The following is a 42,995-nucleotide window of genomic DNA, read 5'->3' on the forward strand; positions in this document are numbered from 1 at the left end:
GAGGTCACTGCGATGCTGACCGACAAGGTGACTGCCCTCGTCGGCCATTCCGGCGTCGGCAAGTCCACGCTCGTCAACAGATTGGTGCCCGACGCCTATCGCGCGACCGGCGTGGTCTCGGGCGTCGGCAAAGGACGACACACCTCCACTCAGTCGGTGGCGCTGCCGCTACCCGGCGGCGGCTGGGTGGTGGACACTCCGGGTATCCGGTCGTTCGGCCTGGCCCACATTTCTCCGGAAAACGTCGTCGCCGCTTTCTCGGACCTCGCCGGAACGATCGAGGACTGCCCGCGGGGGTGCACTCACCTCGGCCCTCCAGCCGATCCCGAATGCGCGCTGGACACCCTCACCGGCGACCCGGCTCGGCGCGTGGCCGCGGTGCGCCTACTTCTCGAGGCCGTTCGAACCAACGAAGCCTGGTAGCGGCCGCCCCCTTTCGGGGACGGCCACCACCAGGCGTGCACGCAGTCTGTGACTTACGCGGCCGTCCGCACCGGCCTACGAGTCCTCTTGCGCTTCTTCGTTTCTGCGATTGCGGTACGCAGACCGCGACGCTTGCCGGTCGCGGGATCGACGGTGAACAATCCGGTCGGACCATCGGCGAACTTGCGCTCGGATGCGGTTTCCGGAGCATCGTCGCTGGTCGCCTTCAGGTACTTGTTGGGCAGCGAGAGTTTCGCGATGGTCCGCCACGACAGGAAGTACTGGTGGACGATCGACCCTGTCGTGTAGGGCAGGTCGTACTTCTCGGCGAGTTCGACCACTCGAACCTTGATTTCCCGCAGGCGGTTGCTGGGGAGATCGGGAAAGAGGTGGTGCTCGATCTGGTAGCAGAGGTTACCGCTCATGAATTCCATGACGGGGCCCGCGTTGAAGTTCGCGCTGCCGAGCATCTGACGCAGGTACCACTGCCCCTGTGTCTCGCCCTCCATGTCGGACTTGGTGAACTTCTCCGCACCGTCCGGGAAGTGTCCACAGAAGATCACGGTGTTGGTCCACACGTTCCGGATCATGTTGGCGGCGATATTGGCCGTCAACGTGCTCTTCCACGCAGGACCGGTCAGCAGCGGGTGCAGGATGTAATCCTTGCCGATCTGCTTGCCGACCTTCTCGAGCACTTCACGACGCTTCTGCTCGAACTCCTCGCGTGGCACGCGGCCCTTGGCAACCTTGCCCAGTTCGAGATGCTGCAAGGCCACGCCGTACTCGAAGAACAACTGCAGCAGCAGGTTCAGGACCGGGTTCGCAAGGTTGAACGGCTTCCACCGCTGGTCGCGGGTGACGCGGAGCAGGCCGTAGCCCACGTCGTCGTCCATGCCCAGAATGTTGGTGTACTTGTGATGAATGTAGTTGTGCGTCTGCTTCCAGTGCGCCGACGGTCCCGTGTTGTCCCACTCCCACGAGGTGGAGTGAATTTCGGGATCGTTCATCCAATCCCACTGGCCGTGCATGACGTTGTGGCCCAGTTCCATGTTCTCGATGATCTTCGCGGCCCCGAGCATGGCCGTACCCGCGAGCCACGCCGGTCGGCGTCGACTGGCGAACAACAGTGCTCGGCCGCCGATGTCGAGAGAACGCTGGAGACGGATGGTGTTCTTGACGTACCGGGCGTCGCGTTCACCGCGGGACGCCTCGATGTCACGCCGAATCGCATCGAGCTCGTGACCCAACGCCTCGATGTCGGCATCGGTGAGATGCGCGTATTCCTTGATGTCCGTTATCGCCATGGATACAACCTCCTGGCAGTCGTGAACACACAGCATGCAGGTGATGGGCCATGTGCAATTCCGCCTCCTACCGTACCGTAGGTTACGGTCGCGTAGGTTGCGTCGAGCAATCTGTGTGACGATTCACAATTCGTCGCGGCCACCCGATTGACGGAGAGCCTTCGCCTGACGCTTGGCTTCCTTCTTCGCATTGCGCAGGGCGATCCGGGCCTCTTGCATGGCCGATCGCAATCCACGACGCTGTCCGGTGAGCGGGTCGATCCGGAGCGCATGGACCGTCGGCGAATCGCCCACCCGCCAGCGCCGCTCGGACGAGGTCTCGGGAGCATCGTCGGACGTCGCCCGCAACCACCTGTCGGGCAGCGACAGCTTGTGAATGGTTCGCAGCGCCAACAGATACTGCTTACCGAGCGAACCCGTCGTGTACGGCAAATCGTACTTCTCACACAGTGCGTGCACCCGCTCGGCAATTTCGGAGTACCGATTGCTCGGCAGGTCCGGGAACATGTGGTGCTCGATCTGGTAGCACAGATTGCCGCTCATGAAGGCCATCACCGGCCCCGCCTCGAAGTTGGCGCTGCCGAGCATCTGGCGCAGGTACCACTCGGGACGCGTCTCCGTCTCGAACTGTCCGATCGTGAACTTCTCGGCACCGTCGGGAAAATGACCACAGAAGATCACCGCGTAAGCCCACAGGTTGCGGACGAGGTTGGCGGTGGCATTGGCCGTGAGCGTGGACTTCCACGCCGGTCCGGTCAGGGCGGGAAACAGGACGAAGTCCTTGCCCACCTGTCGGGCTATCTTGCGTGCGAAGGCCCGAGTCGCAGGCGACTTCAACAGGCCCTTCTCGTTCTCGCCGTCCAACTGCTTCTGAGCGTCGTAGTCGTGCAACGCGATACCCCACTCGAACGTCGCCGCCAACACGATGTTGGCGAGAGGTTGAACGAGGTTGATCGGCTTCCACGGCTCGTCCCTGGTCATGCGCAGGATGCCGAACCCGATGTCGTCGTCCATACCGACGATGTTGGTGTAGGTGTGATGCGAGTAGTTGTGCGCACGCTTCCACTGCTCGGACGGCCCGGTCTGATCCCACTCCCACGACACGGAATGGATCTCCGGATCGTTCATCCAGTCCCACTGGCCGTGCATCACGTTGTGGCCGAGTTCCATGTTCTCGATGATCTTGGAGACACTGAGCATCGCCGTCCCGACGAGCCAGGCCGGTCGATACTTGCTGCCGAGCAACACCGCGCGCCCACCGAGCTCCAACAGCCGCTGCAGCCTGATGGTTCGCCTGATGTACGCAGCATCGCGTTCGCCGCGACTGTCTTCGACGTCTCGACGAATCGCGTCCAGCTCACGCCCGAACGCTTCCATGTCCGCTTCGCTCAGGTGCGCGAACTCTTTGATGTCGGTGATGGCCACCGGGTCCTCCAACAGTTGAGAAGCAGTGCCCGAAATGCCAGCTTTCGGCGTGGGCAACCTACGTAAGCGTAACCGAACAGCCTGAGAAGGCCGTGTGCGAAAAACAGACCTACAGTTCCAATGTGCAATCGCCCGCAGCAGCGGAAATACAGGTCTGCACGCGTTCACCCTCGGCGTGTTCCTTGCCCGAACGTAGGTCGATGACATGCCCTGCCGTCAACGGGACCACACACGTCTGGCAGATACCCATCCGGCAGCCGAACGGCATCTGAACACCGACTCCCTCGCCCGCTTCCAGCAGACTCGTCGCCCCGTCGACAGCGACCTTCTTGTCCGATTTGGAGAACGTCACCGTGCCGCCCGCACCGGAGGTGTCGGCCCTGGAAATCTCGAATCGCTCGAGGTGAAGTTTGTCCTCGATCCCCTCCCGCTTCCAGGTCTTCTCGATCTCTTCGAGCAGAGCCGCAGGGCCACAGGCCCATGTGTCTCGCGTCCGCCAATCGGGGTACATCGCGTCGAGAGAGGCGAGCGCGAACTTGCCGCCGGATCGCGTCAGCTGCACATGAGAGGTGAAATTGGGGTGGGTTTTCTCCAGCGCGGCGAGTTCCGCGGCGAACATGACCTCGTCCTCGGTGGGGGCCGAGTGAATATGGACCGTGTCGGGCATGTCCCCGTGCCGATCGAGCGCCCTGAGCATCGAGATGACCGGGGTGATGCCACTGCCCGCGGTGACGAACAGGATCTTGTTCGGCGGCGGCACCGGCAATGCGAAGTTGCCCTTCGGAGCGGCAAGGCGAACGATGGTTCCCTGCGGCACACCGCCGACGAGGTGCGAGGACAGGAAGCCCTCCGGCATCGCCTTCACGGTGATGGAGATCAGCTTGTCTTCCCAGTCCGGCGGTGAGGTCAACGAATACGACCGCCAGTGCCACCGGCCGCCGAGGTGCAGACCGATACCGATGTACTGACCCGGCTGATAGTCGAAATTGAAGCCCCAGCCGGGCCGAATCACCAGGGTCACCGCAGTGGCGGTTTCCTTCTCCACACGTACGATCCGACCTCGCAGTTCGCGAGCCGACCACAGTGGATTCGCCAAATGCAGATAGTCGTCCGGCAACAAAGGCGTGGTGATGCGGGTGAAGGCACCGCGCACCATGTTCAGCCTGGGACGCTTGGGTGCCGAGACGCCTGCCGCGGGAGCTTCCAGCCACTTCTTCAGATCCATCGGGTGTTCCATCTCCTCGATCGAGACACTGAGCCGTATGCGGTCATCGAGGTTACGCTACCGTAGGTTCTCGGCCAGGGTTGTCTGCGCCACAACTCTGCGGGGACGATCACAGCGAAATCAGAGCAGCTCGAGCAGGAACGACAACTCCTGTGGGGCGTACCACGCCAACGTGTGATCCTCGGCGTCCCCCAACACGAACTCCGCGTCGATATCGCCCATGTCGGCCGCGTCGACGACTGCCACGGCCTTGGCAACCGCCGATTCGGCACCTTCGAGATCGACGTGCACCGACGCGACCTGATCCATCCGCACAGGATCCGCCAGCCGTACGACGGCATCGTCGAGATCGGGTCGCAGTGTGGGATCGTCCACATCGGCTGCGATCACGGCCCGCCGATACACCACGCCCTCGGCGACCGTCCCCGTATCGGCCTCGCCGTCGACGGCAGCAGCGATCAGCCGCAGCGAGGCACGGGCCGCCTCCCCCATCGCGACCTCGGCCAACTCCTCGTCGTCACCGGAGGAGTAGGCCTCACGCAGGGTCGGCGTCACCGCGAAGGCCGTGCGCGAGACCGGGCTGAATTCGCCTTCCGCCGACAACACTTTCAAGAACTCCAGCGTCGCCGGAACATAGACTCGCATTGCGAAGACCTCACACTCTCGATTCGTTACTCGCGTCGACCAACTCTTCCAGCGCCTCGTGCAACAGCGCTGTCACCACGTCCACATCCGGCATGGCACCACGGTCGGCGTTGAGCCCGAAGAACACGAAGCCGTCGTACGACGTCAGCCCGATGCTCAGCGCCTGATTCTCGAACAGCGGCGAGACCGGGTACATCTCGAGCATCCGCGCACCGCCGACATAGAGCGGAAATTGTGGCCCGGGCGCGTTGGTGACGATCAGATTGAACACCCGCTGCGACAGCCGGCTTCCCGCTCGCACCCCCATGGCATGCAGGCTCGCCGGGGCAAACCCGGAGATCCGCATCAGTGTCTGCGCAGTCACACCGCGACTCTGATGGGCGTGTGCCTCGGTGGCGTGCGCGATATGTGAGAGCCGAACCACCGCATTCGATTCACCCACCGGCAGGTCGACGAGGAACGAGGAGACCTCGCTTCGATCGTCCTCGCTGCGATCGTCCTCGGCCGACTCGATCGGTCGGTCGCCCACGTCCCCGAACCCCACGCGATCGGCGGAGACGTACACCGACATCGGCACCATCGCTCGTACCGTCGAGGACGCCGTCACCGGTTCCCCGCGCGAGAGCAGCCAGTTTCGCAGTGCCCCGGTCACCACCGCGAGCACCACGTCGTTGATCGAGCAACCGAACCTGTTGTGGATTCTCCGATAGTCCGACAGCTCCGTCTTGGCCACCGCGAATCGTCGATTTCGGGAGATCGGGGCATTGAGTGGACTCGAGGGAGCGCTCTGGGTCGCAGTACGCAGCACCGCGGCAACTTTGCCCGCGGCGCGCAGTGCATCGCCCGCGACTTCGGCGACGCCGTTGACCGCGCCGCGCAGCGCCTCGATGCCCTCCCCCGGCCGCACCACCAACTCCGTCAGCGCGTCGATGACCAAGGCGGAGTCCTTGGGTTCGCGCGCGGGCATCCACAACTCCTCGGCCATCGGGGCCGGATTCTTGCTCGCGTCGAGGATGACCTGACCGATGTCGAGGGCGTGCTCACCGTCGACCAGGGCCGAATGGGACTTGGTGAAGATGGCGAAGCGGTTTTTCGACAACCCCTCGACCAGGTACATCTCCCACAGCGGGCGGGTGCGATCGAGGGGGCGCGAGGTGAGCCGCGCGATCAGATCGTGCAACTGGTCGTCCGAACCCGGTTTCGGAAGCGCCGAACGCCGGATGTGATACGTGATGTCGAAGTCTGCATCGTCGACCCATACCGGCCGCGCCAGGCCGAACGCGACCTCGCGGACCTTCTGCCGGTAGCGGGGAACCAAAGCCAGACGCTGCTCCACCAACGACAGCAACCGCTCGTAGCTGAACCCGCTGCGAGGGGTCCGGAAGATGGCGAGCGATCCGAGATGCATGGGACTACTACTGGCCTCGAGAAAGTAGAACGACGCATCTTGCGTTGTCAGCCTCGTTGCCATCGCGTGTTACCAGTCCCCGTCCTCGCATGAAGTACGCGCCCGATCCTGTCCCCGTGCGCGCGATGTCCTCGAACCTAGAGTACGTGGCGGACGGGCATCGGTCGCGCGGTCTTTCGATGACTCGTGTCGCGCAATCTCGTGTGAATCGACAGGGAACCGAACGGGGCCGGAGACCGTCAATCTCGGTGTGAGCGTCATCGAATCGAACGAGCCACCCGGCCCCGGCGACACGTTCGGACCGGACCCACGGCTGCAGGCCGAACAGCACTGCTTCCTCTCCCGCGCAGCGCCGTTCGAGCCGCCACTCTCGCCGGGCACCGTGCACCGTCGTGGCCCGACGACTGCCGCCGAACCGATACCGGCCCGGCATCGACCGTCGGTGCGCAGCAATCCATCCCGCCGACGGATCGAGCCGCCCGCCGCACGGCCGGCCGTGCCTGCCGATGCGCGCTCGACTGCCGAGCGCGCGATGCGCGTGCTGATCGAAGTGATCGATCGCCGGCGAAGCGCCGATCAACTGTCGGGGTTGTTCACCGCCTCGATGATCGACCTGGTGCGGACGATCGTGCGCAACCCGCCGCCGGGGCGACGGCTCGGGTTGGCCACGATCAGCCGAGTGCACGTCGTGTACCGGTCGGAGGTGTCGGCAGAGATATTCGGCTCGTACACCCGCGGGCCCCGAATGTTCGCCTTCGCCGGCCGAATCGAGTTGGCAATCGATCCGCGCCGCCCCGGATGGACGGTCACGTCGTTGCGCGTGGGGTAGTGCTGCCACCCTGCAACGACGCGACCGCTGTCCGCTACTTCTTGCGCTTGGAGCGAGCTGCCTTCTTCGGTCCCTTGCTCTGCGCCCTCGCCGCTTCCCGACGCTCTCGGCGGGTACCGTCAGCCGCGGACTGGCCGGCAGTAGCCGATCCCGATCTGCGAACCGCGGTGCCGCCGTCCTCGGCCGGACCGGAGAACGTCAGTCTCTGCTCGTCCCGGTCCTCCAGACCCTTCGCACGCAGAGCCGAGGGCACGGCCGGTGCCGGGGGTGCCGGAGCAGCGGGCGGCGCGGTGGGTGTCGGACGCGCGGTCGTTGCGGCGGGTGCTCCCGTGGGCGCGCCTGCAGCCACCGGAGACGCCAGTCCCGGAGCCACCGCGAGCCCAGCCGAGGCGGCGGGCCCAGCAGGAGCCGGTGTCGCCTCCACCTGCAGGTTGAACAGGAAGCCGACAGATTCCTCTTTCAGGCCCTCGAGCATGCCCTGGAACATGTCGTAGCCCTCGCGCTGGTATTCCACCAGCGGGTCACGCTGCGCCATGGCGCGCAGGCCGATGCCTTCCTTGAGGTAATCCATCTCGTAGAGATGCTCACGCCATTTGCGGTCGAGCACCGACAGCAACACTCGACGCTCCAGTTCACGCATGCCGTTCTCGCCTGCGATACCGTCGATCTCGGCTTCCCGCGTGACGTACGCAGCGCGCGCATCCTCGAGCAGCGCCTCACGCAGTTCGTCGCGACTGAGGTCGCCCTTCACGCCGTCCTCGTCCTCGGCTGCGAGGACCTTGTGATCGAGGCCGACCGGGTAGAGCGTCTTCAGCGCGGTCCACAGCTGCTCGAGGTCCCAGTCCTCGACGTAGCCTTCGGCCGTGGCACCGTCGACGTAGGCGCTGATCACGTCGGTGATCATGCCCTCGACCTGGCCCTCCATATCGGCCCCTTCGAGGATGCGACGACGCTCCTCGTAGATGACGGTGCGCTGCTGGTTCATCACCTCGTCGTATTTGAGGACATTCTTACGGATCTCGAAGTTCTGCTGCTCGACCTGCGTCTGAGCGCTCTTGATGGCCTTGGACACCATCTTGGCCTCGATCGGAACATCGTCGGGCAGGTTGAGCCTGGTCATGATCGACTCGAGTGCTCCGCCGTTGAATCGGCGCATCAATTCGTCACCGAGGGACAGGTAGAAGCGCGATTCACCCGGATCACCCTGACGACCGGAGCGACCTCGCAGCTGATTGTCGATGCGCCGCGAGTCGTGGCGTTCGGTGCCCAGCACGTACAGCCCACCCGCTTCACGCACGGTGTCCGCATCGGCCTTGACCTGCGCCTTGACTTTCTCGAGAGTCGGCTCCCACGCCGCCTCGTAGTCCTCGGGGGTCTCCACCGGGTCCAGGCCCTGCTTGCGGAGCTGCAGATCGGCGATGATGTCCGGGTTGCCGCCGAGAACGACGTCGGTTCCACGGCCTGCCATGTTCGTCGCGACGGTCACTGCGCCCTGGCGCCCGGCTTCGGCGATGATCGTCGCCTCCTGCTCGTGGAACTTCGCGTTGAGCACGTTGTGCGCGACGCCGCGCTTGGTGAACTGCTTCGACAGGTACTCCGAGCGCTCGACGCTGGTGGTACCGATCAGCACCGGCTGGCCCTTCTGGTGCCGCTCGACGACGTCGTCGACGACGGCGTCGAACTTCGCCTCTTCGGTCTTGTAGATCAGGTCACCGTTGTCCACTCGGACCATGGGACGGTTCGTCGGAATCGGGATGACACCGAGTCCGTAGATCTGATGAAGCTCGGCTGCCTCGGTCTCGGCGGTACCGGTCATTCCGGACAGCTTGTCGTAGAGCCGGAAGTAGTTCTGCAGCGTGATGGTGGCCAAAGTCTGGTTCTCGGCCTTGATCTCCACCTTCTCCTTGGCCTCGATCGCCTGGTGCATGCCCTCGTTGTAACGACGCCCCACCAGGATGCGGCCGGTGAACTCGTCGACGATGATGACCTCACCGTCGCGGACGATGTAGTCCTTGTCCTTGGTGTAGAGCTCTTTGGCCTTGATCGCGTTGTTGAGGTAGTTCACCAACGGAGAGTTGGCGGCCTCGTACAAATTGTCGATACCGAGCTGATCCTCGACCAGTTCGACGCCTGCCTCGTGCACACCGATGGTGCGCTTGCGGATGTCGACCTCGTAGTGAGTGTCGACCTTCAGCATCGGTGCAATGCGTGCGAATTCGCCGTACCACTTGCTCGAGGCGTCCGCAGGCCCGGAGATGATGAGCGGCGTTCGGGCCTCGTCGATGAGAATCGAGTCGACTTCGTCGACCACGGCGAAGTTGTGGCCCCGCTGCACCAGATCGTCGAGCGAGTGCGTCATGTTGTCGCGCAGGTAGTCGAACCCGAACTCGTTGTTGGTGCCGTAGGTGATGTCGGCGGCGTATGCGGTGCGGCGTTCGGCCGGGGTCATGCCGGCGAGGATCACATCGACGGTCAAGCCGAGGAACCGGTGCACACGACCCATCCACTCCGAGTCACGCTTGGCGAGGTAGTCGTTGACCGTCACCACGTGGACGCCTTCGCCGGAAATCGCATTGAGGTACGCGGCGAGAACACACGTCAGGGTTTTGCCCTCACCGGTCTTCATCTCGGCGATATTGCCGAAGTGCAGCGCGGCTCCGCCCATGACCTGGACGTCGAAGGGTCGCTGCGAGAGCACTCGCCACGACGCTTCCCGCGCCACCGAGAATGCCTCCGGCAGGAGCTGGTCCAAGCTCTCACCTGCGGCGTACCTCTCCCGGAACTCCGCGGTCTTGGCGCGGAGTTCGTCGTCGGAGAGACTCTCGACGTCAGCAGACAGGGTCGAGACGTGGTCAGCGATGTTCTTGAGCCGCTTGACCATGCGACCTTCACCAACACGGAGCAGCTTGGAAAACGACAGCGACGGCACGGGCTTTCTCGTCCTCGATCCTCGGTTCACGGGTACTGACACGAACAACACTGCACTACGAACAACACTGCATTACGAGCAACGCTTCGTAATTTCAGCGAGCTCACGGGTTCGTCACCACGGCTTGTGCGCGGCGGCTGACCCGAACGCGTCCATGGTAGGCGGTGCCGCTGTGAGCGTGGGAGCCCCACCGGCGGTCTTCGGAGTTCCCCGGTTCGAAGTCCGCGTCCACACCGACACAGCACTGCAGGCTCGACGTGCGGATCATCTCTTGCGGCGTCGAGCCTGCAGCGGTGAAAGATTTCACGGACGGCGAACGAATGGGCCCTCCGTGACGGGGCGGGTCAGGTGAGTCTGATCAAGCCGTAATCGAAGGCGTGCCGTCGATAGACGACCGATGGTCGGTCGGTGGCACTGTCGTGGAACAGGAAGAAGTCGTGACCGACGAGCTCCATTTCGTAGAGCGCGTCGTCGACGCTCATCGGTGCCGCCGAGTGGGTCTTCGTCCGCACGATGTGCCCGGGGCCGCTCTGATCGTCCTCGAACGAGTCGAGCTTGGTCTCGGGGTCGAGCGCGAGGGTATCGTCCTCGGCCAGTTCGGCGGTGGCCTCGGCGACGGAGACGGGCCGCTTCTCGCCGTAATGGACCTTACGACGGTCCTTGGTACGCCTGAGCCTGCTCTCGAGCTTCGATGTCACCGCTTCGAGCGCGGCATAGAAACTGTCGGCGCATGCCTCTGCACGAACGACCGGCCCCCTGCCCTTCGCGGTGATCTCCACGCGTTGGCATGCCTTGGCCTGACGGCGATTTCGTTCGTGTTGCAGTTCGACGTCGAACAGGTAGATGGAAGGATCGAAGCGCTCGAGTCGAGCGAGCTTCTCGGAGACGTATATCCGGAAGTGATCCGGTATCTCGACGTTGCGGCCCTTGACCACAACATCCGCATTGCTCTTGGCGGGTTCTTCCGAAGGCTTCTCGTCGAAGAAAACCGAGGCTTGTGAAGGGGTCGTCACGCGTACCTCCCGATATCGGCCACGCCCACTGTTGGACGTGGCAAGTGTGCATGCCGAATGGGGAACCTTCCGGCATCTCGAGTCCGGGGCATCACCTCGCATCTCGTGCAACTAGGGGCGTGTGCGCGACGTTAGTCGGTCATCGACTCGTGTGCCACCGTTCACCCCGAATTGGTTGTCGGCGTGTCCGAACGCTGCGCTCTCACGCGTGCGCCACCACGAGCGCTCCGGCCAGTGGGACACCGAAATCCTTTAGCACTCTTGCGGATTCGGCCAGAGTGGCCCCGGTGGTCACGACATCGTCGACTAGGAGCACCGTGCAGGAGCCCGTCCGCGCTCCGCCGTTGTCCGATCGCGAACGACGCACTCCGACAACCTCGACCCGACCGGCTACGTTGCTCTGGCGCTGTCCGGCCGACAGGCCGACCGAGTCTCGAACTCCGGTGGACATTCGCAGCAGCTCGGGCACGAGCACGGTCTCCGGTGCCAACTGCTCGGCCGCGATCCGAGCACAACGAAGAACCGGATCTCCGCCGCGGGCCCTCGCCGCCCTGGCCCGAGTGGGAGCGCAGACCAGCACCAGCGAACCGAGTTCCGGCGGATCGATCTCACCGGCGACACGCAGATGCCCGACAGCCTCGGCCAGAGCCCGACCGAACGGCCGCGCGACCGAACGGCGACCCCGCTCCTTGAGCGCGATGATGCCACTGCGCCGCGGCCCGCTGTAGGTCCCGAGCGCCCAACAGGGCACTCCCGGATCGACACGAGGACGAACGACGACGGGGGGCACGTACAGGGCCCGGGAACACCCTGTGCACCACTGCTCCCCCGGCACGCCACAACCGGCACACTCGAGCGGAAGAACGAGATCGAGGAGCGTTCGCATGAGCGCCACTGTGCCCGCACCCACCGACACGCCCCGCGCACGACGTCAGCCGGGCAGGATCGGTACCCCCTTGACCCCGGCCAGGCCGGTGACCTCTCGCCAGTAACGATCACCGACGGGATCGGCGTTGTTGAGGGCGAACACCGCCCGCGAATCGGCCACGTACTCCGTTTCCGGGGACGCATCGACAGCCAACACCGGGGTGGTCAGATTCCGTGACGGTAGCGGGTCCATCCTGGACCCGTCGACGGTCACCTGTACGACGGGCGAGTCCGTGGCCACTCGCACGATGACGATGGTCTCTCCGGTGCTCCAGTCCAAACTGGTGGCGTCACTACCGAGTCCGATGGCGACCGCTCGGGGCGAGGTCAACGAGTACACGCCCGAGGGATCGCGCACCACGGCAGCGACGTACACCACACCGTCCACGATGAGCGCAGCCCGCACTCCGTCGCGCGCCAAACGCAGTTCGGTGATCCGGGTACCGAGTGCGGTGACAGCACGGGCATCGACGGGGATGACCGAGACCTGGCCGTTGGACGGATCGCGAGCGGCTCGGATGACGTTGGTGCCGTCGATCACGGCCCAGGCCGCGTTGTCGTCGGACCCCCACGTCGGCCGTGTGATCGACTGCCCCTCGGCAACCGGGAACGCGCCGCCGTCGTAGCTGCCGACCATCAGCGTGCTCGACGGCGCGGGTGCCGGACGGCCGGTGTCGGCAACGCCGGCCACGAGGGTGCCGTCGTTCGACAACGCGACCGAGCGGAGATTGCGCGCCTGCCCGAAATACCCGGGAGCGGGGATGGTCTGGGCTCCGTCGACGCGCAAGAGGCCGCCTGCGGCCAACGCGTGCAGCCCCACGGTGTCGTCGTTGCTGCCCTGCGGATCGAACGAATCGACGCCGGCAGTGGTCCACCCGTCGGGCTTGGTCGTGTCGATCGGTTGACCGTCGGCCAGCAACACGTACGGACCTGCCACCTCGGCCGTGGCGAGCGTCCAGATCACCTGAGCAGCCAGTAGTTCCCGGTCGTGATCCCCCTTGTTCTGCAGGCCGCCGAAGTCGATCCTGATACCGCCGAGCCCGACCCCCACCTGTGAGGTCTGACCGTCGGCCTTGGTGATGGGCCCCCGAATATTCACGTCCTCCGACAATTCGTTGCTCACCGCGGCCGAGAGCGCAGATTTGGGTCCGTCGATGAGCAACTGCACCAGTTGGTTGGCCAGCTGATCCTGGGATCCACTGGTCCACCGGACGTCCGGTACCAACACACCGCCGAGCGGATCGACGAAATAGATCGACCGCTGCTGATACGTGTTCAGGAACGCCGATCGATCGATCACGACGCCGGGCGGCAGTTTCGAGATGCGCCACTGGCCGTCGACCCTCGTCATGTCGATCGAGATGTCGAAGGTGTCCGAGCCGGCCTGATACTCCCCGCCCGGGGCCAGAATGCCTGCGGTCTTGGAGCGAATAGTGAATTGTGCCGAGTCGGCAGTTCTCGGTCCGGACAGGGTGTCGATCCGGTCCGCGACGACCGTTCGTGCGCTGTCGTCCCAGGTTCCCGACGCGGCCTCGGTGAGATACTGCCGAGCGGCCTGGTGCCGGTTGGCAGAGAGCGCGCTGGCGTCGAAGAAGTCGTCGAGCAGGCGGTCCGGTTCGCGACCGGGCTCTGGGGCCGGGGCGCTCGTGGGCGCGGCACCGTCGGCCAGGGTTCCGATGGCCTGGGGGCTGGAGGACTCGGGCAGGCTGGCACAGCCGCCGACCAACGCGACGACGAGTGCGCAGATCGCCAGGATCCGAGAGCCGTGCGCAGCGGATCGCCTCACGTGACCGACTCCGACGCGGACGGCTTCGCGGCCGACGAGTTCGGGGCCGGCAACTTCGGCGGGTCGACCGCGGGAATCGGTTGTCCCTGAGCGTATTTCCTGGTGCCGGGTTTGAGTGGTAGCGGCGATCCGATCACCTTGTGCCCGCGTACCAGAGGCAGCGTGAGCCGGAAGCACGCGCCTTCTCCTACTGCACCCCACGCTTCGAGCTTACCGTCGTGCAGACGGGCATCCTCGACGCTGATCGCCAGTCCGAGTCCGGTGCCTCCGGATCGACGAACTCGCGAGGGATCCGAGCGCCAGAACCTGTTGAACACCAGCTTCTCTTCCCCGGGCCGCAGCCCGATCCCTTGATCGCGCACCACGAACGCTGCCGCATCGGCATCGGCCCGCAGTCGCAACAGAACCGGCTTGCCCTCGCCGTGGTCGAGCGCGTTGGCGAGCAGGTTGCGCAGGATTCGTTCGACTCGGCGGGGATCGACCTCCGCGATCACCGCCGTCTCGGGCATGTCGACGATGACCTCGGTACCGGTTTCGCGGGCGAGGTGCCGCACCGTGGACACCGCGGCTCGGGCGCACATGCGCAGATCGAGTTGCTCGGCAGCGAGTTCTGCGACACCTGCGTCGTGTCGGCTGATCTCGAGCAGGTCGCCGAGCAGGGTCTCGAAGCGGTCCAGTTCGTTCACCAGAAGTTCGGAGGACCTCTTGAGCGCCGGCTCCAGATCGTCGCTGGCGTCGTGAATGAGATCGGCGGCCATGCGCACGGTGGTCAGCGGAGTGCGCAGTTCGTGGCTGACGTCGGAGGTGAAGCGTCGCTGCAGGTTGCCGAATTCCTCGAGCTGGGTGATCTGCTTGGACAGGCTCTCGGCCATTTCGTTGAACGACATCGCGAGCCTTGCCATGTCGTCCTCACCGCGGACCGGCATCCGCTCCTTGAGTCTGCCGTCGGCGAAACGCACCGCGATCCTCGATGCGGAACGAATGGGCAGAACGACCTGGCGGGCAACGAGCATCGCGATGGCGGCCAGCAGGACCAGGAGCACCACTGCGCCGATGAACAAGGTGCCACGAACCAGCGAGAGGGTGCGGTCCTCGCTGGCCAACGGGAAGATCAGGTAGAGCTGCAAGGCCGAGATATCGGATCCGGTGGGCGATCCCATGATCAGTGCCGATCCGGAATAGCCGCCGTCGCTTTCGGTCACAGTGGCGTACTGCGAACTGATCAGGCCCTTCTTGACGAAGTCGCGCAGACTGTTCGGGATCTGATCGACCGGACCGACCGAGGCCTCGGCACGGGTGGCGTCACCCTCCACGATCAGGACCGGATCGAACGATCCCGCCGAACCGCTGGTCGACGCGGCATCGAGGTCCTGGTTGGTCAGGGCCGCTCGCGCGCGTTCCAGTCTCGTGGCGAGGCCACTGGAATCGTCGGCTCCGGCGAGGTTGCCCTCGACGGTGGTGCGTGAGCGGTCGAGTTCCTCGGTCGCTGCCGACAGTTTGGCCTCGAGTAGTCGATCGGTGATCTGACTGGTCAACACCACACCGAGTATGAGGATGACGACCAGCGACAGGGTCAGCGTCGATACCACGACCCGGAGTTGCAGCGAACGTCGCCAAGCATGGCCGAGCGAGGTACTCAGCGAACGAAACAACCGCAGAACGGGAGAGAACGTGCCGTTGATGCGCCGCCGAGAACGGGACAGACCGATCACGGTGGTCCGGCCTTGTACCCGACCCCCCTGACGGTCAACACCACCTCGGGATTCTCTGGATCCTTCTCCACTTTCGCGCGCAGACGCTGCACGTGCACATTGACCAATCGGGTGTCGGCCGCGTGCCGGTAGCCCCACACCTGTTCGAGCAGCACCTCGCGGGTGAACACCTGACGTGGTTTGCGCGCGAGTGCCACCAGCAGATCGAACTCGAGCGGAGTGAGCGAGACGAGTTCGTCGCCGCGGCTGACCTTGTGCGCCGGCACGTCGATGACAATGTCTGCGATGGACAGCAATTCGGCCGGTTCGTCCTCGGTCCTGCGCAGGCGTGCGCGCACGCGCGCAACCAACTCCTTCGGTTTGAACGGCTTCATGATGTAGTCGTCCGCGCCGGACTCCAGGCCGAGGACGACGTCGACGGTGTCGGTCTTGGCCGTCAGCATGACGATCGGAACACCCGAATCGGCTCGCAACACCCGGCACACGTCGATGCCGTTCATCCCGGGAAGCATCAGATCGAGCAGCACCAGATCCGGCCGGTTCTCGCGGACAGCAGAGAGTGCTTGAGTGCCGTCGCCGACCACGAAAGGTTCGAATCCCTCACCGCGCAACACGATGGTGAGCATCTCCGCCAGAGCCGAATCGTCGTCCACAACCAGAATCCGAGGCTTCATTGTCCTATGGTGTCACTTTCCGCACGTCTGATGGCTGATTGACCAACTCGGCGGCGAGTCGATCGGGATCGACGTCGGCGGTGACCACTCGCCACGGCGACACCCAGTCGGCGCCGGCCAGACCGCCGTACACCGCGGAGGTCCGACTCTGCAGCGAGCCGTCCCGTTCGTACGCGTCCCTGGTTCGGGTCACATCTGCATTCTCACGCGCTTCGGCGCGCTCTGCGGCCAGTGCAACCGGAACGTCGAGGAGGATCTGAGCGTCCGGGATCGGTACTTCGAAGCGATCGAATTCCAGCGCCCTGATCCATTCCACTGCCTCGCCGTCGCAGGACTGTTCGAGGCGCGCAGCCGTGTACGCCGCATTGGAGGCCACGTATCGATCGAGGAGAACGATATCGTTGTGCGAGAGCAACTCTCGCACGTCGTCGGCGGCAGCTCTTCGGTCGAGCGCGAACAGCAGCGCCATCGCGTGGACGCTGCCTGCAACATCGCCGTGCTGCCCACGCAATGCCTCTGCCGCAAGATCGGCATGCACCGAGTGGTCGTATCTCGGAAATCCGATCCGTCGGACCTCGAGGCCATCGCGTTCCCACGCCGAAACGAGCCGACGGGCGAGCGTGTTCTTGCCCGCGCCGTCGACTCCTTCGATGACGAACAGTTTTCCCACTGGCCGAGATCTTTCGGTCAGTAGCGGTAGTGCTCGGGCTTGTACGGGCCCTCGACGTCGACGCCGATGTACTCGGCCTGTTCCTTGGTGAGCTTGGTGATCGAGCCGCCGAGCGCCTCGACGTGAATGCGCGCGACCTTCTCGTCGAGGTGCTTGGGCAGGCGGTAGACCTCGTTGTCGTACTCGTCCGGCTTGGTCCACAGCTCGATCTGGGCGATGACCTGATTGGAGAAGCTGTTGCTCATGACGAACGACGGGTGACCTGTGGCGTTGCCGAGATTGAGCAGACGGCCCTCGGACAGCACGATGATCGAGTGTCCGTCCCCGAACTGGAACTCGTCGACCTGCGGCTTGATGTTGATCCGCGTGACATCGGCCGACTTCTCCAGGCCCGCCATGTCGATCTCGTTGTCGAAGTGACCGATGTTGCCCAGAATCGCCTGGTGCTTCATCTTGCGCATGTGCTCGAAGGTGATGATCTTGAGGTTGCCCGTGGATGTGATCACGATGTCGGCCTGCTCGATGAACTCGTCGACCGTACGAACGTCGAAGCCGTCCATGAGCGCCTGCAGCGCGTTGATCGGGTCGGCCTCGGTGACCGTGACGCGGGCACCCTGCCCCTTGAGCGCCTCGGCGCAGCCCTTGCCCACATCGCCGTAACCACAGACCAGCGCGGCCTTGCCGCCGATGAGGACGTCGGTGCCGCGGTTGATGCCGTCGATCAGCGAGTGGCGGGTGCCGTATTTGTTGTCGAACTTGCTCTTGGTGACCGAGTCGTTGACGTTGATGGCCGGGAACGACAGTTCACCGGCGGCCGCGAACTGGTACAGCCGCAGGACACCGGTGGTGGTCTCCTCGGTGACACCCTGCACGGACTCGGCGACCTCGGTCCACTTGGTCTTCGATGCCTCCAGCGACCGGCGCAGCAGGCCGAGGAAGACCTTGTACTCGTCCGAGTCGTGATCGTCGTCGGTCGGCGGGACGACGCCTGCCTTCTCGAACTGCGCACCGCGTAGCACCAACATCGTGGCGTCACCGCCGTCGTCGAGAATCATGTTGGCAGGCTGTTCGGGCCAGGTGAGCATCTGCTCGGCCGCCCACCAGTACTCCTCGAGGCTTTCGCCCTTCCACGCGAAGACCGGGACGCCCTTGGGCTCCTCGACGGTGCCGTACGGGCCCACCACGACGGCTGCGGCGGCGTGGTCCTGGGTGGAGAAGATGTTGCACGACGCCCAGCGGACCTCGGCTCCGAGGGCCACCAGGGTCTCGATCAGCACGGCGGTCTGCACGGTCATGTGCAGTGATCCCGAGACTCGTGCGCCCTTGAGCGGCTGAACATCTGCGTATTCGCGACGCAACGCGATCAAGCCGGGCATCTCGTGCTCGGCCAGCCTGATCTCCTTGCGGCCGAATTCCGCGAGCGACAGGTCTGCGACCTTGAAGTCGATTCCACCGCGGCGATCTGCGGTGAGTTCCGATCCTGACGTAACTGAGGTCGTCATCTTGCCTCTCCTGTTGACTGAGTGTCTGCTCCCCAGGCTATCGGGTCCGCGCACGTCGGTTCCGGCTGCCCGCAGGCATCGGGCTGCGCTATCCGTTTCGCCCGATCCGGGCCAGAATGCGATCGCGTTTGCGGGGCAGGATATTTGCACGAGTGAGATCGCCTTGATAGTGGGCGCGTACCCGCGGATCCATCACTCGACGCCACAGCGGCGGAATTGCCGCGAGCATCACCATCGACGCGTAACCGGCAGGCAGCTGCGGTGCGTCGTCACAGGTCAGTAGCGCCTGATACCGCTTTCCGGGATGTGTGTGGTGGTCGCTGTGCCGCTGCAGGTGATACAGAAAGATGTTGGTGCAGATTCTGTCGCTGTTCCAGCTGTGGCGCGGTGCACACCGCACGTACTTTCCGCGTTCGTTCGTTTCGCGCAGCAATGCGTAGTGCTCCACATAGTTCACCATCTCGAGCAACACGAACCCGACGACGGCCTGCAGCAACAGGTACGGAGCGATCGTCCACCCGAACACGACCAGCAACGAGCCGAACAACACTGCGCTGAGCAGCCAGGTATGGAGCAGGGCATTGGTCGGGCTCGCGACCGAGCGACCCTTGCGCCGAAGCCGTTGCGCCTCGAGCTTCCACGCGGAGATCAGGCCGAGGACAGTGCTGCGCGGCACGAATGTCCACACGCCCTCGCCCAGCCGCGCACTCGCGGGGTCCTCGGGAGTCGCGACCCGAACGTGATGCCCACGATTGTGTTCGACGAAGAAGTGCCCGTAGAGCGTCTGGGAGAGAGCTATCTTGGCCAACCATCGCTCGTGCTGCTCGATGCGATGGCCCAATTCGTGAGCGGCGTTGATACCGGTGCCCGCGACGAGACCCACCGTCACGGCCAGCCCGATCTTGTCCACCACGCCGAGTTCCCCGTACGCCCACATCCAGCAGGAAACGATCAGCCCGATGAATTGAATCGGAAGGAACAGGTAGGTGCACCAGCGGTAGTAGCGATCGTTCTGCAACTTCTCGCTCGCCGACTCGTCCGGGTTGTGCCCGTCTTCCCCCGCGATCAGATCGATGATCGGAATGATCACGAAGAACACCAGTACACCGCTCCACCAGAACAGGGGAATTCCCGTCCAGTACACCAACTGCGACGGCAACAGTGCCGATGCCGGGACTGCCAACCCCAACATCCACAGATAGCGTTTGTTGTCCTGCCAGCGAACCGAGCGTCCGCCTGTCTTCGAATCCCGCTCCCCGAAAGCGACACCCGAATCCCTCGAAGAAGCGATTCGGCCGTCCACACTCACTGTTGCAACACCCTCTCATCGACTTATCAAGTCCGCGAAGTCTGTTTTCGAGGGTATAACAGTCCAGCGGTCGGGTCTCACACACGACCGAATTCGCCGCGGCACCGGTCGGCCGCGGACGATGTCCGATCGCTCACGTGCCTGGCTGCCCGGTGCGGGTCCTCTCGGCCTCACGTAATCCCATCACCGAGTGACGCCTGCCGTACAAGGCGTAGACGAGGACGCCTACCACCATCCACACCGCGAAACGCAACCACGTCTCGACCGACAGATTCAGCATCAACCACAGGCACGCCAGGACCGCCAGGATCGGTACCAGCGGGACCCACGGCACCCGGAACCCACGCTGGAGATCGGGCCTGGTCTTACGCAGTACGAGGACACCCGCCGACACCAGCACGAACGCGAACAGCGTTCCGATATTGACCATCTCTTCGAGTGTGCCCAGTGGCACGAAGGCCGCGAGGAGGCCGACGACGACGCCCACCACGATCGTCGTCCGAACCGGCGTACCTTTCGTTCCGGTATGAGCCAGCGCCCGCGGCATCAGCCCGTCGCGAGACATCGCGAAAAGGACCCGCGTCTGCCCCAACATCAACACCATCACCACGGTCGTCAGACCCGCGAGCGCGCCGAACGAGATGATGTTCTTGGCCCACGTGAGCCCGTTCAACTCGAACGCCGTCGCCAGCGTGGAACTGTCGCCTGACAGATCGGTGTAGTTGACCATTCCCGTCAACACCAACGTGACAGCAACGTAGAGCACCGTCACGATCGCGAGCGAACCGAGAATTCCACGCGGAAGCGCCTTCTGCGGCTCCCGAGTTTCCTCGGCGGTCGTGGCGACGACATCGAAGCCGATGAACGCGAAGAACACCAGCGACGCCGCAGCCAACAGGCCGTACCAGCCGAACGTACTGCTGCCTGCACCGGTGACGAAAGACAGCAAGGACTGATGCAGACCTTCTCCCGTGGAACCGGGCTGCGACGGCGGAATGTACGGGTCGTAGTTGGCGACCTTGATGTAGAAGGCACCGACCACGACGACGAAGAGAACCACGATCACCTTCACCGCGGTGATGACCAACGACACCCGCGACGACAGTTTGGTCCCCGATGCGATGAGCACCGTCAGTACCACCACGATCAGCAGTGCACCCCAGTCGAAGTTCACCGAGCCGATCTCGAGCACGGGGGCGGCCGTACCGAGCAGGTCCCCGAGGTAGAGCGACCACGCCTTCGCGACGACGGCAGCCGCGAGGCCGAACTCGAGGATCAGATCCCACCCGATGATCCAGGCGACGAATTCACCGAACGCCGCGTACGAGAACGTGTACGCGCTTCCGGCGACCGGAACCGTCGACGCGAACTCTGCATAACACAGCGCAGCGAGGCCGCAGGCGATCGCTGCCAGTACGAACGCCAACGACACCGCCGGGCCCGCAACGTTGCCCGCCGTTCGAGCCGTCAGAGTGAAGATGCCGGCACCGACGGCCACCGCGACGCCGAACACGGTCAGGTCCCATGAGCCGAGTTCTCGGCGAAGTTTGGTCTCTGGTTCGTCGGTGTCCTCGATCGACTGCTCGATCGATTTGGTCCGGAACCACCCCGTCGTGCGCGGGGCTTTCGCCGACCGGTCTGCTCTGCTCATCGGATCTCCGTATCCCACTCGCCTCCGTCGACGGAGCACCGATCACCCGTCGCAGAATTCACTGTGCCATCAGACTATTGCCATCGGGCCTACCGTCGGATCACTTCCAGCACGGCCACGCTGCGCCGCTCTACCGACGACGATTCAACTGCCGCCCACCGAGGCCACGAACACCTCTGCGCCACCCGAATCGGCGGTGACCGTGACACATTCGTCTGCAGCCGGTATCCACGCCGAACTGCCCTGCGGCACCGTCAGCCCCAACTGAGCGCCTCCGGTACTCGCGACCACGGTTCCGCTGGTGCACAGCAGGATCCTGGGACCGGATCCGGAGATGGCGACGCTCTCCCCCGCTGCTAGCTCGGTCCGGCTCAGCGCGAATTCGGGGGCAGGGGTGGGATAGCGGTACGTCGGCCGATCGTCATCGCCCGCGGTGATGGCCGAGATGTCGGCGGGCTCGAAATCCAGGACACGCAACAGTTCCGGGACATCAACGTGTTTGGGCGTCAGTCCCCCGCGCAGCACGTTGTCGGAGTTCGCCATGATCTCCACGCCCGTACCGCGCAGATACGCGTGCAGGTTTCCCGCATCGAGGTACAGGCCCTGACCCGGAGCAAGGGTGACCCGGTTGAGCAACAGGGCCGCGAGCACCCCGGCGTCACCGGGGTAGGACTCGCCGAGCTCGAGCAGGGTCCTCGCCTCGGCGGCGAATCGTCCACCGTCTTTCCGCGCCGGACCCGAAAGGTAATCGATACACCCCTGGGCCACGGCCGGAAGAATCTCGTCCAGCGACTGCCCGGGCAGCGTGATCCACGAGGTGAACACCGTGCGCAACCCGGACGCGTCCGGCTGTGCGGCCAACAGGGAGCGATACCCGGCGAGTGCGGGAACAGCCAACGCATCGAGCAACTCGACCGTCTCCGTGGGTCTGCGAAAACCGGCCAGAGCCTCGAACTCGCTCAATGCCACGATGAGTTCGGGCTTGTGATTGGGATCGCGGTAATTGCGTACCGGGGAATCGATGGGAACACCCGCGGCGTTCTCGCGCGCGAAACCTTCACGGGCCTGTGTGCTGCTCGGGTGGGCCTGCAAGGACAGCGGCTCTTCTGCGGCAAGCAATTTCAGCAAGTACGGCAACCGTGACTCATAGTGCTGCGCGGAATGCCCGAGCTGCGCTCCGGGGTCTCCGTCGATCACTGTGAGCAGCGGCGTGCTGCCACTGTCGTGAAGCACGTGCGCAGAATCGGCCGGATGCGCCCCGAGCCAGATCTCCGCCTCGGGGTGATCGGAGGGTACCGGCCGACCCTGAATCCGGGCCAGCGCGGTTCGCGAGCCCCATGCGTAGGACCGAACAGCGCCTCGCAAGAGCTGCACTAGTTACCGCCCATCAACTGCAGATACGCGGCAGTGGAGTCCAACCGCGTCGCCAACACGGACATCGTGTCGAGCACCGAGAGTGTAGCCGGATCCGGTGTCGAGACGGCGATCTCGAAATCGGACCTCGCCGGGTCGCCATCGAACAATGCCTCGCCGGCGTCGGTGAGCATCAGTTCCGATTCCGGCACGCCGGCTATTCGACGTTCGGTCATCGCGCGGTCGACGTCCGTGGCGACGACGATGACACGCATCGGCAGCGGAGGGGGTGGGCCGTCGAGTTGCTCGTCGTGGAAGAACGAGTCGAATGTCGATGCCGAACTGGAAGATTCGGCAATCGACGCGCGAACCGATGCGGCGATGACGTCACCGAGTTCCCCGGCACCGACCACCGCTCCCGCGACGCGCAGCAACACCTCACTGCCATGGCGAGCGACCTCGACGGCGGCCGGACTGCTTCCGGTCAACACCACCCGGCGACCGTTGACACTGCTGGCGAGAGACTTGGCCGGGTTGTGGAACACCTCGTTGGAGGGGCTGTTGCGAACTGCCTCGGCGTCGAGGAGATCCGCCAGACGAGACAGGTTGGGCAGCAGCGTTTTCCATGATCCGCCCGCGACCGCACCGAGTACTGCCACGAACGCAGCCAGATAACGCAGCAGGGTGTTGTGGTCGCGAACTGCTATGCGCGGCGGCAACCACATCACTCGCGGCCCCCGGACGGCGCGCAGCGGTCCTTCCTCCGGGGCCACTACGACGACCTCCGCTCCGCGGCGCGCCGCGGCGTCCACCGACTGCGCCAACCGCGGATCGCCGGCGTCGTCGCCCGCGACCACCACCACGTCCAACGGCCCGATCCACGGCGGACTTCCAGTGCTCCGCACGAGCGGAACCCCGAGTCGATCGCCGAGCGCCGCGACGAGAAGCGACGCTGCGCGACTGCTGCGACCGTCCCCGGTCACGATGACCACGCTCCTGGGACGCAGATCGACCAACCGGCCGAGTACCCCTTCGTCGACCGCTGTGGCAACTGCCCGAACCTGGGCCCCCGCCAACGCGGCGCTACGTAACGCGCCCTCGCGGTCGGCCTCGATGAGTGCACCGGCATCGTCGAGATCGACCGGAGACGACACTGCCGTCATGGCTGCGACACCTCCTCTCGGTCCCGACGAGAAACCTCTTGATTGCCCACTCACCAACCCGTGGTGACCACTATTCCAGTCCGGCGCGAACGATGCTCAATATCTCGGTCGAAAGTGCGTCCACGTCCTTGCTCGTTCGCGCTTCCACGTTGAGCCGCAGCAACGGCTCGGTGTTGGAAGCCCGCAGGTTGAACCAGGCACCGTCGCCGAGATCGACGGTGACTCCGTCGAGACGGTCGATGCCGACAGTGCGATCGGCGAACTCCGTGAGCACGGCCTCGGTACGCGCGGCGGCGTCGTCGACGGTCGAGTTGATCTCTCCCGACGCGCTGTAGGTCTCGTATGCCGACATCATCTCCGAGAGCGGACGATCCTGCGCGCCGAACGCAGCGAGGACGTGAAGGGCGGCAAGCATGCCCGAGTCTGCACCCCAGAAATCACGGAAGTAGTAGTGAGCAGAGTGCTCGCCACCGAATACCGCACCGGTGTCTGCCATTTGCTGCTTGATGAACGAGTGCCCCACTCGGGTGCGGATCGGCGTACCACCGAGCTCGGTGACCAGCTCCGGCACTGCGCGCGAGGTGATCAGATTGTGGATGATCACCGCACCCGGCTCCTTGGCCAGTTCACGTTCGGCCACCAGGCAGGTCACTGCAGAGGGCGATATCGGGTCGCCCTTCTCGTCGACGACGAAGCATCGGTCCGCGTCGCCGTCGAAGGCGAGGCCGATCTCGGCACCGGTCTCGACGACGAAGCGTTGCAGATCCACCAGGTTCGCCGGATCGAGTGGGTTGGCCTCGTGATTGGGAAAGCTGCCGTCGAGCTCGAAGAACAACGGCTCGATCGTCACCGGCAGCGGCCCGAAGACCGCAGGAACGGTGTGTCCGCCCATCCCGTTGCCTGCATCGACCGCGATCTTCATGGAACGAATTCCCGACAGGTCGACCAGGTCTCGGAGGAACTGGGCGTATTCGCCCAGCACGTCCCGTGTGCGTGCCGTCCCTGCCGGACCGTCGAACTCCGGAACTCCATCGACCAACTCTGCCTTCACCGTGGCCAGTCCGGTGTCCTGTCCCACCGGCTTCGCCCCCGAACGGCAGAGCTTGATGCCGTTGTATTTCGCTGGATTGTGACTGGCGGTGAACATTGCCCCCGGGCATTCGAGCAGGCCCGAGGCGAAGTACAACTGGTCGGTCGATGCCAGACCGATGTGGATCACGTCCAGTCCCTGGGCGGTGACCCCGTCCGCGAATGCGCGGGCCAACGTGGGCGAAGAATCACGCATGTCGTGACCGATCACGACCGACTGCGCAGCCCCTGCCTCGTCTCGAACCAAGCGGGCGAACGATGCACCGACGTCTCGCACGAACTCCGCGTCGATCTGCTCGTCGACCACGCCACGGACGTCATAGGCCTTGATGACTGCGTTCACGGACTCTACGGTTCGGGCCACGAAAAAGTCTCCTGGTGATCGTTCTGACGACGCCGCACAGCAGCGTCGTCGAGTGGGGTGGGGAACGGTGCGAACCACACCGACATCGGCAACTGCCACGGTCCGTTCAGGTCCTGAGCGAAAACTTTGCCAGACAGCGGTCGTACCGGCCAGTCGGACCGGCGCACACGGCGTCGGTGCGCATCAGGACGTGGGGTCGGGGAGAACTCGAAGATGGCCGCGCCTGCCCGTCCGAACAGCAGGAGCCGATCGACGTTCGCTCTCGGGCGCGCGCGAGCCCGAGTGGTCGGTGCTCTCACGGTCCTCGGAGCGCATGCGATCGCCACGACCGGCCTCACGCACGGCCTCCGCGAGTGCGGTCAGATCGTCCTCGTCGGGCGTCGATGTCGAGTAACCACCCTCGTACCGGACCAGCTCCCACCCCTTCGGCGCGGTGGTCGTCGACGCGTGAATCTCGCACAGATCCCAGGAATGCGGCTCGTCCACAGTGGCGAGCGGGCCGACGACCGCAGTGGAGTCCGAGTAGACATATGTGAGCGTTGCAACGGCAGAACGGTTGCAACCAGGCCTGCAGCAGCCACGCAGTGATCTCACGTGTGCAGACTATCCGGTAGGTGCAACCGACCGAACGACCGACACACCGCGCGAGCGCGATAACCTCCCACCATGCCCCGATTCTCCTCCGCACGCAGGATCAACTCTCGGTCGGTGACACGCCACGGCCGTGGCATCCGCGGACCGGTACTGCCCGAGGACATCCCGGCCAGGCGCTCACGAGCGGAGAAATTCGATCGACTGGTCCTCGAGGCGTTTGCGCGTATCGACCACAGGTGGCACGAGAAGCTCTCGAAGCTCGACATCGCCGTCGACGAAGTGCCCAAGATCAGAGCGCTCGACCCGGAGTCGGTGACGTGGCCACCCGAGGTGGTGGCGGAGGGACCGGTTCCACTGTCGCGATTGGTGCCGGCCGGAATAGACAAGCGCGGGGAGACGACACGCGCCAGGGTGGTGCTCTTTCGCCGTCCCCTCGAACGACGTGCCAAGCACCCGGAAGATCTCGAGGATCTACTGTTCGAGGTTCTCGTCGAACAGGTTGCGACTTATCTGGGGATAGATCCGGACGAGATCGATCCCGCCAGCGCCGAACAGTGATGCCCGGTGTCGTCTACCGAGCGGTGAATCGAACCCCGCCGCTCAGCCGATGCCGCGCTTGAGCCGACGACGCTCGCGCTCGGACAGTCCACCCCAGATACCGAACCGCTCGTCGTTCGCGAGCGCATACTCGAGGCACTCGTCCTTGACCTCACAGCCCAAGCAGATTCGCTTGGCCTCACGGGTGGAACCGCCTTTTTCCGGGAAGAAGGCTTCGGGATCGGTCTGCGCGCACAACGCACGCTCCTGCCACTGATCCTCGATTTCCTCGAACATCTCGTCGAATCCCGCGACGAGACTGAGGAAGGGCTTGGACGGCGGAACCGATTCGGCAACGAACGGCATCGAGTCGGCATCCGAATCCGATTCGACCTCGAACTCGACTGCATCGGCCTCGGCGTCGTTGTTGTTTCGGGCTACGTACGCAGACCCCGCGTCGAACGTGACGCTCGAATCTGCGCCGTTGTCGGACTCGGTTTGCGGCGCGTCGTCGACAGCGCTGAGGTGTGCAGTGGGACCGCCCCGCTGATCACGTGTCACGTGCTCGTCATACATCGCTTCCGCCTCCTCACCTGTGCTAGCGCAGATACTTTCGGTCATTCCGTGCTCGAATACCTTGCCCCGCGCCGGTATTCGATCGAGCTACCATGTCCGGGCAAGCACAGCACGCCCGTCCAACCCTCGACCTCTACTCGACGTCCACTCAGGGGCGAAGACGGAGGGAACGAGTGTTCGAAACCAGGTTCGCTGCAATCGAACTCGTACTGCGAACCCTGAATGACATACCTGTGATTAGACACGGCCAGGTGTGTCGCGGTCAAGCCGATCGAACAAATCCAATACCATCACATGCCCGAAATCGGCTGTCTCCCCGGATCGGAGCCTGTCCCGCGCGTGTCGCGACGGTTCTCGACCTCGTACACGGGCCGCCGGAACGGTCCCGGTAGGCGCTGGCCGACCATCGTCGCAACCCTATTAGGCTCGTCAGTTGTGAAAGTTACTGTTCTGGTCGGCGGCGTCGGTGGAGCCCGCTTCTTGCAAGGTCTGAAAACCCTGCTCGGCACTTCCTCGTCCGACGGTGATCCCACGCACGAGATCACCGCCGTGGTCAACGTCGGCGACGACGTGTGGATGCACGGCCTGCGCATCTGCCCGGATCTCGACACGTGTATGTACACCCTCGGGGGCGGTATCGACCCCGAGCGCGGCTGGGGCCACGTCGGGGAGACATGGAACGCGCGGGAGGAGTTGGCGGCCTACGGTGCCGATCCGGACTGGTTCGGCCTCGGAGACCGTGACATCGCCACGCATCTGATCCGCAGTCGGATGCTGCGTACCGGTTTTCCTCTGTCGGCCGTTACCGAAGCCTTGTGCAACCGATGGCAGCCCGGCGTCCGCCTGCTGCCCGTCACCGACGATCGTTCGGAGACCCACGTCGTGGTTACCGATCCGGAGGACCCGAGCGGTGAGACACAGCGCGCAATCCATTTCCAGGAGTGGTGGGTTCGATATCGCGCACAGATTCCAACGCACAGCTTCGCCAACATCGGTGCCGAACAGGCAACTCCCGCACCGGGAGTCGTGGAGGCGATCGCCGAAGCCGATGCCGTGATCCTCGCGCCGTCCAATCCGGTGGTGAGCGTCGGTGCAATCCTCGCAGTACCCGGAATCCGCGGGGCGCTGCGCACGACGGCGGCCAAGGTCGTCGGCCTCTCCCCCGTGATCGACGGTAAGCCGTTGCGCGGCATGGCAGACGAGTGCCTGTCGGTCATCGGTGTCGAGACCACGGCGCAGGCCGTCGGCCGCCACTACGGAAGCCGAAGCGGCACCGGCATTCTCGATGCCTGGCTGGTGCACACGACGGACACTGCCCTCGTCGAGGGAGTGGATGTACAGTCCGTTCCCCTGCTGATGACCGACCCGGAGACCACCGCGGTGATGGCACGCACCGCGCTACAGGCGGCAGGACTCGACCTGTGACCGATCCTCGCGAACCCGATTCGATGCTGCCCGCTCCCAGCGATCGCGTCCCGGTCGATCACGCTCCTGGCGGTTCCATCGAAATCCTGCCGGTGACCGGGCTCCCCGAATTCAGACCGGGCGACGACCTGGCTTCGGCGATCGCCGAGCGCGCGTCGTGGCTGCGCGATGGCGACATCCTGATCGTCACCAGCAAGATCCTCTCGAAGGTAGAGGGTCGCCTGATCGAGGCACCGCGCGATGTGGACGAGCGAGACGCCGCCCGCAGAGTGCTGGTGGACCAGGAGGCCGTGCGCATCGTTGCTCGCAAGGGCCGGACCCTCATCACCGAGAACCGACTCGGCATCGTGCAGGCCGCGTCCGGAATCGACGGCTCGAATGTCGACGGCGGAGAACTTGCGCTGCTACCCGAACGTCCCGACGCCAGCGCCGCGAACCTCCGCTCGGCTCTCCGAGAACTGTTGGGGGTGACGGTTGCCGTCGTCGTCACCGACACCATGGGGCGCGCGTGGCGGATCGGGCAGATCGATGCCGCCATCGGATCCGCAGGCCTGCCGGTCCTCCACGCCTATGCCGGTGCCGAAGACGGTCAGGGCAACGAGCTCGTCGTCACCGAGGTCGCCATCGCCGACGAGCTCGCTGCCGCAGGCGATCTGGTCAAGGGCAAACTGGGCGGCGTCCCGATCGCCGTCGTCCGCGGATTGTCTCCGGTCGACGACGGCTCCACCGCGAAGGCGCTGCTGCGCGGCGGCGAGGAAGACCTGTTCTGGCTCGGCACCGCCGAGGCTCTCGATCGTGGACGACGCGAGGCGCTGCTCCTACGACGGTCGGTACGCTCGTTCACCTCGGACGCCGTCGATCCCGAGTCGATCCGGGCTGCCGTGGCCGATGCGCTCACCGCCCCTGCCCCGCACCACACTCGTCCGGTTCGGTTCGTCTGGGTCAGGACGCCAGCGCTGCGCCGCCGATTGCTGAACACGATGCGCGAGCAGTGGCGGGCCGATCTCACGAACGACGGGCTCGGTGAGGATCGGATCGCCGCGAGACTGAGCCGCGGCGACATCCTGTTCGACGCACCGGAAGTCGTGATTCCGTTCTGTGTGCCCGACGGCGCGCACACCTACCCCGACGAGAGGCGTCGGGCCGCCGAAGACACGATGTTCACCGTGGCTGTCGGTGCTGCCGTCCAGGGATTGCTCGTCGCGCTCGCGGTTCGAGATCTCGGCAGCTGCTGGATCGGCTCGACCATCTTCGCCGCCGATACGGTTCGCGCCGAACTCGGACTGCGCGCAGACTGGAAAGCCATGGGTGCCATCGCAATCGGGCATCCGGACGAGAGCCTGACCGTGCGGGATCCGGTAGTGCCCGGGTCCTCGCTACTGGAGCTCTGAGGCCATGTCCGCGTTCACACTGCGGCGTTCGGTAGCCGCTGCGCTCGACGGCTGGCGACCACAGGGCTCGGCGGACGAATCGCTTCGCCACACCATGCTGGCCTTCCTCGACAGCAACCCGGACGCGTGCCTGCGCGCCAACGCGGCCGGCCACTTCACGGCCTCCTCACTGGTGCTCGACCGATCCGGCACCCACGTGCTGCTGACGTTGCATCCGAAGGTCGGTCGGTGGATTCAACTCGGCGGCCACTGCGAACCGACCGACGACACGATCGTCGACGCCGCGATGCGTGAGGCGACAGAAGAATCCGGGATCGCAGATCTGACCATCGACCCGGTACTGCTCTCCGCGCACACGCACCCGATCACGTGTTCGCTCGGCACCCCGACGCGTCATCTCGATTTGCGGTTTCTGGTGCGCGCCCGAGACGGTGCCCGAGCTGTGCGCAGTGAGGAATCGACGGATCTGCGGTGGTGGCCGGTCGACGCACTTCCGGACACCGCCGAACACGAGACGATCGATCACCTCGTCTCGCTCGCCGCGCAACGCCGCTAGCCCGAACCGGATCCGCCGCCTGGGTTATGCAGTGGCCCGGTTCGGCCGGAGTTCAGACGTCGGTGGAGAAGCGCACTCCGCCGTCGGGCAGTTTCACCCCTGGCCACACCCGCGCACCGCGAAGCAACTCACATCGGGCTCCGATGTCTGCGCCGTCGCCGATCACCGCATCGCGCACCAGAGCACGGGGCCCGATACGGGCACCGAAGCCGAGGATCGATCGCTCGACGACCGCTCCTGCCTCGACGACCGCGCCGTCGAACACGACGGCACCGTCGAGGCGGGCTCCGGCACCGATCTCGGCACCGCGACCGATGACGGTTCCGCCGATCAGCAGCGCCCCCGGTGCCACTCCGGCGCTGGGGTGCACCAACGATTCGCCGCGATCTCCGTCCAGCGCAGGCGAGGGCGCGATGCCGCGCACCAGATCGGCCGAGCCCTTGACGAAGTCCTCCGGGGTGCCCATGTCGCGCCAGTACGCGCTGTCCACGTGCCCGTAGAGCTTCTTGCCTTCGGCGAGCAAGGCGGGAAACACCTCTCGCTCCACCGACACCGGTCGATCGGAGGCGATGGACTCGATGATCTCACGCTTGAAGACGTAGCATCCGGCGTTGATCTGATCGGTCGGCGGATCCTGGGTCTTCTCCAGAAATGCTGTCACTCGGCCGGATTCGTCGGTCGGCACACAGCCGAACGCTCGTGGGTCACCCACGCGAACCAGATGCAACGTGACGTCGGCTTCAGTGGTTCGGTGTGTTTCCAATACCGCTGTCAGATCCGTACCGCCCAGCACATCGCCGTTGAAGACCATGACATTGTCCGCACGCAGGCGCGGGAGAACGTTCCTGATCCCTCCGCCGGTACCCATCGGCTCGGTCTCGGTGACGTATTCGATGTCGATGCCGAGCGCGGAGCCGTCTCCGAAATGCTGCTCGAACACTTCGGCCTTGAAGGACGTGCCGAGGACGACGTGCGAAATTCCGGCAGCCCTGATGCGTGCCAGCAAGTGGGTCAGGAAGGGCAGGCCCGCAGTGGGAAGCATCGGCTTGGGGGCCGAGAGTGTCAGCGGCCTGAGCCGAGTTCCTTTGCCGCCGACCAGGATAACTGCATCGGTGCGCGCGGCGACCGATGAGGAACTATCCACCATGTCCAGCCTCTGTTCTCTCGTCGGTGACTCGTCCGTCAACTTTTCGGGCCCGAAGCGCAGATCTCACAACGATCTTCGATCGAAGGCCGAGACCTATACGCAAGGCCAATCGTAGGGGAGCTTGCCACGCTTTCGCGTGCCGGTCGGCCTGGAAGCGGTACGCACTGGTGTGATGTGCGGGCAACATCACTTCCGGATGCCGTCCTGCTGCATGGCCTTTCGAGTGCGTCACCTCGACGCCGGGAACATAGACGTTGTGCCAGCCCGCACGGCCGAGCCGGTCGCCCAGGTCCACGTCCTCCATGTACATGAAGTATCGAGAGTCGAACCCGCCGATAGAATCGAACGCCGAGCGCCGCAGCAACAGGCATGACCCGGACAGCCACCCCACCGGACGCTCGCTCACCGACTCGTTCTCCTGGCGGTAGCGCTGAGTCCACGGATTCTTCGGCCAGAGCTTGCCGAGCACCGCGTGGCCCGCGCCCGAGGTGAGATCGGGCACCGACCGGGCCGATGGGTATCGGGAGCCGTCGGGTTCGCGGATGAGTGGTCCGAGCGAGCCCGCGCGCGGCCACCGGGCCGCAGCGTCGAGCAGACCGTCGAGAGAACCGGGGTGCCACCGTACGTCGGGATTGGCGACGACGACGAACTCGACCGAGGGATCGATGGCCGCGACCGCACGATTGACCGCTGCGCCGTATCCGATGTTCGCGCCGGTCCGCAGCAACTCTGCCTCGTCGAACGCGGCCTCGGCCGCCTCCGGTGTGCCGTCGACCGAGCCGTTGTCGGCCATGATCACCCGGCAGGGACGTGTTGTCGCCTCACGAAGAGACGTCAGGAATTGATCCAGGTATTCGCCGGGCGAATAGGTCACCGTCACCACGGCCAGCTCGGAACTCACGCGGGCAAGACTAGCCCGAGCGTGGTCGACACCCTCATCTCGACTGCGCCAACGCCGCCGTCAGCGCGTCCGACCACGGCCGGGAAGGCGGCAACCCGGCATCGAGCCACGCCCTGGACGAGAGCACCGAATACGCCGGACGAGGAGCCGCCGCGACGTACTCTGCGCTCGAACACGGACGTACCCGCTCGGGATCGGCCCCGATGCGTGCGAACACCGCGCGCGCGAGCTCGAACCAGCTGGCTTGCCCGGCATTGGTGTAGTGCACGGTGCGACCGACCACCGAAGGCCGGGTTTCGATCGCGAGTAGGCCCGACGCCAGGTCGTGGGCAAAGGTGGGTGAGCCGATCTGATCATTGACCACCGAAATCGTCTCCCGCTCGCCTTCGAGCCTGCGCATGGTGGTCACGAAGTTCTTGCCGGTGTTGTCGTACACCCAGGCAGTGCGTACGACGACGGCCTCGGGCAGCTCCTCGCGTACGGCGAGTTCGCCGGCCAGCTTGGTGCGACCGTACGCCGACTTCGGGGCGGTGTCGGCGTCCACCTCGTAGGGTTCGGTCGCTGTGCCGTCGAACACATAATCGGTGGAGACGTGGATCAACCTGCCACCGACACGCCCGCAGGCGCGAGCGAGATTTCGCGGGCCGTCCGCATTGACGGCCAGGGCTCTGGCCTCGTCTGTCTCAGCGGCGTCCACTGCGGTGTACGCGGCGCAATTGATCACCGTCGCCCCTGCGCTCACCACGGCAGCGACTGCGTCGGGATCGGTTACGTCCAGGTCGGCGGACGAATATGCGCGTACCTCGGTGCCGTCTCCTCGGCCGGCGGCAAGAGCCACCACTCGGCGGCCCAACTGGCCATGTGCTCCGGTCACCACGATCGCGTTCACGGTTGCCAAGTGTGGCACGCCGTGTTCGGTTGGGCGAGGCAGTGACCGGTGACCAGTAACCTTCGAACAGCAGGGGGAGAACGAAGCAGGCGGGTGATCGGACCGGCCGGTAACGAGAGAGGGTCGTCACGGTGCCACGAGATCCAGGCACGCCCGGCGGTGAGCACACTCCCCCGCCCAGGCGGCGCACCCACCGGAAACCAGTCGGTCCCGAGCCGCGCGCCACGGGACGTCCAGACGATCGTGCGGCGCATCGCTACAGAACTGCCGAGGATTCGCACGGGAAACCCCGGGCGCGAGAACGTACTCGCCGCAACCGAGACGAACCCGCCGACCGACCGCGCGCGCCGCGACAGCACGATCGCCGCGTCGGCGTCGAACCGCCCCGATCTCACGGCGAACCCGGCCTTGCCGCCGGCGGCCGCCGATGGCCGGCTACCCATGTGGCCGTTGCAGTGCTGTCGGTACTGGTTTTACTGGTGACCGGCTTCGCATGGCGCAGCGTAGACAGTCTCAGATCCAACATCGCCACTGCGGGCGGTCTCGGCCTCGGCGGTGCCGCAGACGGTGCGGTCGACATTCTGATGGTCGGCACCGACAGTCGGACCGATGCCCACGGCAATGCACTGTCCCCGGAGGAACTCGCCTCGCTCAATGCCGGTGAAGAGGTGGCGTCGAACACCGACACGATCGTGCTGATTCGGGTCCCGAACGACGGTTCGTCGGCCACCGCCATTTCCATCCCTCGCGATTCGTACGTGGAGGTGCCCGGAATCGGCATGTCCAAGATCAATGCCGCCTACGGCGCGACCAAGGAGACCAAGCGGCTCGAGCTGGTGGAGCAGGGCGTCTCGGACGCCGATGCGGAGGTACAGGCAACCGAGGCCGGGCGCGAGGCACTCATCGATTCGGTCGCGAATCTGACCGGGATCACCGTCGACCACTACGCGGAGGTGGGCCTGCTCGGCTTCGTCCTGTTGACCGATGCTGTCGGCGGCGTCGAGGTATGTCTGAACAATCCTGTGGACGAGCCGCTCTCGGGTGCAAATTTCCCGGCAGGGGTGCAGAAGCTCTCCGGTTCCCAGGCCTTGAGTTTCGTTCGACAACGGCACGATCTGCCCCGCGGCGACCTCGACCGCATCGTGCGTCAACAGGTGTTCATGGCCTCGCTGGTGCGGAACGTGTTGAGCGCCAAGACGTTGAGCAATCCGGGAAAGCTGGCCCAGCTCAGTACTGCGGTGCAGCGTTCGGTGACACTCGATTCCGATTGGGACATTCTGCAATTCGCCACTCGGCTACAGGATCTCGCGGGCGGCAAGGTCAAGTTCGAGACCATCCCGGCGGTCGACATCAACGCCACGACCGACTACGGCGAATCGATCGTCCAGGTCGACCCGGCCGCGGTGAAGAAGTACGTCGAAGGTCTGCTCGACGACGGCAACTCGGCGCAGAACAATTCCGAGGGTTCCGATGCGCCCGAGATCGACCCGTCGACGGTCACCGTCGACGTGGCGAACGACAGCGGAATCGACGGGCTCGCCAACGGTGTCGCCGGTGCGTTGACGCAGTTGGGATACGTCGGAGGCACCATCGGAAACTACGAGGGCACGTCGATCTCCGCGAGCCGAATCCAGGCGGCCGATGTCGACAGTGATGCTGCTCGCGCGGTCTCGGCTGCGCTCGGCGGACTGCAGATCGTCACCGATTCTTCGCTGCCTGCAGACACGGTGCAGGTGGTGCTCGCCGACGACTACGCCGGCCCGGGTTCGGGGCAGGCGGCGACGGCAGAAACCGTTGCTCCCGAAGCCGGTACGGCAGTTCCGGAGACTCCCGCAGCTCCGATCGACGCAGGTTCCACCGGGCCTATGTGCGTCAACTGACGGACGGTGTGGCGCATCCTCATGGTGCAGGAGTGGAGCCTGCGGAACGACCCTCAGGTGCAGGAGTGGAGCCTGCGGAACGACCGTCGGTGGAAGGCGTGCAGCCTGCGCGGGGTCCGTGATCTAGGGTTCGGGGTGTGGCTTCGAACCTGACTCAGACCTTGCTCGACCCCGTCCTTGCCGCTGACCCTGCCGGTCCGCGTATCACGTTCTACGACGACGCCTCCGGCGAGCGGGTCGAGGTCTCGGCGGTGACGCTCGCGAACTGGGCAGCCAAGACAGCGAATCTGTTGTGCGACGAGTTGGGCTTCGAGGCGGGCGGCAAGGTCAGTGTGTTGTTGCCCGCGCACTGGCAGACCGCCGCGGCGCTGCTCGGTGTGTGGTGGGCAGGCGGCGAGGTGGTGCTGGGGGCCGTGGACTCGGCCGACGTCGCGATGGTGCCTGCGGATCGACTCGACGAGGCACCGGATGTGGACGAGGTGCTGGCGTTCTCGCTCGATGCTTTCGGCAAGGCCGTGCCGGATCTGCCGGTGGGAATGACCGACTACGCAACCTCGGTGCGGGTGCACGGGGATCAGTTTCGGGTGTCGGGTAGCGGGTCGGGAGCGGCGGCGTTGGACGGTCGTTCGGTGGACGAGGTGCTCGTGGCCGCGCGAGAGCGGGCCTCTGCCCGCTCGTTGACTGCTGCCGACCGGGTGATGTCGAGTGCGTCGTGGAGCACTGCCGAGGAGCTGATCGACGGCCTGCTCTCGGTTCTCGTCGCGGGCGCCTCGTTGGTTCAGGTGGCCAATGCCGACGAGGGAAAGAACGATCGACGCGCCGATACCGAGAAGGTCACCACGGTCCTGTCTTGAACGGCCGCCTTCACGTGCCCGTTCGGTAGCCGCCGTCCGCGAGTCCGGCCTCGATTTCGTACTTGTTTGCCGGTCCTCGGTGGCGAACTTCCTCGGCGAGGTACCGGAACGGGAAGCTCAGCCCGAACCGGGCCCATTGGTCTGCGTGCACGGCTTCGTGCCGTATCACTCGGCGGCCGGTGTTGTCCTTGGTCAGATACGCGCCTCCGAACGTGGTTCCGCCCCGTCCGAATCCGCCGCGCAGTCCGGTGCACACGAAGATCGAGAACTCGTGGTCGAAGTGCGCTGTTCCGCCCCACAAGCGGGCGTACCGCAACGCCAGCGTCGTCACCGCAACGGACTGCCACCGGCCTCGACCTGCTAATCGAATCTGCTCGCGCCGCGACGTCGCGTTGCTCATCCCAGCAGCGTCGTGCGCAGAGCTCTGTCTTTCTCCAGCACCATGGCCTCGAGCGAGGCCTGAAATGCCGACATTCGTTCTTGCAGAGCCGGATCGGAGGCACCCAGTATCCGTACTGCGAGCAGTCCTGCGTTGCGGGCACCGCCTATGGAGACCGTCGCTACCGGAACCCCTGCCGGCATCTGGACGATCGAGAGCAGCGAGTCCATGCCGTCGAGGTATTTCAGCGGTACTGGTACACCGATCACCGGCAAAGGCGTCGCCGAGGCAACCATGCCGGGCAGGTGTGCCGCTCCCCCGGCACCGGCGATGATCACGCGGATTCCACGGCTCGCGGCGTCGCGGGCGTAGTCGAGCATCCGCTGCGGTGTGCGATGGGCGGACACCACGCCCACCTCGAATCGAATTCCGAACTCGGCCAATGCTTCTGCGGCGGCTTCCATGGTCGGCCAGTCGGAGTCGCTGCCCATGATCAGGCCCACTGCAGGAGTGGAGCCCGCGGAACGACCCTCGGATACAGGAGTGGAGCCCGCGGAACGACCCTCGGATGCAGGAGTGGAGCCCGCGGAAAGACCCTGCGGTGCGGAATCGGTGGCGGGGTGGTCAGTCATCGTGCGGATCCCATCCGTCGGTCCATTCGGCGTGCGACATCCAGTGCGCTGCGCGCTCGGCCCGCTCCCGCACCGAGGCCACGTACTCCGGATCGGCGAGGGAACCGGACGGTGAGCCGAGGATGTTCACGTGCCCGATTTTGCGGTCTTTGCGCTCACCTTTGCCGTACAGGTGCACCTTCGCGTCGGGCATGCGCGCGAAGAGGTGATGAAGCCGCTCGTCCATGGTCATCCGGGGTGCCTCGGGTGCGCCCAGAATGTTGGCCATCACGGTCAGTGGGGCCAGTGGATCGGTGTCACCGAGTGGGTAGTCCAACACCGCTCGGAGGTGTTGCTCGAACTGCGAGGTACGGCACCCGTCCATGGTCCAATGCCCGGAGTTGTGGGGGCGCATGGCGAGCTCGTTCACGAGAAGCGTGCCGGAGGTGGTCTCGAACAGTTCCACCGCCAGATCTCCTACTACTCCCAGCGCGCCTGCGATGTCGAGGGCCAGTCGGCCGGCGGATGTGGCGACGTCCTCGTCGAGATCGGGGGCGGGTGCCAGGACGACGGCGCACTGACCGTTGCGCTGCACCGTCTGTACGACGGGCCAGGCAGCACCTTGGCCGAACGGCGATCGTGCGACCATGGCCGACAGCTCGCGGCGCATGGCGACCTTCTCTTCCACCATGAGGGGTACACCCAGGTCGAGTTGGGCCGTGACGATGCGCTCGGCTTCCTCCGCGTCGGCGGGCATCCACACTCCGCGTCCGTCGTATCCGCCGCGGATTGCTTTGAGGACGACGGGCCACCCGTGCTCGTCTCCGAAGGCGATGGCGTCCTGCGCGCTCGACACCTCCGCGTAGGCGGGTCCTGGCGCACCCAGTTCTGCCAGTTTGCGGCGCATGCGCAGTTTGTCCTGCGCGAAGATCAGGGCGCTCGGCGGCGGCTGCACGTTGACGCCCTCGGCGACGAGAGCCTCGAGGTGCTCGGTCGGCACGTGCTCGTGATCGAAGGTGACCGCATTGGAACCGGTCGCGGCGGTGCGCAAGGCATCGAGATCGTCGTGGGAACCGAAGACGACATCGGGACTGACTCGAGCCGCGGGCTCGTCTGCACCTGCCGCCAGCACTCGGAGCGTCTGACCGAGCTCGATGGCGGACTGATGGGTCATTCGGGCGAGCTGACCGCCGCCGATCATCGTCACCACGGGCATTCCGGTCGACGACGGGCGCGCGGCGTTGGGGCGCGGTTCGATACCTGTCACGGCTCACCATGGTGTCACGTCGTGTGCGGTCCGTCCGAACCGGCAGCCCTCCGCGAGAACGTCGACCTGCCGGGGACCTGTGGAAACCCTGATGATCCGTGCGTCGGTTCGTCGGATCGGGGCTGTGTTTCGTAGACTTCTCCGTTGTGCCGACGATCGAGAGCGTGCTTCGACGCTTACCCAAGCCCGTCCGGGACCTTGCGGTTCGTCACAGCGAGCTGATCAAGTTCGCCATCGTGGGCGGCACGACAATGGTTTTCGACCTTGTGATCTTTTATTCCCTGAGCTTGACGGTGCTCGAGCAGAAGCCGGTGATCGCCAAGATCATCTCGGGCGTTTCCGCGACTTTGTTGAGCTACTTCCTCAATCGTGAGTGGGCGTTCAAGCATCGGGGCGGACGAGAACGGCACCACGAGGCGCTGCTTTTCTTCGTCATCAGCGGTGTCGGAGTGCTCATCGCGGCTGGTCCGCTCTGGATCGCGAACAACATCTTCGACATTCGCGACACCAGTGAGTCGTTGACGATGGTGGTGATCATCGACTTCGTTCTCAACTACATCATCGGCAATCTCCTGCAGATGGCGTTCCGGTTCTGGGCGCTGCGGCGCTTCGCGTTCCCCGAGGAGAACGCGCGCACGATCCTCGAGGTCGACGCCGAGCGAACCGGGGACACGTCAGAGGCCGTCGATCAGCCCTGACCGGTCACCTCGGCTCTCGGCGGGGCACGGTAGGTGTGTGCTCACGCGAGGCGGGTAGAAAGACCGAGAACAGGGCGGGCCGACGGCGCTGTAGTTCCAGCCGTCCGCCATCGGCTTCGATCAGTGCCCGCGCGAGTGCGAGTCCGACGCCGGTGGAGCCTGCGCCGGAGAATCCTCGGTCGAAGATGTGCGGGGCCAGCTCGTTGCTCACTCCGGGGCCCTCGTCGGTGACCTCGACACAGACCAGTCGCTCACGCCGAGGGTCGGGGCTTTCGCCACCGGACACCGCTCGCACCGACACGGTGCAGCCGCCGTCGCCGTGTACCAGAGAATTGTCGACCAAGACCGACACGGCTTCTCGCAGCCGGGAGCCCGTCACCGACGCGGTGAGTTCGGCGTCTCCCTTGAGTACCAGGTTGCGGCCTGCATCCTCGAAGTTCCGCCGCCATTCGACGACTGTTGCGGTCAGTTCCTCGATGACCGATACCTCGTGCGCATCGGCGGCGCCGTCGCTGCGGGAGGAACGAACGAGTTCGTCGATGGCGAGGGTCAGCCGGTCGACTTGGTCCATCGCCTCGTTCGCCTCGTCCACCACCGCCGGGTCCGGGTGGGTGGAAATCTCGTCGAGCCGCAGCCGCACTGCAGTCAGTCGGCTTCGGAGTTGGTGCGAGACGTCGGCGACCAGCGTGTGTTCTCGTTGGAGTCGGCCTGCGATCTCGACGGTGGCCGAGTCGAGCACCTCCGAGACGCGGTCGAGTTCGGCGATGCCGTGCCGCCGGGCATCAGGCCGGAAGTCACCCTCCGCCAGTCGCGCGGCGCGACGGGCCACATCCTGCAGCGGATCTGCCAGTCGTTTTGCCGTCAGGACGGCGACGACTGTGCCTGCAAGCGCCGATGCGAGCACGACGAGTGTCACCGCGCCGAGTGCTTGGCGCTGGAGGGACCGCATCTCGTCGGACGGGACATCGAGTCGCAGTGAGCCGGAGGTACCCATCGACAGCGATTCCACGAGCGGTCGATCCACGAATGCCTCGCCGATGTCTGCGCGCGACGCGGCGTCGGCCGGAGTCGGGTAGATGACCACCAGCCGGCCGCCCTGCGGAATCGCCAGCCTGAGCGAGCCGATGTCGAGCTGACCCTCGATCAGACCCGCCGAGCCCTCCTGGGAGATGATCTCCGCTGCCATGCGGTCCAGGCGTGCTTGCAAGTCGTTGCGGGTGAAGTCCTCGACCCACAACCACGCGGTGTACATCAGAGGGATACCGAGCAACAACGCCGTCATGACGACGACGGCCAGTATCGAGACCAGAATTCGACGTCGCATGGACTGCTAGTCGCTGTTGATGCGGAAACCGACGCCGCGCACCGTTGCTATTCGACGCTCGGCAACAGGACCTTCGTCCCCGATCTTGCGTCGCAACCAGGACATGTGCATGTCCAGTGTCTTCGATCCGCGCAGCTCTGCATCGCCCCAGACCTCACGCAGGATCACTTCACGGGAGACGACCTGACCTGCGTGGTCGAGTAGGACCTTGAGCAGCTCGTACTCTTTGTTCGCGAGTGAGATCTCGGTGCCGCCGACGAGTACGCGTCGCGCGGCCGGTTCGAGGCGGATGGCACCGACCTCGATCGGGGAGTCCTCTCCGGCACCGCGACGTCGGAGCAGGGCACGAACGCGGGCCATGAGCTCGGCGAGTCGGAAGGGTTTGCCGACGTAGTCGTCCGCTCCGGCATCGAGGCCCACCACGAAGTCGACCTCGTCGGTTCGTGCGGTGAGCATGAGGACCGCCACCTCGGATCGGTTGGCCCGTACCTGCCGACACACCTCGAGGCCGTCCATTCCGGGAAGTCCCAGATCGAGGATCAGCAGATCGAACTTCCCGTCGAGGGCGCGTTGCAAGGCGGCAGGGCCGGTCTGTTCGACGGTCACCGTGTACCCCTCGCGCCCGAGAGCGCGGGACAAGGGCGCAGCGATAGCTTCGTCGTCTTCTGCAAGCAGCACATCGGTCACATCGGACACCCTACGGTTCGAAAGTGAGAACAGCCTGTGTTACCTGCGTTTTCCGGCTCGCCAACCGGGCTTGGGCTCGGCGGCCGAATCCTCGGGCGACGGCTCGAAGGGGGCCTCGCCGCCGTGCATGGATTGGCGGCGGTACTCCATCGAGTCGAAGACTTGCTGGTAGAGCAGAGAGTGGACGCGCTGAACGCGCGGAATGTCGTCGAATTCGAGTGGATCGTCCGACGCGGAGGCGATGATGAGCGTTCCCGTACCCAGCATTCGATCGAGCAAGCCGTGGCGAAACTGGACGTTGCTGATTCTGCTCATCGGAATGTCGATGCCGGAGTGGGTGATCACGCCCTGACGGATCAGTACTCGCCTGTCGGTGACGATGAAGTGGGTGCACTTCCAACTGATCAGTGGAACCAGGCACCGCCATCCCACCAGCGCCGCCCACACCACCGCTACGGCGATCATGGCCACGTTCGCGGCGGTGGATTCGAGTCTCGCACTCGCAGCGCCGAGTGCTACACCAGCGATTCCTGTGACGAGCACGAACGTGATCGACGGAAGGATCAGCATTTTCCAGTGCGGGTGATGATGAAGCAGCAGCTCTTCCTCGTCTGCCAACGCATCCTGTGGGTAACCCACGAGCACTCCTGACTGTTCGCTACGGCATCGGTCGAGGTGAGGGTCTTACGAGACGGGTCGCAGATGCGTGACGTCGCCTGCCGCGACCGCAAGTACGGACGGTCGAGCCGAACCGGTCTGCTCCATCTCGATGACGATTCTGCCGTGTTCGTCGACGTCGGTGGCGGTACCGAACTTCTCCTCGCCACCGGGGAGGTCGACACGGACGCGTTGTCCGATGGTGCCGCACCGCTCTCTATACCTGCGGGCGAGCGCATCGGTCCCCCAGTTCGAGTCACGCCAGGAATCCACTTCGGCGGCCACCCCGCGCAGAATCGCGCGCACCAGAGTGTCGCGATCGAGAACAGCGGCCTTTTCCACTGCGAGCGACGTGGCGGTGGCAACCGGCAATTCCTCGGCCGTCATCGAGACGTTGACCCCGAGCCCGATGACGACCGTCGGGGACGGTCCGTGGGCCGCGACCTCGGCGAGGATGCCCGAGACCTTCTTCCCTCCGATGAGGACGTCGTTGGGCCATTTGAGTCGGGCATCGACCTCGGCGACGGTGCGCAACGCGTCGACGAGGGCAACTCCGGTCATCAGCGGTAGCCATCCGAGCACCGCAGGATCGATGCCGGGGAACTTCAGCAGCATCGACAGGAGGATCTGCGAGCGAGGCGCCCCCGAGAACGATCTCGAATGCCGCCCGCGTCCACTGTCCTGGTATTCGGCGATCAGGGCTGTCCGGTCCGCGTAGTTCGCGACCCCTTCGACGAGGTCGGCGTTGGTCGAACCGGTTTCGGCGATCACATCCACCCGAGACCACGATGCCTGCGGTCCGTCCACCAGTGCCCGGCGAAGGGCACGGACATCCAGTGGCGGGCGATCGAGATTTGTCCACATGCGAGACAGCATATGGGCTCGGTGACGATCCGATGTCCTCGGCGAACCACCCTCGGTCGGGTCGCAGATCACGCTCGCAGTTAAAGTGTTGCCCCATGACCAGCGTCCAGGATTCCACTGCACATGGGTCGGCCGAAACCCCCGATATTCATACCACTGCGGGTAAGTTGGCTGATCTTCGTAAACGTCTGACGGTGGCGGAGGTTCCATCGGGTCAGGCGGCGGTGGACAGGGTCCACGCGAAGGGCAAGTTGACGGCGCGGGAGCGGATCACGGCGTTGCTCGACGAGGGGTCGTTCGTCGAGCTCGATGCGTTGGCTCGGCATCGTTCGGTGAATTTCGGGTTGGGTGAGAACC

40 protein-coding genes (1 of these 40 only partly in view) are annotated in these 42,995 nt (G+C 65.0%); 10 read left to right on the forward strand and 30 right to left on the reverse strand.

Annotation, left to right across the window (positions count from 1 at the left end):
* Positions 1-423, forward strand: the final stretch of a protein-coding gene (rsgA, locus tag ACOQFP_RS08410) for a ribosome small subunit-dependent GTPase A (protein WP_206489842.1). Its footprint begins 612 nt before the window's first position; only the last 423 of its 1,035 coding nucleotides appear in the window; its start codon lies beyond the left edge, outside the window; the stop codon is at positions 421-423.
* A gap of 53 nt (positions 424-476) precedes the next feature.
* Here the strand turns inward: rsgA and ACOQFP_RS08415 are convergent, their stop codons facing one another.
* The 5 genes from ACOQFP_RS08415 to ACOQFP_RS08435 all read right to left on the reverse strand — a co-directional run bounded on the left by ACOQFP_RS08415 (position 477) and on the right by ACOQFP_RS08435 (position 6,493).
* Positions 477-1,727, reverse strand: a complete 1,251-nt coding sequence (locus ACOQFP_RS08415) for a fatty acid desaturase family protein (protein ID WP_206489841.1) — start codon at positions 1,725-1,727, stop codon at positions 477-479.
* A gap of 123 nt (positions 1,728-1,850) precedes the next feature.
* Positions 1,851-3,152, reverse strand: a complete 1,302-nt coding sequence (locus ACOQFP_RS08420) for a fatty acid desaturase family protein (RefSeq protein ID WP_421584011.1) — start codon at positions 3,150-3,152, stop codon at positions 1,851-1,853.
* Between the two features lie 109 nt (positions 3,153-3,261).
* Positions 3,262-4,377: a ferredoxin reductase gene (locus ACOQFP_RS08425; RefSeq protein WP_421584012.1), complete on the reverse strand. Its 1,116-nt coding sequence runs from the start codon at positions 4,375-4,377 to the stop codon at positions 3,262-3,264.
* 120 nt (positions 4,378-4,497) lie between these two features.
* Positions 4,498-5,022, reverse strand: coding sequence for a DUF6912 family protein (locus ACOQFP_RS08430; protein ID WP_421584013.1), 525 nt, complete (start codon positions 5,020-5,022; stop codon positions 4,498-4,500).
* 10 nt (positions 5,023-5,032) lie between these two features.
* Positions 5,033-6,493, reverse strand: coding sequence for a wax ester/triacylglycerol synthase family O-acyltransferase (locus ACOQFP_RS08435; RefSeq protein ID WP_341243317.1), 1,461 nt, complete (start codon positions 6,491-6,493; stop codon positions 5,033-5,035).
* 187 nt (positions 6,494-6,680) lie between these two features.
* Between ACOQFP_RS08435 and ACOQFP_RS08440 the strand changes: the two genes are divergently transcribed.
* Positions 6,681-7,259, forward strand: coding sequence for an Rv3235 family protein (locus ACOQFP_RS08440; RefSeq protein WP_421584014.1), 579 nt, complete (start codon positions 6,681-6,683; stop codon positions 7,257-7,259).
* A gap of 34 nt (positions 7,260-7,293) precedes the next feature.
* Here ACOQFP_RS08440 and secA read toward each other — a convergent pair whose 3' ends face one another.
* The 14 genes from secA to ACOQFP_RS08510 form a co-directional block, all read right to left on the reverse strand.
* Positions 7,294-10,188 carry a preprotein translocase subunit SecA gene (gene secA / locus ACOQFP_RS08445; RefSeq protein ID WP_341243315.1) on the reverse strand — a complete coding sequence of 965 codons (2,895 nt, stop codon included), beginning with the start codon at positions 10,186-10,188 and terminating at the stop codon, positions 7,294-7,296.
* A gap of 344 nt (positions 10,189-10,532) precedes the next feature.
* Positions 10,533-11,201 (reverse strand): ribosome hibernation-promoting factor, HPF/YfiA family, encoded by a 669-nt coding sequence (gene hpf / locus ACOQFP_RS08450; RefSeq protein WP_206489834.1) that lies wholly within the window; start codon positions 11,199-11,201, stop codon positions 10,533-10,535.
* A 202-nt stretch (positions 11,202-11,403) separates the two neighbouring features.
* Complete coding sequence (locus ACOQFP_RS08455; protein ID WP_341243314.1) at positions 11,404-12,087, reverse strand: ComF family protein; 684 nt, start codon at positions 12,085-12,087, stop codon at positions 11,404-11,406.
* A gap of 45 nt (positions 12,088-12,132) precedes the next feature.
* Positions 12,133-13,914, reverse strand: coding sequence for an MtrAB system accessory lipoprotein LpqB (gene lpqB / locus ACOQFP_RS08460; protein ID WP_421584015.1), 1,782 nt, complete (start codon positions 13,912-13,914; stop codon positions 12,133-12,135).
* On the reverse strand, positions 13,911-15,626 hold the full coding sequence (mtrB, locus tag ACOQFP_RS08465) for an MtrAB system histidine kinase MtrB (protein ID WP_341243313.1): 1,716 nt from the start codon (positions 15,624-15,626) through the stop codon (positions 13,911-13,913). The genes lpqB and mtrB overlap by 4 nt, the downstream gene beginning before the upstream one ends.
* Positions 15,623-16,300, reverse strand: a complete 678-nt coding sequence (mtrA, locus tag ACOQFP_RS08470; RefSeq protein WP_008717777.1) for an MtrAB system response regulator MtrA — start codon at positions 16,298-16,300, stop codon at positions 15,623-15,625. Before mtrA ends, mtrB begins: the two co-directional genes overlap by 4 nt.
* A gap of 4 nt (positions 16,301-16,304) precedes the next feature.
* Positions 16,305-16,970 (reverse strand): dTMP kinase, encoded by a 666-nt coding sequence (locus ACOQFP_RS08475; protein ID WP_341243312.1) that lies wholly within the window; start codon positions 16,968-16,970, stop codon positions 16,305-16,307.
* A 17-nt stretch (positions 16,971-16,987) separates the two neighbouring features.
* The gene (gene ahcY, locus ACOQFP_RS08480; RefSeq protein WP_341243311.1) at positions 16,988-18,472 is read right to left on the reverse strand and encodes an adenosylhomocysteinase; all 1,485 of its coding nucleotides are present in this window, start codon (positions 18,470-18,472) and stop codon (positions 16,988-16,990) included.
* A gap of 88 nt (positions 18,473-18,560) precedes the next feature.
* Positions 18,561-19,664, reverse strand: coding sequence for an alkane 1-monooxygenase (locus tag ACOQFP_RS08485; RefSeq protein ID WP_241256813.1), 1,104 nt, complete (start codon positions 19,662-19,664; stop codon positions 18,561-18,563).
* Between the two features lie 250 nt (positions 19,665-19,914).
* On the reverse strand, positions 19,915-21,432 hold the full coding sequence (locus ACOQFP_RS08490; protein ID WP_421584016.1) for an amino acid permease: 1,518 nt from the start codon (positions 21,430-21,432) through the stop codon (positions 19,915-19,917).
* 144 nt (positions 21,433-21,576) lie between these two features.
* Positions 21,577-22,806 (reverse strand): mannose-6-phosphate isomerase, class I, encoded by a 1,230-nt coding sequence (manA, locus tag ACOQFP_RS08495; RefSeq protein ID WP_421584017.1) that lies wholly within the window; start codon positions 22,804-22,806, stop codon positions 21,577-21,579.
* Positions 22,806-23,948, reverse strand: coding sequence for a tobH protein (locus tag ACOQFP_RS08500; RefSeq protein ID WP_421584018.1), 1,143 nt, complete (start codon positions 23,946-23,948; stop codon positions 22,806-22,808). The genes manA and ACOQFP_RS08500 overlap by 1 nt, the downstream gene beginning before the upstream one ends.
* Before the next feature lie 70 nt (positions 23,949-24,018).
* On the reverse strand, positions 24,019-25,401 hold the full coding sequence (locus ACOQFP_RS08505) for a phosphomannomutase/phosphoglucomutase (protein WP_421584019.1): 1,383 nt from the start codon (positions 25,399-25,401) through the stop codon (positions 24,019-24,021).
* Between the two features lie 183 nt (positions 25,402-25,584).
* Positions 25,585-25,995: a DUF3499 domain-containing protein gene (locus ACOQFP_RS08510; RefSeq protein ID WP_206489825.1), complete on the reverse strand. Its 411-nt coding sequence runs from the start codon at positions 25,993-25,995 to the stop codon at positions 25,585-25,587.
* Between the two features lie 72 nt (positions 25,996-26,067).
* Between ACOQFP_RS08510 and ACOQFP_RS08515 the strand changes: the two genes are divergently transcribed.
* Positions 26,068-26,553, forward strand: coding sequence for a metallopeptidase family protein (locus tag ACOQFP_RS08515; protein WP_421584020.1), 486 nt, complete (start codon positions 26,068-26,070; stop codon positions 26,551-26,553).
* 42 nt (positions 26,554-26,595) lie between these two features.
* Here the strand turns inward: ACOQFP_RS08515 and ACOQFP_RS08520 are convergent, their stop codons facing one another.
* Positions 26,596-26,829, reverse strand: a complete 234-nt coding sequence (locus ACOQFP_RS08520; protein WP_027496498.1) for a WhiB family transcriptional regulator — start codon at positions 26,827-26,829, stop codon at positions 26,596-26,598.
* A gap of 714 nt (positions 26,830-27,543) precedes the next feature.
* Here ACOQFP_RS08520 and cofD point away from each other — a divergent pair.
* Genes cofD through ACOQFP_RS08535 form a run of 3 tightly spaced genes read left to right on the forward strand, consistent with a single transcriptional unit; the run spans position 27,544 to position 30,480 of the window.
* Positions 27,544-28,533, forward strand: a complete 990-nt coding sequence (gene cofD / locus ACOQFP_RS08525; protein WP_206489823.1) for a 2-phospho-L-lactate transferase — start codon at positions 27,544-27,546, stop codon at positions 28,531-28,533.
* Between the two features lie 23 nt (positions 28,534-28,556).
* The gene (locus ACOQFP_RS08530) at positions 28,557-29,924 is read left to right on the forward strand and encodes a coenzyme F420-0:L-glutamate ligase (RefSeq protein ID WP_341243340.1); all 1,368 of its coding nucleotides are present in this window, start codon (positions 28,557-28,559) and stop codon (positions 29,922-29,924) included.
* A 4-nt stretch (positions 29,925-29,928) separates the two neighbouring features.
* Positions 29,929-30,480: an NUDIX hydrolase gene (locus ACOQFP_RS08535; RefSeq protein WP_421584021.1), complete on the forward strand. Its 552-nt coding sequence runs from the start codon at positions 29,929-29,931 to the stop codon at positions 30,478-30,480.
* Positions 30,481-30,532: 52 nt separating this feature from the next.
* Here the strand turns inward: ACOQFP_RS08535 and ACOQFP_RS08540 are convergent, their stop codons facing one another.
* From ACOQFP_RS08540 to rfbD, 3 genes are read right to left on the reverse strand one after another with little or no spacing between them, the layout of a single operon-like run.
* Complete coding sequence (locus ACOQFP_RS08540) at positions 30,533-31,627, reverse strand: NDP-sugar synthase (protein ID WP_341243305.1); 1,095 nt, start codon at positions 31,625-31,627, stop codon at positions 30,533-30,535.
* Positions 31,617-32,528: a glycosyltransferase family 2 protein gene (locus tag ACOQFP_RS08545; RefSeq protein WP_206489820.1), complete on the reverse strand. Its 912-nt coding sequence runs from the start codon at positions 32,526-32,528 to the stop codon at positions 31,617-31,619. The genes ACOQFP_RS08540 and ACOQFP_RS08545 overlap by 11 nt, the downstream gene beginning before the upstream one ends.
* 34 nt (positions 32,529-32,562) lie before the next feature.
* Positions 32,563-33,417 carry a dTDP-4-dehydrorhamnose reductase gene (rfbD, locus tag ACOQFP_RS08550; protein WP_421584022.1) on the reverse strand — a complete coding sequence of 285 codons (855 nt, stop codon included), beginning with the start codon at positions 33,415-33,417 and terminating at the stop codon, positions 32,563-32,565.
* A 443-nt stretch (positions 33,418-33,860) separates the two neighbouring features.
* Here rfbD and ACOQFP_RS08555 point away from each other — a divergent pair, with 443 nt between their 5' ends.
* Together ACOQFP_RS08555 and ACOQFP_RS08560 are read left to right on the forward strand one after the other, a co-directional pair.
* Entirely contained in the window at positions 33,861-35,297 is a 1,437-nt protein-coding gene (locus ACOQFP_RS08555; RefSeq protein WP_421584023.1) for an LCP family protein, read from the forward strand.
* Positions 35,298-35,434: 137 nt separating this feature from the next.
* Positions 35,435-36,151, forward strand: coding sequence for a TIGR03089 family protein (locus ACOQFP_RS08560; RefSeq protein WP_206489817.1), 717 nt, complete (start codon positions 35,435-35,437; stop codon positions 36,149-36,151).
* Between the two features lie 10 nt (positions 36,152-36,161).
* Here the strand turns inward: ACOQFP_RS08560 and ACOQFP_RS08565 are convergent, their stop codons facing one another.
* The 3 genes from ACOQFP_RS08565 to ACOQFP_RS08575 all read right to left on the reverse strand — a co-directional run bounded on the left by ACOQFP_RS08565 (position 36,162) and on the right by ACOQFP_RS08575 (position 38,408).
* On the reverse strand, positions 36,162-36,551 hold the full coding sequence (locus ACOQFP_RS08565) for a hypothetical protein (protein WP_206489816.1): 390 nt from the start codon (positions 36,549-36,551) through the stop codon (positions 36,162-36,164).
* Positions 36,548-37,021 (reverse strand): 5-(carboxyamino)imidazole ribonucleotide mutase, encoded by a 474-nt coding sequence (gene purE, locus ACOQFP_RS08570; protein ID WP_341243339.1) that lies wholly within the window; start codon positions 37,019-37,021, stop codon positions 36,548-36,550. Before purE ends, ACOQFP_RS08565 begins: the two co-directional genes overlap by 4 nt.
* A gap of 133 nt (positions 37,022-37,154) precedes the next feature.
* Entirely contained in the window at positions 37,155-38,408 is a 1,254-nt protein-coding gene (locus ACOQFP_RS08575; RefSeq protein WP_421584024.1) for a 5-(carboxyamino)imidazole ribonucleotide synthase, read from the reverse strand.
* Between the two features lie 146 nt (positions 38,409-38,554).
* Between ACOQFP_RS08575 and ACOQFP_RS08580 the strand changes: the two genes are divergently transcribed.
* Complete coding sequence (locus tag ACOQFP_RS08580) at positions 38,555-39,106, forward strand: GtrA family protein (RefSeq protein ID WP_421584025.1); 552 nt, start codon at positions 38,555-38,557, stop codon at positions 39,104-39,106.
* Positions 39,107-39,110: 4 nt separating this feature from the next.
* Here ACOQFP_RS08580 and ACOQFP_RS08585 read toward each other — a convergent pair whose 3' ends face one another.
* The 4 genes from ACOQFP_RS08585 to ACOQFP_RS08600 are packed head-to-tail and all read right to left on the reverse strand — an operon-like array spanning position 39,111 to position 42,638.
* Positions 39,111-40,430 (reverse strand): sensor histidine kinase, encoded by a 1,320-nt coding sequence (locus ACOQFP_RS08585; RefSeq protein WP_206489813.1) that lies wholly within the window; start codon positions 40,428-40,430, stop codon positions 39,111-39,113.
* 6 nt (positions 40,431-40,436) lie between these two features.
* A complete protein-coding gene (locus ACOQFP_RS08590; RefSeq protein WP_206489812.1) occupies positions 40,437-41,117 on the reverse strand; it encodes a response regulator transcription factor in 681 nt (226 codons plus the stop codon).
* A 39-nt stretch (positions 41,118-41,156) separates the two neighbouring features.
* The gene (locus ACOQFP_RS08595) at positions 41,157-41,756 is read right to left on the reverse strand and encodes a PH domain-containing protein (protein WP_206489811.1); all 600 of its coding nucleotides are present in this window, start codon (positions 41,754-41,756) and stop codon (positions 41,157-41,159) included.
* 45 nt (positions 41,757-41,801) lie between these two features.
* Positions 41,802-42,638, reverse strand: coding sequence for a biotin--[acetyl-CoA-carboxylase] ligase (locus ACOQFP_RS08600; protein ID WP_341245189.1), 837 nt, complete (start codon positions 42,636-42,638; stop codon positions 41,802-41,804).
* Positions 42,639-42,733: 95 nt separating this feature from the next.
* Between ACOQFP_RS08600 and ACOQFP_RS08605 the strand changes: the two genes are divergently transcribed.
* Positions 42,734-42,995: carboxyl transferase domain-containing protein (locus tag ACOQFP_RS08605; protein ID WP_421584026.1), on the forward strand; the 262-nt coding region annotated here is incomplete at its 3' end.

Origin of the sequence: Rhodococcus sp. MALMAid1271, assembly GCF_049195265.1 — a bacterium.
In the GTDB taxonomy this organism is placed as follows: Bacteria; Actinomycetota; Actinomycetes; order Mycobacteriales; family Mycobacteriaceae; genus Rhodococcoides.

Bases quoted from the DNA above. Each gene is read 5' to 3' on its own strand.
- ACOQFP_RS08415 (WP_206489841.1), bottom strand. From the start codon at position 1,727: ATGGCGATAACGGACATCAAGGAATACGCGCATCTCACCGATGCCGAC.
- ACOQFP_RS08425 (WP_421584012.1), bottom strand. From the start codon at position 4,377: ATGGATCTGAAGAAGTGGCTGGAAGCTCCCGCGGCAGGCGTCTCGGCA.
- ACOQFP_RS08430 (WP_421584013.1), bottom strand. From the start codon at position 5,022: ATGCGAGTCTATGTTCCGGCGACGCTGGAGTTCTTGAAAGTGTTGTCG.
- ACOQFP_RS08435 (WP_341243317.1), bottom strand. From the start codon at position 6,493: ATGGCAACGAGGCTGACAACGCAAGATGCGTCGTTCTACTTTCTCGAG.
- ACOQFP_RS08455 (WP_341243314.1), bottom strand. From the start codon at position 12,087: ATGCGAACGCTCCTCGATCTCGTTCTTCCGCTCGAGTGTGCCGGTTGT.
- mtrA (WP_008717777.1), bottom strand. From the start codon at position 16,300: ATGAAGCCTCGGATTCTGGTTGTGGACGACGATTCGGCTCTGGCGGAG.
- ahcY (WP_341243311.1), bottom strand. From the start codon at position 18,472: ATGACGACCTCAGTTACGTCAGGATCGGAACTCACCGCAGATCGCCGC.
- ACOQFP_RS08485 (WP_241256813.1), bottom strand. From the start codon at position 19,664: ATGTTGGGGTTGGCAGTCCCGGCATCGGCACTGTTGCCGTCGCAGTTG.
- ACOQFP_RS08490 (WP_421584016.1), bottom strand. From the start codon at position 21,432: ATGAGCAGAGCAGACCGGTCGGCGAAAGCCCCGCGCACGACGGGGTGG.
- ACOQFP_RS08500 (WP_421584018.1), bottom strand. From the start codon at position 23,948: ATGACGGCAGTGTCGTCTCCGGTCGATCTCGACGATGCCGGTGCACTC.
- ACOQFP_RS08515 (WP_421584020.1), top strand. From the start codon at position 26,068: ATGCCCCGATTCTCCTCCGCACGCAGGATCAACTCTCGGTCGGTGACA.
- ACOQFP_RS08520 (WP_027496498.1), bottom strand. From the start codon at position 26,829: ATGTTCGAGGAAATCGAGGATCAGTGGCAGGAGCGTGCGTTGTGCGCG.
- ACOQFP_RS08530 (WP_341243340.1), top strand. From the start codon at position 28,557: ATGCTGCCCGCTCCCAGCGATCGCGTCCCGGTCGATCACGCTCCTGGC.
- ACOQFP_RS08535 (WP_421584021.1), top strand. From the start codon at position 29,929: ATGTCCGCGTTCACACTGCGGCGTTCGGTAGCCGCTGCGCTCGACGGC.
- ACOQFP_RS08540 (WP_341243305.1), bottom strand. From the start codon at position 31,627: ATGGTGGATAGTTCCTCATCGGTCGCCGCGCGCACCGATGCAGTTATC.
- ACOQFP_RS08565 (WP_206489816.1), bottom strand. From the start codon at position 36,551: ATGAGCAACGCGACGTCGCGGCGCGAGCAGATTCGATTAGCAGGTCGA.
- purE (WP_341243339.1), bottom strand. From the start codon at position 37,021: ATGGGCAGCGACTCCGACTGGCCGACCATGGAAGCCGCCGCAGAAGCA.
- ACOQFP_RS08585 (WP_206489813.1), bottom strand. From the start codon at position 40,430: ATGCGACGTCGAATTCTGGTCTCGATACTGGCCGTCGTCGTCATGACG.
- ACOQFP_RS08600 (WP_341245189.1), bottom strand. From the start codon at position 42,638: ATGTGGACAAATCTCGATCGCCCGCCACTGGATGTCCGTGCCCTTCGC.